Annotated in this window: 31 protein-coding genes; 16 read left to right on the top strand and 15 right to left on the bottom strand. The window is 74.1% G+C overall.

From position 1 onward, the window contains the following. Window positions 1-316: 316 nt before the first annotated feature. The 3 genes from ACIQU6_RS29260 to ACIQU6_RS29250 form a co-directional block, all read right to left on the bottom strand. The gene (locus ACIQU6_RS29260; RefSeq protein WP_403484690.1) at window positions 317-1,726 is read right to left on the bottom strand and encodes a carboxyl transferase domain-containing protein; all 1,410 of its coding nucleotides are present in this window, start codon (window positions 1,724-1,726) and stop codon (window positions 317-319) included. Further along, window positions 1,719-3,227 carry an acyl-CoA synthetase gene (locus tag ACIQU6_RS29255; RefSeq protein ID WP_403484689.1) on the bottom strand — a complete coding sequence of 503 codons (1,509 nt, stop codon included), beginning with the start codon at window positions 3,225-3,227 and terminating at the stop codon, window positions 1,719-1,721. Before ACIQU6_RS29255 ends, ACIQU6_RS29260 begins: the two co-directional genes overlap by 8 nt. 179 nt (window positions 3,228-3,406) lie before the next feature. After that, complete coding sequence (locus ACIQU6_RS29250; protein WP_403484688.1) at window positions 3,407-3,925, bottom strand: pyridoxamine 5'-phosphate oxidase family protein; 519 nt, start codon at window positions 3,923-3,925, stop codon at window positions 3,407-3,409. Between the two features lie 134 nt (window positions 3,926-4,059). Here ACIQU6_RS29250 and ACIQU6_RS29245 point away from each other — a divergent pair, with 134 nt between their 5' ends. Continuing rightward, on the top strand, window positions 4,060-4,821 hold the full coding sequence (locus tag ACIQU6_RS29245; RefSeq protein ID WP_403484687.1) for a cysteine hydrolase: 762 nt from the start codon (window positions 4,060-4,062) through the stop codon (window positions 4,819-4,821). Between the two features lie 17 nt (window positions 4,822-4,838). On the opposite strand, the gene ACIQU6_RS29240 is transcribed toward ACIQU6_RS29245, so the two are convergent. Together ACIQU6_RS29240 and ACIQU6_RS29235 are read right to left on the bottom strand one after the other, a co-directional pair. Beyond that, window positions 4,839-6,896, bottom strand: coding sequence for a prolyl oligopeptidase family serine peptidase (locus tag ACIQU6_RS29240; RefSeq protein ID WP_403484707.1), 2,058 nt, complete (start codon window positions 6,894-6,896; stop codon window positions 4,839-4,841). Between the two features lie 682 nt (window positions 6,897-7,578). Next, window positions 7,579-8,205, bottom strand: a complete 627-nt coding sequence (locus tag ACIQU6_RS29235) for a TetR/AcrR family transcriptional regulator (RefSeq protein ID WP_403484686.1) — start codon at window positions 8,203-8,205, stop codon at window positions 7,579-7,581. A 420-nt stretch (window positions 8,206-8,625) separates the two neighbouring features. Here ACIQU6_RS29235 and ACIQU6_RS29230 point away from each other — a divergent pair, with 420 nt between their 5' ends. The 7 genes from ACIQU6_RS29230 (at window position 8,626) to ACIQU6_RS29200 (ending at window position 15,238) form a co-directional block, all read left to right on the top strand. Beyond that, complete coding sequence (locus ACIQU6_RS29230) at window positions 8,626-10,233, top strand: MFS transporter (protein WP_403484685.1); 1,608 nt, start codon at window positions 8,626-8,628, stop codon at window positions 10,231-10,233. Window positions 10,234-10,637: 404 nt separating this feature from the next. After that, on the top strand, window positions 10,638-11,462 hold the full coding sequence (locus ACIQU6_RS29225) for a HipA family kinase (protein WP_403484684.1): 825 nt from the start codon (window positions 10,638-10,640) through the stop codon (window positions 11,460-11,462). Continuing rightward, window positions 11,459-11,854, top strand: coding sequence for a DUF3037 domain-containing protein (locus ACIQU6_RS29220; RefSeq protein WP_403484683.1), 396 nt, complete (start codon window positions 11,459-11,461; stop codon window positions 11,852-11,854). The genes ACIQU6_RS29225 and ACIQU6_RS29220 overlap by 4 nt, the downstream gene beginning before the upstream one ends. 230 nt (window positions 11,855-12,084) lie before the next feature. Next, on the top strand, window positions 12,085-12,846 hold the full coding sequence (gene fabG, locus ACIQU6_RS29215; RefSeq protein ID WP_403484682.1) for a 3-oxoacyl-ACP reductase FabG: 762 nt from the start codon (window positions 12,085-12,087) through the stop codon (window positions 12,844-12,846). Between the two features lie 43 nt (window positions 12,847-12,889). Continuing rightward, window positions 12,890-13,660: an SDR family oxidoreductase gene (locus ACIQU6_RS29210; protein WP_403484681.1), complete on the top strand. Its 771-nt coding sequence runs from the start codon at window positions 12,890-12,892 to the stop codon at window positions 13,658-13,660. Window positions 13,661-13,940: 280 nt separating this feature from the next. Beyond that, complete coding sequence (locus tag ACIQU6_RS29205) at window positions 13,941-14,609, top strand: uracil-DNA glycosylase (protein WP_403484706.1); 669 nt, start codon at window positions 13,941-13,943, stop codon at window positions 14,607-14,609. A 68-nt stretch (window positions 14,610-14,677) separates the two neighbouring features. Next, window positions 14,678-15,238: a hypothetical protein gene (locus tag ACIQU6_RS29200; RefSeq protein ID WP_403484680.1), complete on the top strand. Its 561-nt coding sequence runs from the start codon at window positions 14,678-14,680 to the stop codon at window positions 15,236-15,238. 34 nt (window positions 15,239-15,272) lie between these two features. Here ACIQU6_RS29200 and ACIQU6_RS29195 read toward each other — a convergent pair whose 3' ends face one another. Next, on the bottom strand, window positions 15,273-15,905 hold the full coding sequence (locus ACIQU6_RS29195; RefSeq protein WP_403484679.1) for a TetR/AcrR family transcriptional regulator: 633 nt from the start codon (window positions 15,903-15,905) through the stop codon (window positions 15,273-15,275). Window positions 15,906-16,099: 194 nt separating this feature from the next. Between ACIQU6_RS29195 and ACIQU6_RS29190 the strand changes: the two genes are divergently transcribed. Further along, window positions 16,100-17,314, top strand: a complete 1,215-nt coding sequence (locus ACIQU6_RS29190; protein WP_403484678.1) for an FAD-dependent monooxygenase — start codon at window positions 16,100-16,102, stop codon at window positions 17,312-17,314. A gap of 78 nt (window positions 17,315-17,392) precedes the next feature. Continuing rightward, entirely contained in the window at window positions 17,393-18,289 is an 897-nt protein-coding gene (locus tag ACIQU6_RS29185; RefSeq protein WP_403484677.1) for a Gfo/Idh/MocA family protein, read from the top strand. 24 nt (window positions 18,290-18,313) lie between these two features. Here the strand turns inward: ACIQU6_RS29185 and lnt are convergent, their stop codons facing one another. The 4 genes from lnt to ACIQU6_RS29165 all read right to left on the bottom strand — a co-directional run bounded on the left by lnt (window position 18,314) and on the right by ACIQU6_RS29165 (window position 24,603). Continuing rightward, window positions 18,314-19,840, bottom strand: a complete 1,527-nt coding sequence (gene lnt / locus ACIQU6_RS29180) for an apolipoprotein N-acyltransferase (RefSeq protein ID WP_403484676.1) — start codon at window positions 19,838-19,840, stop codon at window positions 18,314-18,316. A 229-nt stretch (window positions 19,841-20,069) separates the two neighbouring features. Then, window positions 20,070-22,037: an ABC transporter ATP-binding protein gene (locus ACIQU6_RS29175; RefSeq protein ID WP_403484675.1), complete on the bottom strand. Its 1,968-nt coding sequence runs from the start codon at window positions 22,035-22,037 to the stop codon at window positions 20,070-20,072. A gap of 267 nt (window positions 22,038-22,304) precedes the next feature. Next, entirely contained in the window at window positions 22,305-23,879 is a 1,575-nt protein-coding gene (locus tag ACIQU6_RS29170; protein WP_403484674.1) for a GAF domain-containing protein, read from the bottom strand. Between the two features lie 235 nt (window positions 23,880-24,114). Continuing rightward, window positions 24,115-24,603 carry a glutathione peroxidase gene (locus tag ACIQU6_RS29165; RefSeq protein ID WP_403484673.1) on the bottom strand — a complete coding sequence of 163 codons (489 nt, stop codon included), beginning with the start codon at window positions 24,601-24,603 and terminating at the stop codon, window positions 24,115-24,117. A gap of 786 nt (window positions 24,604-25,389) precedes the next feature. On the opposite strand from ACIQU6_RS29165, the gene ACIQU6_RS29160 reads away from it, so the two are divergent. The 6 genes from ACIQU6_RS29160 to ACIQU6_RS29135 all read left to right on the top strand — a co-directional run bounded on the left by ACIQU6_RS29160 (window position 25,390) and on the right by ACIQU6_RS29135 (window position 39,453). Then, window positions 25,390-28,389, top strand: a complete 3,000-nt coding sequence (locus ACIQU6_RS29160) for a BTAD domain-containing putative transcriptional regulator (RefSeq protein ID WP_403484672.1) — start codon at window positions 25,390-25,392, stop codon at window positions 28,387-28,389. An 804-nt stretch (window positions 28,390-29,193) separates the two neighbouring features. Next, window positions 29,194-29,457: a hypothetical protein gene (locus ACIQU6_RS29155; protein ID WP_403484671.1), complete on the top strand. Its 264-nt coding sequence runs from the start codon at window positions 29,194-29,196 to the stop codon at window positions 29,455-29,457. Beyond that, window positions 29,448-30,872, top strand: a complete 1,425-nt coding sequence (locus ACIQU6_RS29150) for a condensation domain-containing protein (RefSeq protein ID WP_403484670.1) — start codon at window positions 29,448-29,450, stop codon at window positions 30,870-30,872. Before ACIQU6_RS29155 ends, ACIQU6_RS29150 begins: the two co-directional genes overlap by 10 nt. Window positions 30,873-31,148: 276 nt before the next feature. Continuing rightward, window positions 31,149-33,962: a LuxR C-terminal-related transcriptional regulator gene (locus ACIQU6_RS29145; RefSeq protein WP_403484669.1), complete on the top strand. Its 2,814-nt coding sequence runs from the start codon at window positions 31,149-31,151 to the stop codon at window positions 33,960-33,962. Next, window positions 33,959-36,622, top strand: a complete 2,664-nt coding sequence (locus tag ACIQU6_RS29140) for an AAA family ATPase (RefSeq protein ID WP_403484668.1) — start codon at window positions 33,959-33,961, stop codon at window positions 36,620-36,622. Before ACIQU6_RS29145 ends, ACIQU6_RS29140 begins: the two co-directional genes overlap by 4 nt. Window positions 36,623-36,627: 5 nt before the next feature. Then, window positions 36,628-39,453: an AAA family ATPase gene (locus tag ACIQU6_RS29135; RefSeq protein WP_403484667.1), complete on the top strand. Its 2,826-nt coding sequence runs from the start codon at window positions 36,628-36,630 to the stop codon at window positions 39,451-39,453. 45 nt (window positions 39,454-39,498) lie between these two features. Here the strand turns inward: ACIQU6_RS29135 and ACIQU6_RS29130 are convergent, their stop codons facing one another. The 5 genes from ACIQU6_RS29130 to ACIQU6_RS29110 form a co-directional block, all read right to left on the bottom strand. After that, the gene (locus ACIQU6_RS29130) at window positions 39,499-40,269 is read right to left on the bottom strand and encodes a BTAD domain-containing putative transcriptional regulator (RefSeq protein ID WP_403484666.1); all 771 of its coding nucleotides are present in this window, start codon (window positions 40,267-40,269) and stop codon (window positions 39,499-39,501) included. Window positions 40,270-40,532: 263 nt separating this feature from the next. Beyond that, entirely contained in the window at window positions 40,533-41,045 is a 513-nt protein-coding gene (locus tag ACIQU6_RS29125; RefSeq protein WP_403484665.1) for a hypothetical protein, read from the bottom strand. A gap of 68 nt (window positions 41,046-41,113) precedes the next feature. Further along, complete coding sequence (locus ACIQU6_RS29120) at window positions 41,114-42,655, bottom strand: FAD-dependent monooxygenase (protein WP_403484664.1); 1,542 nt, start codon at window positions 42,653-42,655, stop codon at window positions 41,114-41,116. Window positions 42,656-42,660: 5 nt separating this feature from the next. Beyond that, entirely contained in the window at window positions 42,661-45,933 is a 3,273-nt protein-coding gene (locus ACIQU6_RS29115) for a type I polyketide synthase (protein WP_403484663.1), read from the bottom strand. A gap of 59 nt (window positions 45,934-45,992) precedes the next feature. Continuing rightward, window positions 45,993-57,671 (bottom strand): SDR family NAD(P)-dependent oxidoreductase (locus ACIQU6_RS29110; RefSeq protein ID WP_403484662.1); only part of this gene is annotated, 11,679 nt, incomplete at its 5' end.

Genomic DNA, 57,671 nt, shown 5'->3' with positions numbered 1-57,671 from the left:
ACAACACCGGTAGGGGCGGGGACCCGAACGCCCCTGATGCAGGCCGGAACCCGGACGATGTGCCGTTGGCCCCGTCCTCTCGCCCTCGGCACGCTCAACGCCCCCCGTTGGAGGCCGACTTGAACGACGTGCCAAAGCGCCCGCTCACCGTTCCGTTGGCCCTGCCCTCCCCTTTCCCCGACCTGCGCGCCGAAGCAACGCCCTCCGTTGGAGGCCGACTTGAACGACGCGTCAAAGCGCCCGCTCGCCGTTCCGGTGGCCCTGCCCTCCCCTTCTCCTCCGGCCGGCGCGACCGAAGTCCCCAAGTGCGTGGTGTCTACCTCCTATCAGCCTCCGCCGTGACGATGCCCCGGATGATGCCCAGTTCGAGCAGGTCTTGGGGGCGGATGCGGAGTTGGTCGGCGGTGTGCTGGATTTCGCCTGTGTCGCGTTTGAGGATGGCGGCGGCCATCTCCGGGGCGATCACGGAGAAATAGCTGTCGGGGGTGGCCCAGAGCCGGCCCGGGGCGGCGAGGGCCAGTGCGCCGCCCGATCCGCCTTCGCCGATCAGGAGCGAGGTGACCGGTACGCGGGCGGAGGCGAGCGCGGCGAAGGTGTCGGCGATGGCCGCGCCGGCGCCCGCGCGTTCGGCGTCCGCGTCGTTGGCGGCGCCCGGGGTGTCCACGAGGGTGAGGACCGGGATGCCGAGTCGGTCCGCGAGCCGTATCAGCCGGGTTGCGGTACGGAAGCCGGACGGACGGGTGGCCGTGCCGCACTGGGCCGCGAAGGCGATGGTGCGACCGTCGCGATGGCCGAAGCCGCAGCGCATCCCCGGGTCGCGACCGCCGCACCGGTCGCCGCTGAGCTCCTCCCAGTCGTCGAAGTACGCCCGGAGGTAGGACTCGGCGCGCGGGCGGTTGGTGTCGCGGGCCCGGAGCACGGCGGCCCAGCCGGATTCCGGCATGTCGGTGGTGCCCAGGGCGGAGGGAGGGGGTGCTGGGCCGGGCGGGGTGGAGGGTGGTCGTGGGGTGTCGGCGAGCAGGCGGAGCCAGCGCTGGAGGGTGGCGCGGAGCTCGTCGGCCGGGACGACGGCGTCGACCTGGCCGGCCGCGAACTGCCCCTCGGCACTGTAGGCGGTGGGATCGGCGTCCGGAGGGCGGACCCGGGAGCCCGCGAAGCCGACCTGGGCCTTGGGGAGCGCGAGGATCACATCGGCTCCGGCGCCCAGAGTCGCCCAGCCGCCGCCGGTGGTCGGATCGCGGACGACCGCGATCTGCGGGAGTCCGGCGGCGCGGTTGAGCGCCGACTGCCCGGCCACGCGCTGGAGTTGGGACAGGGCCCGCATGCCCTCCTGCATCCGGCTGCCGCCCGTGGCGATCAGCGATACCAGCGGCAGGCGCCGCTCGCGTGCGGTGGTGTAGGCGGCCTCCAGTCGGTCGCCGGTGCGTTCGCCGAGTGAACCGCCGAGGAAGCCGAACTCGAAGGAGAGCACCACGGCTTCGGTGCCGCCGATGGTGGCGAGCGCGGTGAGCACCGATTCCTCCTCGCCGGTGCGGGCGCGGGCCCGTTCCCGGGAGGCGTCGTAGCCGTCCCAGCCGAGTGGGCCGTTGGTGGGTGGGGAGACGGATGGTGGGTCGGTGGTGGGGGTGAATTCGGTGTAGGAGTCGGTGATTGCGGAGATGGCTTGGCGGGCCGTCAGGCGGAGGCTGGGCAAGGGGGTCGCGCTGGGCGGTGGTTGCTCATGCATCGCCGGCCCCTGCAGGGGGTGTGGTCGCCCGGAGGTCCCGCTTGAGGATCTTGCCCATGTCATTGCGGGGGAGGGCTTCGAGGAAGTGCACGGTGCGGGGACGCTTGTGGGGGGCGAGTTGGTGGGCGACGTGGTCGGCGAGTTCCTGGGCGTCCGGGCGCGGGCCGGCGTCGGGGCCGGTGACCGGCACGATCCAGGCGACGATCCGCTCGCCCAGGTCCTCGTCGGGCTCGCCGGTGACGGCCGCCTCGGCGACACCCGGGTGTGCCAGCAGGGCATTCTCGATCTCGCCGGCGCCGATCTTGTAGCCGCCGCTCTTGATGAGGTCGGTGGCCTTCCGGCCGACGATGCGGTAGTTGCCGGTGGCGTCCCGCACGGCCATGTCGCCGGTGCGGAACCAGCCGCCGTCGAACGCGGCGTCGGTGGCGTCGGGGCGGTTGAGGTACTCGGAGAAGAGGTTCGGGCCCCGCACCTGGATCTCGCCGACCGTTTCGCCGTCGCTCTCCTCTATGGCCTGGCCCGCGTCGTCCACCAGCCGGACGTAGACGCCGGGGAGGGGGACGCCGACGGTGCCGGTGGAGTCCGGGCCGTCCGCGCGGACGCTGGTGTTCATCAACGTCTCGGTCATGCCGTAGCGCTCGATCACCCGGCGGCCGGTGGCGGCGGTGAGCCGTGCGTGGTCGGTGAGCGGCAGCGCGGCGGAGCCGGAGACCAGCAGGCGGGCGCGGCCCAACGCCTCGGCGAGGTCGGCGTTCTCCCCGGCGTCGAGGGCGAGGCGGTGGTACATCGTCGGGACGCCGAAGAGCATCGTGCCGTCCGCGGACAGCTCCTGGGCGACCGCCTCGGTGCTGAAGCGCCCGAGGTGGTGGACGCTGCCGCCGCGGCGCAGCGGGCCGAGGATGCCGAGGATCAGGCCGTGGACGTGGAACAGGGGGAGGGCGTGGACCAGCACGTCGTCGGCCGTCCACTGCCAGGCGTCCTCCAGGGCGTCGAGGGTGTGGGCGAGGGCGCGCCGGGGGAGGACGACGCCCTTGGGCGGGCCGGTGGTGCCGGAGGTGTAGACGATGAGGGCGGGGGACTCGTCGCCGGGCTCCAACGGGAGGGGGCCGGGCAGTTGTTGCTCGTCGGGCTCGACGACCTCCACGTCGAGGCGGGGGAGTGCGGCCAGCGGGCCGGGCAGGTCGGCGCCCGGCTCGGCCAGGACGAGGGAGGGGAGGCTGTCCGCCACGATGTGCGCCAACTCGCGCTCACCGATCTTGGGGTTGATCGGCACCGCGGCCGCTCCGGTGAGCAGCGCGGCGACCACGCCCACGGACGTCTCCAGCGTCGGCGTCGCCCAGATCGCGACGCGGGTGGCGCCGCTGCCGGGGGTGAGCTCGTCGATCCGTTCGGCGAGTGGGCCGGCCACGGCGGCCAGTTGGTGATGGCTGAGCGCACGGTCGCCGAAGCGCAGCGCGGGGGCGGGCGAGCCGTCGCGCAGTGCGGGGAAGAGCACGTTCACCGGGTCTCCTTCGTCCTCGTCGGTTTCCGGCCGATGGGCCGGAACCATCCCGATCCCGCACGCGCCGCCGCGCGGAACGGGCTGACAGGGACCACTTTCGCAGAGACCGCTGACGTTGTGATCGCCGCACCGTCGGCCTGTGGATAACTCGGCGGGCGGGGTCCGGCGGCGTCCTTCGGTCAGCCCGGGATCTTGCCGAAGTCCCAGGACACCACCGCATCGGGCGTCAGCCGCAGCCAGGCGTGCCGGCCGTCGTGCGGCATCTCCCCGAGCCCGAAGTACTTCTGCGCGAACAGCCGCTCCGGAGCCGCCAGTTCCGGGCTGGGGGCCCCTGCGCGGGGCGCCTCGCCGACGAACTCCGCGCGCCCGGTCAGTTCGGCGCCGCGCAGTTCCCCGTAGGCGTGGCCGTCGTCGACGAGCACCGCGAGCCGCGGGTCCTTGCGGAGCTGCGCCCACCGCCTGCTGCGGGTGATCGAGTACAGCCACAGCGCCGCCCCGTCCCAGACGAACCACAGTGCGCCGACGTGCGGTGTGCCGTCGCCGGCGACCGTGGCGACCCGGCAGGTCCGCTGGGCCGCCAGGAAGGCGTCCAGCTCGTCCGGGGCCATCATGATCCGGCGTCCGCGCCGTTGGGTCGCGGTCGCGGTCGCGGTCGCGGTCGCGTCGTCCGTGCCGGCCGTGCGCGGTGTCTCGGTCATCCTCGCCGCCCCTCACCTGTCCGGTGGAGTCTCGGGTGATTGCTGGTGAATTGCCTGAGGGAATGCCTGGTTTGCGTGCTCGGTGTGGTGTCCGACGGGCACATCGAGCGAACCTGATGCTCCGTCAGGAAAGCATGGGGGCTCTTCCTGGTGGGCGCAATGGTCGATACCCTCGCGCCTTCCGGCCCGTCGCCGGCGCCCGTCGCCCGTATCCCCGGACGTCGTCGCGCCTTCCATGGAGGGGAGTGCCCGTGCCTTCGGACTCCGGGCTCGTCGCGCAGGTGGACCCGGCCACGACGGTGCTGCTCACCGTCGAGTGCCAACGTGGGGTCGTCGGGGCCGACAGCGCGTTGCCCGAGCTCGCCGAAGTGGCGCGCACCTCGGGGGCGTTGGTGCGGATCGCCCGCCTGGTGGGGGCGGCGCACGAGGCCGGCGTCCAGGTGCTGCACGCGGTCGCCGAACGGCGTCCCGACGGCCGTGGCGCCAGCAGCAACGCCCGGCTCTTCCGCGCGGCCGAACGACTGCCGGTGCGACAGCTCACCGGATCCACGGCGGTGCGCGTCGCCGACCCCATCCCGGTGGCGGAGGAGGACTTGGTGGTGCGCAGGCTGCACGGTCTCTCTCCGCTGGCCGGCACCGACGTCGACGCGCTGCTGCGCAACTTCGGGTGCCGCACGCTCGTCGTCACCGGGGTCTCGGCGAACGTGGCGATCCCCAATGCCGTGTTCGACGCGGTCAACCTCGGTTACACCGTGGTGGTCCCGGCGGACGCCATCGCGGGGGTACCCGCCGACTACACCCCCGCAATGGTCCGCAACACCCTCTCCCTGGTGGCCACCATCACCACCGCCGACGCCGTCCTCGACTGCTGGCGGCGCCCGCGCCGCACCCGTTGAGCCGGCCGTCGGTCCCGTTACCGCCACCTCGCCGTGGCGCCCTCCTCCGGGGTGGGCAACGCGCCCTTGAGGAAGTCCCGTTGGAAGCGCAGCAGGTTGGCGTTGACCGCGTCGTCGGCGGGCAGGTGCGTGGCGCCCGGTAGCGGCAGCACGGTGTGCGGACGGCCCGCGGCCAGCAGCTCGGCGGAGAACCGCAGGGTGTGCGCGACGGCGACGTTGTCGTCGACCAGCCCGTGGATGAGCAGCAGCGGGCGGCGCAGCAAGTGGCCGCTGCCGACCAGGGAGGAGCGCGCGTAGTTCTTCGGGTGCTCATCGGGGTGGCCCAGGAACCGCTCCTTCCAGTGGGTGTCGTACATCCGCTGGTCGGTGGGCGGGGCGCCGGCGACCGCCGCGTGGAAGACGTCCGGGTGGTGCAGGACCGCCGCCGCGGCCAGGAACCCGCCGAACGACCAGCCGCGGATCGCCACCCGCCCGAGGTCCAGATCGGGGAAGCGCTCCCCCGCCGCGCGCACCGCGTCCACCTGGTCCTCCAGCGCCGGCCACAACTGGTCGCCGTGGACGGCCTTCTCCCAGAGGGGGCCGCGCCCGGGCGTACCGCGCCCGTCCGTCACCAGGACCGCGAAGCCCTGCTCGGCGAACCACTGGGACACGCAACCGGTCCACCCCCGCGCCCGTACGGCGAGTTGCATCCCCGGGCCCCCGTACGGGTCGAGCAGCACCGGCAGCCGCTTCGTGCCCTGGCGGTGCCCGGACGGGAAGTACAGGCACGCACGCAACTCCCGTTCGCCCAGGGTGAGGTGGATCGGTCGCGGCGCGACCAACGGCTCCTCGGCGAACGAGGCGATGGTCCCGGACGGCCGCGGCTCCGGCTCGTCGTCCCGTAGGACGCGCACCTCGTGCCCGTCCGGCGTCAGGCCCGCCACCACGGTCGTGCCCCCGCGCCCGGTGCCCGTCCAGATGCCGGGGCCGCCGCTCAGGCGTCGGCACCCGGCGCCGGGCTCGTAGCGCCACACATGGGTCTCCGTCGGCTCCTCGCTCCCCGTGAACAGCACCCGCTCGCCCTCGACGCCCAACACCTCGCGCAGTTGCAGGCCCTCGGGCGTGACCCGCTGCCCGTCCACGGTCAGGAAGCGGGTGCCGCCCGCGTCCTCCGGGAGCACCAGGGCGCCGGCTGCCGTACGGGACGGGGTGCCGGGCACCAACTCCACCCAGGCGGGATCGGTCCGCTCGTGCCGCACCTCGGTGGCGCCGGTCGCCGGATCGACCGCGAGCGTCCGCAGCACGCCCTGGTCGCGGCTCTGTACGGCCACGAACGGGCCGTGGGCGTCCCAACCGGCGTCCACCAGGTACTCGTACGCCCCGCGGTCCCAACGGACCTCCGTGCGGCCGCCGTCGAGGCTCAGCAGGTGCGCCGTCACCTCGGCGTTGGCGGTACCCGCCGCCGGGTAGCGGATCATCCGCGGCGGGCGGGACGGGTCCGCCGGGTCGCTGAGGTAGCGCCGCTCCATCGGGGAGGTGTCGACCCGCGCCACCAGGAGGCGGCGACCGTCCGGCGCCCACCAGTAGCCGCGCGACCGGCCCATCGACTCGGCGGCGGTGAAGTCGGCGAGCCCGTAGGAGACCTCGGGCCCCTCGGCCCGCGCCAGTTGCCGGTCGTCGCCGCCCTCCAGGCCGACGACGTGCAGACAGCGCCCGGTCACATACGCGACGTGCCGCCCGTCCGGGGACGGCCGGGGGTCGACCACCGGCCCGGCGGCCGGCACCGCGAACGGCGCGCCGCCGTCCGTCCGCACCGCCCACAGCGCGCCGGACAGCGCGAACGCCACCACCCGCGTCGCGTCGTCGGTCGCGAACCCCACCACGCCCACGGAACGCTCCCGCGCCCGCTCGCGCCGCAGGCGCTCCTCTTCCGGGACGTCCTCGGCGCCGGCTCCTACCAGGAGCGCCGGATCGGCCAACAGCCGCTCCTGTCCTGCCGCGTACTCCCACAGCCGCCCCACGGGATCGCGGCCCGAGCCGGTGCGGACGAACACCACGCGGCTGCCGTCGGGGGAGACGGTGAACTCCCTTGGTATACCGAGGGAGAAGCGGCGGGTGCGGGCGAACTGCTCCGGAAAGCCATCGGTGTTGGTGGCTTCGGTGGCTGTGGTGGCTTTGGTTGTCTGGGGCGCCTGGGTGGCCTCGTCGGTGTCCTCGGTGCTTGCTGCCTTCGTTGCGGCGTTGGCCGGTTGTTGCGTCAAGGTGGTTTCCTCCAAGGGGCGGTGAGCGGAGTGGCGGGGCACGGCAGGCCCGTACCGGGGCAAGCCGAGGTGCGCAGGTATACCGGGTGTCCAGGTGTCTGGAAATCGGGTACCCGGGGCTCCAGGCGTGCGGGATGCATGCACTGGACGTGTCGGGAGTGCGGGGTGTGGCGGGTGCGCAGGCCTGTCGGGCGTGCGTCTGCCGTGGTGAGGGCTATCAAAGCCGCCGAAGGCGCCAAAGCGGCCATGGCTGTCAGGTGCCGGTGGGGCCGCGGGGCGGGCGGTGACGGGCGTGCGTCGGTGCGCAGTGCCCCGGCGCCCGGTGGCTGACGGGCCGGGGTCTGGTTACGGTCGATCAGCCGGAAGCCCGTCGGGGAAGTCCTCGCGTGGACGCGGCAGTTGGGCGGTGGTCGATCGCTGGGCAGGACCAGCGGATCATACTCACAGCCGAGGGAGCCGGCGCAGCCCTTTGATGGAAGTGCCGAGGCGTGCCGTACGGAAGTCCCGGGGCGATGCCTCAGGGAAGTTCCGAGGCGACGTCGTCGACGACGTCCTGTGCGCGGCGCTCCGGGACGCCGGCGGCCACCAGGATCGCGGTGGCCGTCCGCCGCCCATCGTCCTCCCACGCGCCCGAGTTGACGCTCTCAAGGAGCGCCAGAGTGAGGGCCTCCAGCCCCGCGCTGAGGGCCGCCGGCGGGACGTGGGCATGGAACACGCCGGACGCCTGCCCTCGCTCCAGTAGGGCGGTGGCCTCCTCGCGTGCCGGAGCCAGGACTTCGGTCACCCGCTCCACGCCCAAGTCCCGGCGTGCGAGGGCCAGGAGCAGCCGGTAGCAGTCGCCCACCGGCCACATCGACAGCACGAAGCGCGCAAAGGCCCGCTCGGGCGGCTCTACGGCGTCCGGCCGTTGCTCCGCCGCGTCGCGCAGCGCCTCGGACGCCTCGTCGGCCAGGGCCTCCAAGAGGGCGGCGCGCCCGGGGAAGTGGCCGAACAGGGTGCGGCGCACGACACCGGCGGCCCGTGCGATCTCCTCCAGTGTGGCGTCCGGGTTCCGGCCGAGTTCGTCCCGGGCCGTGGCCAGGATGCGCGCCCGATTGGAACGCGCGTTGCGCCTCACGGGCTCGCGGGCCACGGGCTTGTTCACCAACGGAACCCCAGCGGATCGGTACGGGAGGCGGGCGGTACGGACGAGGGCCCGCCGGTAGGGACGGCTCGCCAGTAAGGACGGCGGGGCGCGCCACTACGGGAGGCGGGCGGGAGTCATTCTCGCACGGGTGCGGGGCGCCGTCCGGGGCGCTCAAGCGCGACCGGGGCCGCGCCGGTCGGTGGGCGGCACTGGCCCGAGCACGGCATCGCGGCGCCCGGCTGTTCGCTCGCTGAAGCCCCCTGTCTGCCCGCCGGAGCTCAGTCGCCACTTCGCTTATTTGCACGTTGACGTGCAAGAAACTACTCTGCATCGCGAAGCTAATCTGCACATCGATGGGCAATTAAGGGTGGGTGTGATCCGCCCGCGCGCCCCGTCGCCCCCTCCCCTCACTGCCTCCGTATCCGTCCAGGAGCCGCCATGCCGCTCGTCGCGAACACGCCGGTCGAGAAGATGACCGCGCCCTATCCACGGCGCCGGTGGGCGCTGCTCGTGCTGTGCCTCAGTCTGTTGATCGTGGTCATGGCCAACACGTCCCTGATAGTCGCGGCGCCGGACATGACCCGGGACCTGGGGCTCAGCAGCAGCGACCTCCAGTGGGTCATCGACGGCTACACCGTCCCGTATGCCGCGCTGATGCTGGTTCTGGGCGCGATTGGCGACAAGTACAGCCGGCGCGGGGCGCTGCTCGCGGGGCTCGTGATCTTCGCCGGCGGCGCGGTGTTGGGCAGCCTGGTGCACCAGACCGAACTGGTCATCACGGCCCGCGCCGTCATGGGAGTCGGCGCCGCCGTGGTCATGCCCGCCACCCTCTCCCTCTTGGTCGCGATCTTCCCGAAGGGCGAACGGGCCGGCGCCATCACGGCCTGGACCGCCACCTCGGGACTGGCCATCGCGGTCGGCCCCCTGGTCGCCGGATGGCTGCTCGGGGAGCACTCCTGGGGTTCCACCTTCCTGATCAACGTCCCGGTCGCCGCCGTCGCCCTCGTTGGCGCGCTGGTGCTCGTGCCGCCGTCCAGGGCGGCGAACACGGGACGGATCGACTACGTGGGAGGGCTGCTCTCCATCGTCTCCATCGGGTGCCTCATCTACGCGACCATCGAAGGGCCGCACTTCGGATGGGGCGCAGCGCCGATCACCGCCGCCGCGGTCGCCGGCGCGGGCCTGATCGCGTTCGTCGCGTGGGAACTCGGGCACCCGCATCCCATGTTGGACGTGCGGAAGTTCCGGCAGCGGGCGTTCGCCGGCTCGATGATCGCGGTGCTGCTCTTCTTCTTCGGCACGTTCGGCGCGCTCTACTACGCCACCCAGCACCTCCAATTCGTCCTCGGATACGGCCCGTTGGCCACCGGTGTGCGGCTGCTGCCGCTGGCCGGCGCCGTCTTCCTCGGCGCCGCGGTGACCGGCCGACTGACCCCGCGGCTCGGCGTGAAGGCCATGGTCGTGACCGGCATGACGATCGGCACCGCCGGAGTGCTCCTGCTCACGCTCGTCGACAAGGGCTCCACGTACGCCGACTTCCTGGCCCCGATGATGCTCCTCGGGTTCGCCATCGGCCTGAGCGTCTCCCCGGCCACCGACACCATCATGGGCTCGTTCCCGGAGGCGCAACTGGGTGTCGGCGGCGGCGCCAACGACACGGCGCTGGAACTCGGAGGCTCCCTCGGCATCGCCGTCCTCGGTTCGCTGCTCGGCACGGCATACCGGGAGGAGCTGACCGACCTGGTTGGCCACCACCTCCCGCCGGCGGCCCTGGGGGCCGCCAAGGACTCGGTGGGCGGCGGCCTGGCCGTGGCCGAACGCCTCGCGCACGACCCGGCCGTCGGGCCGGAGCGCGCGGCGCCGCTGGTGGGCGCGGTCCACGAGGCGTTCGCCCGGGCCGTCGCCCACACCAGCCTCATCGGCGGCGTCATCATGGCCGCCGGCGTACTGCTCGTCCTCGTGGTGCTGCCCGGTCGGCGCGCGGCACGACGCCGGTCCGACGAGGAGCCCGCGGCGGCGGGGAAGACCCACGCCGAGGTCCACTGAAGTCATGGGCGAGGCAGGGGCATCGAGCGCCCTTGGGGCGGGGTGACGCCCCAAGGGCAACGGTGCGGCCCGTTGGGCGACGGTGAGGACCGACGCCTAACGGGCGACGCGCGCCGGAGGCCCCCGCCCGCGACGCCGCCCTCCCCTTCCCGCATGTACGTGACAGCGGTGTCCCGCTACATCGATGCCCCACCCGCCGCCGTCTACCAAGCCCTGCCCGACGCGCAGGCCGTCGCCAAGTGGCGGGCCCCGAACGACATCAGCTGCCGGGTACACGCCGTCCGGGGCGGTGAGGCGAGGCCGCGCCGCCGCAGGCCGCGCCGCGCGCGGGGTGGCCAAGCTCCGCCGGAGCCCCCGGCGAAATACCCCGGAGTCCGTCCCGCCACGCCGGGTAGCCTGGGCGGATGCTGACCGAAGTCACAGCGACCCGCTACGTCACGCCCTTGCGTGAGGGTGGGTCGCTGCCCGGGATCGTCGAGGGAGACGACCTCGGGACCTACATCATGAAATTCATCGGCGCCGGGCAGGGCCGCAAGACGCTGGTCGCGGAGGTCATCTGCGGGGAGCTGGGGCGTCGGCTCGGGCTGCGGGTGCCCGATCTGGTGCGGATGCAGCTCGACCCGGTCATCGGGCTGAGCGAGCCGGACCAGGAGGTCCAGGCGCTGCTGAAGGCCAGCGGGGGGCTGAACCTGGGGATGGACTACCTCCCCGGTTCGCTGGGGTTCGACCCGCTCGCCTTCGAGGTGGGCGCGCGCGAGGCCGGCCGGGTGGTGTGGTTCGACGCGCTGATCAACAACGTGGACCGGTCCTGGCGCAACCCCAACCTGCTGGTGTGGCACGGCCAGTTGTGGCTGATCGACCACGGCGCGGCGATGATCTGGCACCACAACTGGCCGACCGCCGAGAAGGCTTCGGCCCGGCCGTACGACGCCTCCGACCACGCGCTGGCGACGTTCGGGCCCGATGTGGCCGCCGCGGCCGAGGAGTTCGCGCCGCGGATCACCCAGGAGCTGCTCGACGAGATCGCCGCGGACGTGCCCGACGAGTGGCTGGCCGGCGAGCCCGGCTTCGACTCGCCGGACGAACTGCGCGCGGCGTATGTGCGCACACTGCTGGCCCGGGCGCGGACCATCAGCGACCACATCACCATCGGGCAGCCGACGAAGGACAAGCCGTCCCAGGCCCCGGAGTGGCTGGCGGGCAAGTTGCCGCGGAGGGCCGTCACGTGAGCGGACTGCACAATGGGCGCGACCTCTTCGAGTACGCGCTGCTGAAGGTCGTCCCGCGGGTCGAGCGCGGGGAGATGATCAACGCCGGGGTGGTGGTGTACTGCCGCGCGTGGCGGTTCGTCGAGGCCCGCACGCACCTGGACGAGGCCCGGCTGCTGGCGCTGGACCCCACCGTGGACGTGGCCGGCGTACGGGCCGCGCTGTGCGCCGTCGAGGGCGTCTGCGCGGGCGGTGCGCGGGCCGGCCAGGCCGCCGGCGACGACCCGGGGCAGCGCTTCCGCTGGCTGATCGCGCCGCGCAGCACGATCGTCCAGCCGGGGCCGGTGCACACCGGGTTGACCGTCGATCCGACCGTGGAGGCGGAGCGGCTGTTGGAGCTGCTGGTGCGGTGACGGCACGGTGATGGCGCCTCGGGCGCGAGGAGCGGGGCGGGTTTCCCTCGGGGGAGGCCCGCCCCGTTCGTCGTGTGCGGGTGGGCGTGCGGTGGTGGGGCGTTGACAGGGGGTGGCCGGGCTTCTAGCGTCAGCCCTGCTGAGGCTACTAAGCGGTTGCTCATTGGTAGCGGGGCAGCCGCCGGTCGAGGCGTTCGAGGATTCGACGAACGAGGGTGAGGAGAACCCGCATGTCCACCACCGAGCAGCGCGTCGCCATCGTGACGGGCGCGGCCCGCGGCATCGGCGCGGCCACCGCCGTCCGCCTGGCCGCCGAGGGCCGCGCCGTCGCCGTACTCGACCTCGACGAGTCGGCCTGCAAGGACACCGTCGGGAAGATCACCGCGGCCGGCGGCCGGGCCGTCGCGATCGGCTGCGACGTCTCGGACAGCGACCAGGTGGCGGCCGCGGTCGAGCGGGTCGCCTCGGAGCTCGGCGCGCCGACCATCCTGGTCAACAACGCGGGCGTGCTCCGCGACAACCTGCTGTTCAAGATGAGCGACACCGACTGGGACACCGTCATGAACGTGCACCTGCGCGGTGCGTTCCTGATGTCGCGGGCCTGTCAGAAGCACATGGTGGACGCCAAGTTCGGCCGGATCGTCAACCTCTCCTCCAGCTCGGCGCTCGGCAACCGCGGCCAGGTCAACTACTCGGCGGCCAAGGCCGGTCTGCAGGGCTTCACCAAGACCCTTGCCATCGAGCTCGGCAAGTTCGGCGTCACCGCGAACGCCGTCGCCCCCGGCTTCATCGCCACCGACATGACCGCCGCCACCGCCGCCCGCGTCGGCATGGAGTTCGAGGACTTCAAGACCGCGGCCGCCACCCAGATCCCGGTGCAGCGCGTCGGCAACCCCGACGACATCGCCAACGCCATCGCCTTCTTCACCGGCGAGGCGGCCGGGTTCGTCTCCGGCCAGGTCCTGTACGTCGCCGGCGGTCCGCTCTGCTGACCTCCGGACCGACCGCAGGACCACAGGAGCAGGAGAACAGGACATGACAGAGCAGGACAGCGGTCTCCCGGCGCCCTCCGGCAAGGTCGCACTGATCACCGGGGCCAGCCGCGGCATCGGCTACGGCATCGCCGAGGCCCTCGTCGCCCGCGGCGACCGGGTGGTCATCACCGGGCGCAACGAGGACGCCCTCAAGGAGGCCGCCGGGACGCTGGGCGCCGACCGGGTGCTCACCGTCGCGGGCAAGGCGCACGACGAGGCGCACCAGGCCGCCGCCGTCGAGCGGACCATGGAGACCTTCGGTCGGGTCGACTACCTGGTCAACAACGCCGGTACCAACCCGGTGTTCGGCCCGATAGCGGACCTCGACCTCGGAGTGGCGCGCAAGGTCTTCGAGACCAACGTCGTCTCGGCGCTCGGCTTCGCCCAACGCACCTGGCACGCCTGGCAGAAGGACAACGGCGGCGCGATCGTCAACATCGCCTCGATCGCCGGTGTCGCGCCCTCGCCGTTCATCGGCGCCTACGGGATCAGCAAGGCGGCGATGGTGAACCTGACGCTCCAACTGGCGCACGAGTTCGCGCCGGCGGTACGGGTCAACTCCATTGCCCCCGCGGTGATCAAGACCAAGTTCGCCGCCGCGCTCTACGAGAACCGCGAGGAGGAGGCGGCCGCCGCCTATCCGATGGGGCGGCTGGGCGTCCCGGAGGACATCGGCGGGGCCGCGGCCTTCCTGCTGTCCGACGCGGCCGGTTGGGTCACCGGGCAGAACCTCGTCGTGGACGGCGGACTGTTCCTGAAGGCCGGGGTGTGACGACCCGGGGCCGTCGATCCGGGCGCCCCCGTTGAGGTGTGCCTCCGCCGCGTGCGTTCCAGGAGGCGGGGTGCTTGGTGCCGGTCCCCTCAGGGGGCCGGCACTCCCGGGTCGGCAACGCGCGCCCGGGCGGCCCGGTTGGACACCGCGCGAGGGCGCGGGGGATGCTGCCGTGCACGGCCCCCGCGGGCGGCCCGCGGCGGGGGCTGTCAGTGGTCGCCGGTAGGTTCGTGTGACGAGAACGGAACGCACACCGGAGGTTGTTGACGTGGTCACCGACATGCTGCCCGAGTCCTGGCGCGGGGTCCTGGGCGAGGAGTTGGCGAAGCCCTACTTCAAGGAGCTGATCGACTTCGTCGAGCAGGAGCGGGCGGCCGGGCCGGTCTACCCGCCCCGCGAGCAGGTCTTCGCGGCGCTGGAGGCCACCCCCTACGACCGGGTCAAGGTCCTCGTCCTCGGCCAGGACCCGTACCACGGCCCCGGCCAGGGCCACGGCCTGTGCTTCTCCGTGCAGCCCGGCGTCAAGACCCCGCCGTCGCTGCGGAACATCTACAAGGAGATGAAGGAGGAGCTCGGTCACCCGGTGCCGGACAACGGCTATCTGATGCCCTGGGCGCAGCAGGGCGTCCTGCTGCTGAACGCCGTGCTCACCGTCCGCGGTGGCGAGGCCAATTCGCACAAGGGCAAGGGCTGGGAGAAGGTCACCGACGCGGTGATCCGCGCCGTCGCCGAGCGTCCTGACCCGGCCGTCTTCGTCCTGTGGGGCAACTACGCCAAGAAGAAGCTGCCGCTCATCGACGAGCAGCGGCACGTCGTGGTCCAGGGCGCGCACCCGTCCCCGCTGTCGGCGAAGAAGTTCTTCGGCTCCCACCCCTTCACCCAGATCAACGAGGCGATCGCCGCCCAGGGCCACACCCCGATCGACTGGCGCATCCCCGACCTGGGCTGACCCCGGCCCCCGGCGCGTCGCGCACACCGCGCGCGGCCCCCGCCCGGCGGTTAGCGTCGGGAGAGCCGGTGGTGGCGAGCGAGGACGGGGAGTGCGCGGTGGTGGAGCAGTGGCGGTCGGCGGAGCGCGAGGACGGTGTGCCGACCCGGATCGGCCAGGCGATCATGCTGCATCGCGCCGGCGACCGGGAGGAGGCCCGCAACCGTCTCGCCGCCCTCTGGCAGGAGATCGGGCCGCTCGGCGACGCCTTCCACCGCTGCGCCCTCGCGCACTACATGGCCGACACCCAGGACGATCCCCGGGACGAGTTGGACTGGGACCTGCGCGCTCTGGAGGCGGCGGAGGGCTTCGTCACCGAGCGCCCCGCGCGGGCCCGCCCCCCGGGCGCCGCCGAGGGGCCGGGCCCCCGTCAACCGCTCGCCGCGCTACGGGCGTTCTTCCCCGCCCTCCATCTCAACCTCGCCGCCGACTACGCCGGACTCGACCGCCCGGCCGACGCCCGTGCCCAGCTCCGCCGGGCCCGCACCTCGGTCCGCGCCCTCGCCGAAGGCGAGTACCGCCGGCGACTCACCGAGGCGATCGATCGCCTGGAAGTCCGCATCGAGGGCGCGGCGGGACCGTTCCGTTAGGCAGCGGCGGGGCGTCCCCACAAGGCCGGCCCCCTCAGTCGCCCAACATCCCCTCCAGCAGCTCCGCACAGGAGGTGCGCAGCGCATCGCGGGTGGGGACCGCGGCGTGGAACTGCCCCGCGACGCAGGAGAACAGCACCCCGTCGCACCAGGCCACCAGGGACAGCACGTGCCGCTCCGGCGCCGCGGAGCCGGCCGCCGCCAGCAGCGCCGCCACCGGTTCCCGGAACGCCCGGCCCGCCCGGTCGTACACCTCCCGCAACTCCGGCCGACGGGTGGCCTCCAGCGCCAGCTCGTAACGGGCGATCAACAGCTCGCGGTGGTGCGAGAGATAGCGGTGCAGGGCGAGCGCGAGGGCGTCCGCGAGTGCCGCCGGCCCGTCGGCCGCCGGGTCCGCCGACGCCGGGGTCGCCGCCTTCGCGACCTCCTGCGGCGTCAGCACCGCCGCCTCGCGCTCGGCCAGTCGCCGCACCGCCGCCGCCAGCAGTGCCGCCCGGGTCCGCGCGAGGTTCGACGTGGAGCCCTGCGGCAGTCCGGCCGCCTCGTCGACGGCCCGGTGCGTCAGCCCCCGCATCCCGCGCTCCGCGAGCAGGGACAGCGCGGTGTCGGCGATCAGCCGGTGCCGGGGGAGGGACGCGGGCGGCGCGCCGGCCTTGCGGGGACTCATGCCGGCGAGCCTAGCGCGGGAGGACGGGCCGTCACTACGCCCGTAGTTGGGGGCTGCGCCCCGCCGGCTACACCTCCTTCACTACAGGTGTAGTCTCCCTCTGTCCGTGCGGAACTACAGGTGTAGTCACGCGCTGTGCGGGCGCTCGAAGGGCGGGTGCACCGGCGCGCGGCAGAGGTGAGGGAGGCGGCGGCATGCGGCAGCGCACCGCGATCGTGATCGGCGGCGGGATCGGCGGGCTCACCGCCGCGGTGGCCCTGGACCGGCGGGGTTGGCGGGTCACCGTCCTGGAGCGGGCCGCCGCGCTGGAGCCGGTGGGCGCGGGCATCGGGCTGGCCGCCAACGCCCAACGGGCCCTGGACACCATCGGCGTGGGCGACGCGGTGCGTGCCCTGGCCTCCTGGCAGTTGGCCGGCGAGATCCGCCGCCCCGACGGGCGGTTGCTGGCCCGTACGGACAACGCGGCGGCGGTCCGCAGGTTCGGCGGCCCCGTCGTGGTCGCCCACCGCGCCGACCTGGTCGCCCTGCTCGCGGCCCGACTGCCCGACGCCGCGGTCCGTACCGGGGTCCCGGCGGCCCTCGCGGACGCCGGCGATCCGCTGCGGGACGACCGCCCGGCCCGGGTGCGGTGCGCCGCCCTCGACGGCGAGCCGGAGGAGCTCACCGCCGATCTCGTGGTCGCCGCCGACGGCATCCACTCCGCGGCCCGCCGGACGCTCTTCCCCGACCACCCGGCGCCCCGCTACGCCGGCTTCACCGCCTGGCGCTTCGTGGTGCCCGCGGCCGCCGCCCCCGGTCATGCCGCCGACCCGGACACCGCGCACGAGACCTGGGGCCCCGGTGGCCTGTGGGGCACCCTGCCGCTGCGCGACGGGCGGATCTACGCGTACGCCACCGCGGCCGTGCCGCCCGGCGGCGACCGGGCCGGCGGTGACCAACGGGCCGAACTGGTACGGCGGTTCGGCGCCTGGCACCGGCCCGTCCCGGACCTGCTGGCCGCCGTCGAGCCGGCCGCCGTCCTCCGCAACGACGTGTACGCCGCGGCCGGCCCGCCGCCCGCCTTCCACCGCGGCCGGGTCGCCCTGCTCGGCGACGCGGTGCACCCGATGACGCCCAACCTCGGGCAGGGCGGCTGCCAGGCCGTCGAGGACGCCGTGGTCCTCGCCCACGAGGCCGCCCCGGACGCCCCGTTGGCGACCGCGCTGGTCGCCTACACCCGGCAGCGGCTGCCCCGCACCATGGACGTGGTCCGCCGGTCGGGACGGATCGGCCGGCTCACCACCTGGCGCTCCCGGCCCGCCTGCGCGCTGCGCGCCGCCCTGGTCGCGACCACCGCCCGCCTGGCACCGGACCTCGCGCTGCGCGGCCTGGACGGCATCGCCGACTGGCGGCCGCCGACCGCCCCGTAAGCTGCGAGGACGGGCGCCCCGTCACCCGCCACGGCGGACCAGGGCACCCGGACCCCGGAACCGCAAGGGAGAAGTTGAGTGAAGGTCGGCTGCATCGGACTCGGAGACATCGCGCGCAAGGCGTACCTCCCCGTACTGGGCGTCCAGCCCGGGATCGAGCTGCACCTGCAGACCCGTAACCCGGTCGCGCTCCAACAGGCAGGCGAGACCTACCGGTTGGCCGACCGGCAGCTCCACGCCGACCTGGACGCGCTGCTCGCCGCCGGCCCGGACGCCGCCTTCGTGCACGCCGCGACGGTCGCCCACCCGGAGATCGTGACCCGGCTGATCGAGGCCGGGATCCCCACCTACGTCGACAAGCCGATCGCCTACGACCTCGCCGACACCCGGCGGATCGTGGCCCTCGCCGAACGCCGCGGGGTGGGCCTGGCCGTCGGCTTCAACCGCCGCCACGCGCCCGGATACGCCGCGTGCCGGGAGCACCCCCGCGAGCTGATCCTGATGCAGAAGAACCGCACCGGGATGCCCGAGGACCCGCGCACCCTGGTCCTGGACGACTTCATCCACGTCGTCGACACCCTGCGCTTCCTGGCGCCCGGGGAGATCGAGCACGTCGACGTGCGGGCCCGGGTCCGTGACGGCCTGATGGACCACGTGGTGCTCCAGCTCTCCGGCGACGGGTTCACCGCCATCGGCACCATGAACCGCCGCAGCGGCTCCGCCGAGGAGGTGCTGGACGTGTCCGGCCAGGAGGCGCGGCGCCAGGTGATCAACCTCGCGGAGGTCATCGACCACGACGGGCGGCCGAGCATCCGGCGCCGCGGCGACTGGGAGTCGGTGGCCCGCCAGCGCGGCATCGAGCAGATCGTCAGCTCCTTCCTCGACGACGTGCGGGCCGGGCGGCGCCCCTCGGCCCAGGACGCCCTCCGCACGCACGAGCTGTGCGAACGGGTGGTCACCGAGGCACTCGGGTAACCGGGGACCGGCGCGGGCACCGCCTCATCGGGCGGCGCCGCGCCGCCCGATGGCCCGCACCGCCCCGGTCAGCCCGTAGACGAGCAGCGCGGCGACCGCCCCGTAGAGCACCCAGTCGCCCCAGCGCGTGTACGGGCTGGTGCCCCGGGCCAGCGGCAGGTCGTAGACGGCCGACGTGCTGCGGTCGGTGCCGAGGCGCTCGCCGACCGGCTCGCCGCGCGGCCCGTACACCGCGCTGATCCCGGTGAGCGTGGCGTGCACCATGGGGCGCCAGGTCTCGGCGGCGCGCAGCGCCCCCAGGGAGGCGTGCTGCGCGGGCGCCCAACTGTCCTGGAACGTCGCGGTGGACGACTGGGCCACCAGCAACTGCGCGCCGTCGGCGGCCAGATGGCGGCTCATGTCCGGGAACGCCGTCTCGAAGCACACCAGCGGGCCGGCCCGCAGGCCGCCCGCGGCGGGCAGCGGCATCACCACCTGACGGGTGCCGCGCCGCCGGTCGCTGGTGGCGGCCTTGCCCACCTTCGTCGCCCACCCCAGCACGGACCGGGCCGGGACGTACTCGCCGAACGGGACCAGCCGCATCTTGGCGTAGCGGTCCCCGGTCGGACCGTGCGGGCCGATGAGGACCGCACTCTTGGCGATGCCGTGCCGGCCGGAGTCCGGTGCGTCGGCGTTGACCAGCAGGTCGGCGCCGGTGCGCGCGGACAGCGCGGCCAACCGGGCGGCGAGCGCCGGGTGGTCCGCCGGGTCCTCGTAGAGGCTGCTCTCGCCCCAGACGACCAGGCGCACCCCGCGGCCCGCCAGTGCGGCGGTGAGCGCCTCGCTGCGGGCCAGCCGCTGGGTGGGCGTGCCGCCCGGGCCCGGTTGGACGACCGCGATCCGTACCGTCCCGGCGGGCCGCGGGAGCGGCGCCCACCACCAGGCCGCGGCGCCGCCCAGCGCGCACACCAACAGCCCGGCGACGGCCGGCACCCGGGCCGTCGGGACGGCGAGCAGCCCGGCCAGCGCGGTGTTCACCGCCACGATCAGCAGGCTCAGCAGCCACACCCCGCCGAGCGAGGCCAGCCGTAGCGCGGGCGGCACCTGCCACTGACTGGCGCCCAGCAGCCCCCAGGGTCCGCCCAAGTACTCCCAGGACCTGACCAGTTCGACCATCAGCCAGCCGGCCGGTACCAACACCAGCGCCGCGGCGCACCGCCCGCGGCCCGGCGCCCCGCCCAGCAGCGCCCGCACCAGCAGCCCCCACGGCGCCCACAGCGCCCCCAGCAACAGCGCCAGGACGACGATGAAGATGTGCAGGCTCGGCAGCAGCCAGTGGTGCACCGCCAGCATGAACCCGGCGCCGCCCCACCAGCCGTACAGCGCCGCCCGCCGTGCGCTGCCGGCCGACCGCACCAGCAGCAGCCACGGCACCAGCGCCACATACGCCAGCCACCACAGGGACGGCGCCGGGAAGGCGAGGGCCGGCAGCGCGCCGGCGAGGGCGGCGGCCGGACCTCGTGTCCAGAGGGAGCCGTCCCCTCGCACCCGGTGGCCGAGCGGTATGTCCATACGGGCCCCCTGTCGCCGTGCGCGCCCCAACGTGTGCTGCCGTGTCACGTCGATATCTCTTGCCACGCTCAAGGGTGATCAGGCATGGGCGACTTCCGCCACTTCTTGGACATCCGGAATGTCGCGGGGTGGTGCCGTCCTACTAGCGCGCACCGGCGGGCCCGATACGGGCATGCGCGCGGCCCCGCCCTGGGGACGGGGGCCGCGCGGTGCCGGGGGCTTTGGGGCGTCAGTTCACCAACGAGGGCTCGGTGGCCGGCTCGGGACGGTCGTCGTCCGGCCCGGCCGGAACGCCCAGCGGGGCCGGGGAGTCTCCGGCGTCCGCCGCCCCGTGCCGCGCCGTGACGAACTGCGTCCGGTACAGCTCGGCATAGCGGCCGCCGGCCGCCAGCAGTGTCTCGTGGGTGCCCCGCTCGACGATCCGGCCGGCCTCGACGACCAGGATCAGATCGGCGGCCCGCACGGTCGACAGCCGGTGCGCGATCACCAGCGCGGTCCGCCCCTCCAGCGCCTCGGCGAGCGCCTCTTGGACGGCCGCCTCCGAGGTGTTGTCCAAGTGGGCGGTGGCCTCGTCCAGGATGACCACCCGGGGGTGGGCCAGCAGTAGCCGGGCGATGGTCAGCCGCTGCCGCTCGCCGCCGGAGAGCCGGTAGCCGCGCTCGCCGACGACGGTGTCCAGACCGTCCGGCAGCGAGGCGATCAGTTCCTCCAGGCGGGCCCGGCGCAGCGCGTCCCACAGCTCGTCCTCGGTGGCCTCGGGGTTGGCCAGCAGCAGGTTCTCCCGGATCGAGTCGTGGAAGAGGTGGCCGTCCTGGGTGACCATGCCCAGGGTGTTCCGCAACGAGGCCGCGGTCAGCTCGCGGACGTCCACCCCGGCCAGCCGCACCGCGCCGGAATCCGGGTCGTACAGCCGCGGCAGCAACTGCGCGATCGTCGACTTGCCGGCGCCCGACGAGCCGACCAGCGCGACCATGTGACCCGGTTCGGCGCGGAAGGAGACGTCGTGCAGGACCTCCTCGCCGCCCCGGGTGTCGAGCGTGGCGACCTCCTCCAGAGAGGCCAGCGACACCTTGTCCGCGGCCGGGTAGCCGAACCGCACCGCGTCGAACTCCACCGACACCGGGCCCTCGGGCACCGGGCGGGCGTCCGGCCGCTCGGTGATCAGCGGCTTGAGGTCCAGCACCTCGAAGACCCGCTCGAAGCTGACCAGCGCGCTCATCACCTCGATGTGCGCGCCGGACAGCGCGGTCAGCGGGGCGTAGAGCCGGGTGAGCAGCAGCGCGAGCGAGACGATCGCGCCCGCCTCCAACTGCCCGCGCAGCGCCAGGAACCCGCCCAGCCCGTAGACCACGGCCAGCGCCAGCGCGGAGACCAGGGTGAGCGCGGTGACGAAGTACGTCTGCACCATGGCCGAGCGGACGCCGATGTCGCGCACCCGGCGGGCCCGGGCGGCGAACTCCGCGGACTCGCGCGCCGGCCGGCCCATCAGCTTCACCAGGGTCGCGCCGGGCGCGGAGAACCGCTCGGTCATCTGCGTGCCCATCGCCGCGTTGTGGTCGGCGCCCTCCCGCCGCAGCGCCGCCAGCCGCCGGCCCACCATGCGGGCGGGCAGCACGAAGATCGGCAGCAGCACCAGCGCGATCAGGGTGATCTGCCAGGACAGCGTGAGCATCACGCCGAGGGTGAGCAGCAGCGTCACGATGTTGCTGACGACTCCGGAGAGGGTGTCGCTGAACGCCCGTTGGGCGCCGATCACGTCGTTGTTCAGCCGGCTGACCAGTGCCCCGGTGCGGGTGCGGGTGAAGAACGCGATCGGCATCCGCTGGACGTGGTCGTAGACCGTGGTGCGCAGGTCGAGGATGAGGCCCTCGCCGATGCGCGCCGACAGCCAGCGGGTCAGCAGTCCGAGCCCGGCCTCCGCCAGGGCGATCCCCGCGATCAGCCCGGACAGGCTGAGCACCAGCCCGGCCGACTTGCCGCCGACGATCGCGTCCACCACCCGCCCGGCGAGCAGCGGGGTGGCCACCGCGAGCAGCGCGGTGACCGTGCTCAGCACCAGGAACCACACCAGCATCCGGCGATGCGGGCGGGCGAAGGCCGCGATCCGGCGCAGCGTTCCGGGGGAGAGGCGGCGCTTCCCCTGCTGAGCGGTGATCGTGCTGTGCAACGAATGCCAGGCGGTGACTTCCATGTCCATCGCGGCCTCCTGATTGCCGGGGTCGTCGTCACGGGATCGCCGTGGATGACCGGCGACACGAAAGAACCTAGAACCTAAACCAATCTTGAGGTCAAGGGATTCCGGCCAGGGGCACCCGGGCGAGCGCCGGGGCCCGCCGCGAAACGTCGTCGGGGCGGGCCCCACCGACGACCGCACCGCCGCCGGCCGTCGACCGTCGAGCGGCCACCGTCCCCAACGTGCCCTGGCCCGGCCGACGTTACGCCGTCGACCCGCACCCCGCCCCGCCTACGGCTGAAGCGGCCCCTCCCAGACCACCGCCCCGTCCGGGTCGGCGTCGGCCCCGCCCTCCGCGCCCTCGCGTTCACTTCCGCCGATCACCGTCAGCCGGACGCCCGCCCGGCCGTCGGCCAGCGTGACGGTGGCGTCGACGACGACCCGGGCCGGCTCCGCCGCCGGCGTCAGCTCCGTCAGCGCCCGGCCGGCCGCGGCCACCAGTGCCCGGCCTGACTCCGCGCCGACCCGGGCGTCCACCGGCCCCACGAACAGCACCGACGGCCGGGCGCCCAGCACCGCCGCGGCCGCCCCGGCCTCCCGGAGGATCCGGGTGCGCAGCCCGGCCGGCGCCTCCGGCGGCCCCTGCTGGAGCGCGATGATCGCGGTGCGGATCTCCTGGATCGTCGCGTCCAGCTCGTCCACCGCCCGCCGCACGTCCTCCTTCACGTCCGGGCGGACGGCGGTGCGGTGGGCGCTCTCCAGCAACATCCCGGTGGCGAAGAGCCGTTGGATCACCAGGTCGTGCAGATCGCGGGCGATCCGGTCGCGGTCCTCGTAGACCGCGAGCCGCTGGCGGTCGTGGTGGCGGTCGGCCAGCACCAGCGCCAGCGCCGCCTGGGAGGCGAACTGGGTGCCCAACGTCCGTTCCACGTGCGTGAAGCGGGGGCCCCCGGACGCCCGGCAGAGCGCCAGCGCGCCCAGTACCCGGTCGCCGCTGCGCAGCGGCAGCAGCATCGTCGGCCCGTAGTGGCGCGACAGCGGGGAGATCGACCGGGGGTCGTCGGCGAAGTCGTCGGAGAACACCGCCAGCCCCGCGTGGATCTGGTGCAGGACCGGGCTCTCCGGCGGGATCGCGCCGCCGTACGCCTCGGCCCGCACGGACTCCGACAGCAGGGTGGAGATCGCCACCACCTCCATCGCGCCGTCGGACCGCGGCAGCAGCACCGCCCCGGTCGCCGCCTCCGCCAACTCCCGCCCCTTCTCGGCGACCACGGTCAGCGCGTGCTCGGCCGCCGAGCCGCTCTCCGGACCGGCCAGCAGCGCCGTGGTCACCGACGCCGCCCCGTCGATCCAGCGCCTGCGCTGCCGGGCCGCGGCGTGCATCCGGGCGTTGCCCATGGCGATCCCGGCCTCGGTGGCCAGCACCCGCACCAGGTGCAGATCCACCTCGCCGAACGGCCGCGTCGCCCCGCCGCCCGCCTTCCCGGCCAGGTAGACGCTCCCGAACAGCTCGCCCTGCACCTTGATCGGCACCCGCAGCGCGAACGGGGCGGTCGGCCGGCCCTCGGGCGGGCTGCCGTGGGTGATCAGATCGCGCCGCCCCTCGCCGTCCTCGTCCAGCACCTCCACGGCCGCATAACGGGCGCCGGTCAGCGACGCGGCGGTCTCGGCGATCCGGTCCAGCACCCGGTGCACGTCCAGGTCGGAGCCGATGGCGACCATCGCCTCCAGCAACTGCGGCAGCCGCGCCAGCGGGCCGCCGGCCAGATTCCGCAGGTCCTGCGCGGTGCGCTCGGCGAGCTCCGCCGCCGAACCCGCGGGCCCGGCGCCGTCGTGCGGATCGACGGGCTCGGGGAACGGCGGCATGGGCGGCGCCTTCTGGGCTGACAGTGTCGGACGGTACGTCTGCGACCAGTCTAATTCGCCCGGAAGGATGACATCGGGGAGGTAACGGAACGGGCGCACCAAGGCGATGCCGTCGCCCCCGCCCGCCGACGGCCTCACCGCTCCGCCGCGACCGTCAACGCGCCCGGCCGCGTGCGAGGGACGGCGGGCCCCGGCCGGACAAGGCCACGGCCCGCCCCTCCGGGCGCCCCCGGGATCAGGCCGGCAGGGCCGCCTTGATCGCCTCGACCAGTTCGTCCGCCTCCGGCTCCGTCCGCGGCCGGAAGCGGCCGGCGATCGCGCCGGTGTGGTCGATGACGAACTTTTCGAAGTTCCACTGGACGTCGCCGGCCGACCCCTCCGCGTCCGGGGTGTCGGTCAGCTCGGCGTAGAGCGGGTGTCGGTCCTCGCCGTTGACGTCGGTCTTCTCGAAGAGCGGGAAGCTGACGCCGTACGTCGCCGAGCAGAACGTGGCGATCTCCTCGGCGGTGCCGGGCTCCTGGCCGGCGAACTGGTTGCTGGGGAAGCCCAGGACGCTGAACCCGCGGTCGGCGAACCGCTGTTGGAGCCGCTCCAGCCCCGTGTACTGCGGGGTCAGTCCGCACTTGGACGCCACGTTCACCACCAGCAGGGCCTTGCCCCGGTAGTCGGCGAGGGAGGCGGGCTCACCGGTCAGGGTGCGCAGCGGAATGTCGTACAGGCTCATGCTCGGGCTCCTCGGTGCGGTTCCGTGGTCGGGGACGTCCATCTTCACCCGCAACAACCGTGCCCTGCCTGCTCTTCCCGGGATCGTCCACCGGCCAGGTCACCACCGGCCGCAGCGTGCCGGCCCGCCACTCCTTGAGCAACTGGTCGAAGATCGGGGTGTCCTCCGCCACCGGGCGTCGGGCGCGCGGTGGCGGCAACCGGGGCGGCTGGTGGGGGAGTGAGATGCGCTGGAAGGGGTGGCCCGGGGCCCGCTTGACGTCCATGCCCGGAAGCAATACCACACGGCAGGCCGGCACGACGGCTCTTGCCTGACCTGGTAAGTAGCGTGCGTGTGCGGGTAGTTCGCCGCGCCGTCGTGCGGTACCCCGCGGAGCTTTGCATGATCGTTTTCGGTGGGCTTCCCGGTTTCCCGCCTGATCGGGCCAGGAGGGGAACGCGCGAGCGAGGTGCGCCGCGGGACATGGGCGGCTGGTGACCTCGGCGGCTCGCCCCCGCGGACCCGGCCCGCCCCCGACTCCGGGTGACACGGCTCGCGCTCGTCGCCGCGGCCGGGGCGGAGTGGCAGGGTCCGGCGTGGCCGCCGCCGCTCGTCCTGGCGGCGTGCGGGGACCGTACCCACCAGGGCCTCAAGGGCGAGTAGCTCGCCAACTCCCGAGCGCCGTAGGGGAGATGCGGGCGGAGGGCGGCGGTGCGTGGTCGGTCCTCGCCGCCGCCCGGTCCGGCACCCTGTGCCGGTAGGTAGACTTCCCCGCATACGCGCTGGTGGAGACAGGAGTCCTCGTCGTTGGGCACGATAGACGATGGCGTGCGCGTCCGGCTGCTGGGCCCTGTCCGGTTCCTCTCGCCGACCGGTGAGGAGGGCTCGCCCGGCACTCCGGGCGAGCAGGCACTGCTGGCGGCCCTGGCCCTGCGCGCCGGGCGCCTGGTGACGGCGGATCAGCTGATCGAGGACCTCTACCACGGCGCCCCTCCCGCGTCCGCGCGCCGCGTGGTCGTCAACTACGTCCACCGCCTGCGCTCCAGGATCGACAGCGGCCACGACGGGGCGAGCCTCATCGAGTCCGGTGACGGCGGCTACACCCTGCGGCTCCCCGCGGACGCCGTGGACGCGCTGCGATTCGGCCGTCTCACGGCGCAGGCGCGCCAGTCCGCCGTGGGCGGGCAGCAGGACCTGGCGCTGGCCCAGCTGGAGGAAGCCCTGGGCATGTGGCACGGCGCCGCCCTCCCCGGGCTGTCCGGACCGAACGCCGAGGGACAGCGGCGCATCCTGACCGAACAGCACGCCACCGCCCTGGAGCACCATCTGGAGCTGCTCCTCGCGTGCGGGCGGCACGATGTGGCGATCCCCCGCATCCTGCGCGCGCTGGAGACCCACCGCTACCGCGAGCGGCTGCACGCCTTCCTGATGACCGCCCTGTACCGGTCAGGACGTACCGCGGAGGCCCTGGACGCCTACACGAGCGCGGCCACCCTCCTGGCCGAGGAACTCGGCATCGACGCCGGTGCCGAGCTGCGGCAGCTCCACGCCCGCATCCTGGCCGGTGACCCCGGGCTGCTCGCGGCGGCGGAGCCCGCGTCCGCCGGTGAGGGCCGGGCCGCAGCCCCGGCCCCGGACGGCTCCCGTGCGGCGCCCCGCCCCGCGCAACTGCCCGCGCCCCCCGCCGACTTCACGGGGCGTTACAAGCAGATCGCCGAGCTGACCACCGTACTCACCGATCGCGACGCCCACACGGTCGTGGGGGTTACCGGCATGGGCGGCGTGGGCAAGACCTCTCTCGCCCTGCACGTGGCCCACACGGTCGCCGACAGCTTCCCCGACGGCCAGCTCTACGCCGACCTGCGCGGTGCCGACGGGGAGCCGGCCGAGCCCAGGGACGTGCTGGGCGGCTTCCTCGCCGCGCTGGGCACCCCGCCGGAACGCATCCCGGTGCGGGAGGCCGACCGCGCCGCGCTCTTCCGGTCCGTCGTCGGTCGCCGCTCCCTGCTGATCGTCCTCGACAACGCCCACAGCGTGGCCCAGGTCCAGCCGTTGTTGCCGGGCGGCCCCCGGTGCGCGGCCCTGATCACGGCCCGGGCGCTCACCGCCATGCCCGCGACGGCCATGCTGCGGCTGGGCGTGCTCAGTCCGCGTGAGGCGGTGGCGCTCATCGGCCGGATCGCCGGTGCGCACCGGGTCGAGGAGGAGCCCGGAGCCGTCGCGGACCTGGTGGCCGTCTGCGGCTACCTGCCACTGGCGCTGCGCGTGGCGGCGGCCCGGCTGGCGGTCCGCCCGTCCTGGTCGGTCGCCGCCCTGCTGGCCCGGGTGTCCGACGAGGCGCGCCTCATGGGCGAGTTGCGTGCCGGTGACCTGGCGGTGGACGCGGTCTTCGAGCTGTCATGCTCCCAACTGACACCGGAGCAGGAGCGGGCCTTCATGACGATCGCGGTGCCGCACTGGCACGAGTGGGGCGCGCAGGAGGCCGCCGCCGTGCTCGGCCTCTCCGAGCTGGACGCGGAGGACGTGCTGGAATCCCTCGTGGACGTCGCTCTGTTGGAGTCCGTCGCGGCGGGCCGCTACCGCTTCCACGACCTGATCGCCGCCTACGCCCGTGGGCGCGCGCGGGCCACGCTGAGCGAGCGGGAGCGGGACCTGGCCGTGCGCTCCGCCGTGGACTTCATGTGCTCCTCCCTCGTCACCGCCGTCGTGGAGACCCAGCCGCTGTCCCAGCCGCTGACCCACGAGATCCACCCGCGCAGTTCGGCCGGTGCCCGGGTGGGCCGCGGCCCCGCCGCCGTGGAGTGGGTCCGGGCGAACATGCCCGCCATGGCGGCCCTCGTCGAGCAGGCCGCGGCCACCGCGGACGCGACGGCGATCGCCCTCAGCGTCGACATCCTGGCCCTCCTGCCCTGCTTCGAGGACTCCATCCCCCTGGCGACCCTGGCGCGGGCCGCCACGGCGATCGTCGACACGGCCGCCGACCGGTGCGACCAGGGGGTCTACGGCACGGCGCACTACTCGGCGGGGGTCATCCTCCGCCACCACGTCGCCTTCGACCGCTCACGCGGCCACCTGCTCAGGACCGTCGAGATCTTCGGTGGCGGCCGGTGGCCGGGGGACAGCACCCGGCGGTTTCTCGCCGTGCTCTTCGCGCATTCCATGCTGGCGGACCTCCACCACCAGCGGGGCGACTTCACCGACGCCCGCGCCCACGCCGGGCTCTCCGTCGCCCTGGCGGAGACCAGCGGTGACCACCGGCTCGTCGCCCGGCGGCGCACCGTGCTGCTCGGCGTCGAGGCCACCGACCCCGCGCGCCGGTCCGAGCTCGACCGGGTCGGGGAGGAGTGCCGCGACCTCGCGGCGACGCTGACCGAGGCCGACGACCTCAAGTGGCTGATCACCGTCATGATGATCGAGGGGGACAGCCACCGCGGCGCGGGCCGCCACGAGCGGGCCGTGGAGCTGTACACGGACGTCGTGGAGCGGGCCGCCGCGAGCGGGCACGTCCGGATCGAGACGGAATGCCTGTGTCGGCTGGGCGAGGTGTTCCTGGAGGGCGGCGACCCGGCGGCCGCCCTCGCCCACGCGCGCCGCGCGGTCGAGCGGGCCACCCTGGTCCAGGAGAACCTCATCATGGCCCGCGGGCACCGGCTCCTCGGCTCCGTCCTGCGGGCGCTCGGCACGGCCGGCCGGGGCGGTGGCCCGGACGGCGGTGCGGGGAGCGACGTGGGCGAGGAGGCGGACGAGCAACTGGAGCTCGCGGCCTCGTTGTTCAAGGAGTTGGGCCTGCCCGGCCACGGGGTGTGATCCCCCGCGGCGTGGCCGCCGACGGCCCTCTCGGGTGCGGTCCGGCGGTCGTCCCGTAGCCTGTTGACCTCCGCAAGTCCTACGGTCCCCAGCGTGTTGACACCGCGTTGACTCCGCGTTGGTCCGGTGTTGACCACCGCGGAATAGCTTCGGGCGGTACAGGAGGGCGGCGTTCCACCGCCGCCCGCCCTTCCGTAGCCCCCGCCGCCTGATGTTCCGTCATGCATGGCGCACGACCTTGCGCGAGGCATTGGTGCTCACTTCCGACAGACACCCGCTGCTGCCCAGCCGCGCCGCATCGCAGCCCGGCTCCGGCCCCGTGACCGGCGGTTTCCCGCTGCCCCCGGTCACAGGCCGGCCGGCGGAGCGCCGTGGCCCCGTCGCGGCCGCGGTGTCAGGCGGCATCCTGACCGCCGACCTCGCCCACGCCTGGCGACAGTACGCCAGCCCCGGGTGGGCCACGCCGGGCCAGCCCCGCACGTCGTTCGGCGCCCGGGTCACCGAGCCGACCCACGCGGCCGTGAAAGCGGGTCGGAACGCCGAACTCGCCTACGGAAAACGGGTGTTGGGTCATCCCGCCCCGCTCCACGGGCTGCCCGCACCGGACCCGGAACAGGACACCGTCGGCACCGCGGGCCGGCTCGTGCGCCAACTCCCCGCGGCGTCCGCGCACCGCCTCGGCCACGGGCTCCTGCGTCACCTCAACCCACCCGCCGCGGCACACCTGGCCGGGCTGCCGGCCCACAGCCCCTCTACCTCGGCCACGCCGACGCCGCCGGCCGTGCGAACCGGTCGCTCGCTGCGGTGCGGGACGCGCTCAGCGGTGGCGCCGACCCGGATCCGCCGCCCGCCCACAGCGTCGAGATCAACGCGCTCGTCCACGACGACGGCAACGGCGTCCCCCTGCTGACGACGACCTGCACCTGGGCCAGGACCGTGCTGACGGAGAACGGGGCCCGCGAACTGGCCGACCACGGGTCCGGGCGCTGTGCGCACTCGCGCACCTCGTGGACCCGGAAGACGCCCCGGAAGACACCGACGGATCGGACCCTGCCGAAGTGCCCCTGACACACCTCGAACAGCACGAGATCGAAGAGATCGAGACGGCCCACCCGCACGCGGCCGCCATCCTGCCGGTCACCCCCCTGCAACGGGAACAGCTGCGGCACACCCTGCGCACCCGGCACGGGGCCGACGTCTGCACCCTGCAGATGGCGTACGACCTCGAAGGCGCCCTCGACGCAGACGCGTTGCGCACCGCCTGCCGCTCGCTCCTGGAACGCCACCCGGCGCTCCGGGCCTCGTTCCTCCTGGACCATCGCGCCGGACCGCTCCAGACCATCGCCCGGGAGGCGGACCTTCCGTGGCGTTTCAACGACCTGTCCGGGATGCTCGGCGAAGACCAACAGGTCTGGTGCACCCAGCTCCTGGAGGCCGACCGGGCCAGACGCTTCGACGTGACACGGCCGCCACTCATGCGCTTCACCCTCGTCAGGCTGGCGCCCGACCACCACGTCCTGCTCGTCAGCGCCCATCAGGCGTTGCTCGACGAGCGGTCGCTCACGCTGCTGCGCGCCGAGCTCTTCCGGCTCTACGAGGCGGGGCCGGAGCAGTCGCCGTCCGTGCCCGGAGCCGCTTTCCCCGAGCAACTCACCCACCTCGCCCGTCTGCACCGTCAGGAGCACGGCGTCGTTGGGGAGGTGTCGCGGGACAAGTGGACCCGCGGCCCGGAGGGCTTCGGCCCCGCGTCCTCGGCCCTCGTCGCCGACGTCGGCGGCAGGCTGCTGCCCGAGTCGCACACCACCGAGCTGGGCGAGGAACGCACCGACGCCCTGCGCAAGACCGCCCGCCACCACGGGCTGACCCTCGGCATCGTCGTCCGCACGGCCTGGGGGCTCGTCCTGCGCGCCCACACGGGCCGCGACGAGTTCGTCTTCGGCGCCACCGTCCCGGGCCGCGCCTCCGACGCACCCGGCGCGGCGTCCCTCATCGGGCCGTTCGCGCACCTCGTGCCGGTACGGTTCCGGGCCGCCGCCGAGGACACTCTGGTGGATCTCGCGGCGCGCCTCCGGGACGAGGACGCGGTCGTCCGGTCGCTCCGGCGCCCGGACCGGGAGAACCGGGAGAACAGCGACCCCGCCGCGGGCGGCGGCGACCTGTCCGACGCCCATATGGCCTTCCACGACGCCCCGTTCGACCCCACGGCACTGCGGCGGATGGGCGGCGTCGACGTGCGTGGCGTCGATGTCCGGGGTGGCACGCACTACCCGCTGTCCCTCGACGCCCGGGCGTCCGGTGCCGGCCTGACCCTGCGACTGGACCATCGGACCGACCGCTACGACAGCATCCAGGCCAGGGCACTGGCCGGCCGTCTCGTCCGGGAACTGGAACGCCTCGCGGCCACCCCTGACGCGGCGGTCGGCCCCGTACCGCATGACGGTGCCCGGGTCCGCCCCGTGCCTGGTCCGAACGCCGCCCGCTGATCCGGCGACACGGCGGCACGGCGGGGGGCGAGGCGGCACGAGCCCGTCCTCCTCTGCGGCGTGCGCCTGCTCGCGTCCCCGAGTACCAGCCGTACGCCGTCGCCGGATACGCCTACGCCTGCCGGACGGACGACCTGGCGCGCGGTGGCGGGGACGATGACCGGCTGTTGATCGGATCTTGATCGGGGCCTTCGAGACTGCCCGGGGAACCACCGCACGAGAACGGCCGCGCTGTCGGGTGCCGCGTCGTCGGCAGCGTCGAAAGGAACGGGTGTCATGTCCGGCAAGGTGAGATCTTCCGTCCCGGCGACGGAGTGGGGCATGGTCGGCCGTTCTTCCGAGTTGGACACCCTGTTCTCCCGCGCCGGGAAGGCGCGCGCCGGGAGCGCGCGCTGCGTCGTCGTGCGGGGGGACACGGGGAGCGGGAAGACGGCGCTGCTCGACGGGTTCCGGCACGACGGCCGGCTGGGCGGAGCCACGGTGCTGTCCGCGGCTGGTTGCCGGGGAACCGCGGAGGCTCCGGACGCCACGGTCGGCCGGCTCTTCGGTGACGTGGGGGGCGGCGCGCCATCCCGCCGGGAACGGCTGGCCCAAGCCTCCGCCTCGGCGGGGCTTGTCGTGCTCGTCGTGGACGACGCCCAGTGGTGCGACGAGCGTTCCCTGCGCTGGCTGGAGTCCCTGCTCCACCGGCCGGAAGGACTCCCGCTGTTGGTCGTGCTGGCCTGGGGAGGGCGGGACGGCCATCCCGCCGGTCCGGCCGGCCCGACGCTCGGCAGGATCGTCCGTCACCCGACGACCCGGCTGCTGGCCCTCGGGCCGCTGGTCGAGGAGGACGTGGCCGCGGCCGCGGCACGTTGCCTGGGCGGCGCGCCCGAGGCCGAGGTCGTACGGCGCTGCGCGGAACTCTCCGGCGGGAACCCCCTGCTGCTCCGGCGCCTTCTGACGCGGCTGCGCGGGCAGGGCCTACGGCCGGGCGCGCGGGCCGCCGCGGACGTCGACGCGGCATGGCGCCGGATCCACACCTCCTTAGTGCGGGCGCGTCTGAGAAGCCTGGATGTGACGGAACGTCAGGTGGTGCGCGCCGCGGCCGTGCTCGGCTGGACCGATTCCCCTCCGGACGCCGTGGCGGGCACCGGTGACGTCGCGTCGCCCGAGCGCGTCGGAGCGCTCGCCGGAGTGCCGACCCGTCTGGTGTCGGCGGTGCTCGGCGGCTACCGCGACGACGAACTGCTCGCCACCGGCGGGCTGGAGACCCTCCGCACGGCGGTCCTCGAAGTCACACCGGCCGACGAGGTGGCGCGGTTACGCGCCGGCGCGGCCCGGCTGCTCAACGACGAGGGCTTAGCCGCCACCGAGGTCGCGGTCCACCTGCTGCCGCTGCCTCGGCTCGGCGAGGGATGGATGCGCGGCGTGCTGCGCGACGCGGCCGAGCAGGCCCGGCGGCACGAGGACCGGTCCCCGGCCGTCCCGTACCTGCGCCGCCTGCTGGCGGACGAGAGCGACGAGCGCAGTCGCGTACGCACCGGGCTGGAACTGGCCGGAGCCCTCGCCGCCACCGACCCCGAGGCCGCGCTGGACACCTTGCAGAGCCTGCTGGCACGGACCGCCGACGCACGGCTGCGCGCGTCCGTCGCCCTCCAGTTCGGCATGACCGCGCAGGCCGTGGGCCGCCCGGCGCTCACCGTGCTCTCCCGCGCCCTCGACACGCTGCGGGCCGCGCTGGGCCCCGGCGGCGACGAGGCCGGCCGCGACCTGTGCTGGCGGATCGAGTCGGCCGTCCTCTTCGCCGCACTGCACGAGAAGCCGGCCTTCGCCGCCGTGCGGGAACGGGCCCGCGCGGCCACCGCGCGGGAGCCCGCCGAGACCGCCGCGGGCGGCAGTCTGCTCGTGCGGGCCCAACTGGGTGCCCTGGAAGGCGCGCCCGCCCGCAAGGTCGTCGACCTGGCCGCCCGGGCCGTGGGCGCCGCGGGCGCCGGTGCCCCGGACTGGATGCGCGTCCAGGCCGCCGTGCTCTTCCACCTGGCCGACGAGCCCGGCAGGGCCCTGGAGACGCTGGAACCCGCGATGGCCGACGGCAACGGATGCCTGCCCCGGTGGTGGCTGCTGGCGGACCGTTCGATGGTGCGCCACCGGCTGGGCGACTTCCCCGCCGCCCTCGCCGACGCGCGGGCCGCCCTGGAGAGCATGGGCCGCCCCCGGCAGAGCCCCGGCTCCGCGCTGCCGTTCATCGCCTGGGCCGCCGTCCAGAGCGAGCAGGGGGCGACCGACGCCGCGGAGGCGGCCCTCGGCCGGGCGGCGGAGTCCGGTCTGGGCCAGTCGGTCCTGGGGCGGTCCTGGCACCTGACGACCTGGGCCTGCGTCCGGCTGCGCGCGGGCGACCCGGAGGGTGCGCTGGCCCGCGCCCGGCGCTGCGGGCGGTGGTTCGCCGAGGCGGGCATGGGCGACCCGGCGTGGGCGACGTGGCGCACCGTGGCCGTCACGGCCCTGGCCGGGCTCGGCCGTACCGCCGAGGCCGCCGCCCTGGCCGAGGAGGACCTGGAGCGGGCCCGCCGCTGGGGCACCCCCCACGCGCTGGGCAAGGCGCTCCTCGCGGCGGGCACGGCGGCCCGCGGCGACCGCCGCCTGGACCTGCTGGCCGCCGCCGTCGAGACCCTCTCCCGCTCGCAGGCCCGGCTGGACCGCGCACGCTCCGAACTCCTGCTGGGCCGGGAGCTGTCGAGGCGCGGCGACCTCACGGGCGCCCACGCGCACCTGACCCGCGCGCACGCGACGGCGCGGCGCTGCGGCTCGCGCCGGCTGACGGCCGCGACCCGCGAAGCGCTGACCGCAGCGGGCACCGGCCGCTCCCGGACCGCTCCGGCCGGGGTCGGCTCGCTGAGCGGCACCGAGCGACGGGTGGCCGAGTCCGCGGCGGCGGGCGCCACCAACCAGGAGATCGCCGAGTCCCTGTTCCTCGCCCGGCGCACGGTGGAGATGCACCTGACCTCCACCTACCGCAAACTCGGGCTGGCCGGCCGCGCCGACCTGTCCGCCGCGCTGCGCGCCCTCGCACAGACCGCCGCCCGTCCGGCCGCCCCGGTCGCCTCATGAGCGGCGGCACGGCGACGAGGACCGCGCCCGGACAGCGGCCGGTGAACGGTGCGGAGGTGCTCGTCGAGCGGGACGGCGAGACGGCACTCCTGCGCGAGGCCGTCGACGCACTGGCCGCCGGCCGTCCGGCGGTGATCGCGGTCGAGGGGCTCCCCGGCACCGGACGCAGCGCCCTCCTTCGCTACGCCGTCACGACGGCTCGCGGCGCGGGCCTCACCGCCGTGTGCGCGTACGGCTCCCCGGCCGAGACGGACCTGCCCTTCGGCATCGTTTCCCAACTCCTGGCCCACCTGCGCGCGGACGACGCCCACGACCCGGCCGACCGGCCTCTGCCCCTGCTCTGCCATCCCTTCCTCGCGGCCGCGCGCGAACGGCCGCTGCTCCTCGCCGTCGACGACGTGCAGTGGGCCGACGCCGACTCGCTGCGGTGGCTGGAGGCCATGGCACGGCGCACCCGCGGCGCGCCCCTGACGCTCCTGGTCGCCGGCGTGCCCGGCATGGTGCCCGCCGCCCTGTCCGGCACCACCGCGCACCTCACGCCGCGGCCGCTGACCCGGGACGGGGTGGCGGCGGTGCTGGCCGCCGTCTGCGACGGACCCGTCGAGGAGACGTTCGCCGAGGCGGCCGCCGCCGCGTGCGAGGGCAGCCCGGCGGTGCTCCGCCCGGTGCTGGCGGCGCTGGCGGCCGACGGCCTCGGACCCACCGCCGAGGCGGCGGCCGGCCTGCCGGGACGCGCCGCCGAGGCCGTCGCCGACCGCACCGCGCGGATCGTCGACGGCCTCGGACCCGAACTCACCTCCCTGCTCCGCGCGATCGCGGTGGGCGGCCCCCACCTCGGCCTCCGCCAGCTCTGCGAACTGGCCGGCCTGCGCACGTTGCCCGCCCCCCGCGCGCTGCGCCTGCTGACCGGCGCCGGACTGGTCCAGGACGGGGACCACCCGCGCACGCCCCCGGGCGTGGCCGACCAGGCGCTCGCCGGGCTGACCGTGCGGCAGCGCGAGGACCTGCGCACCCGAGCCGCCGCGCTCGGCCACCGCATGGCCCTGCCCGACGTACCGCTGGCTGAACTGCTGCTGGGCGGCCGGGCGGCCGGGGCCGGATGGGCGGCGGACGCCCTGGCCGGCGCCGCCGCCCGGTACCGGAACACCGAACCCGCCCGCGCGGCCCGCTACTTGGAACGCGCGCTGGCCGAGCCGCTCGCTCCCCACCGGCGGGCACAGATGCTCGTCGACCTGGGCGTGGCCTCCTTGACGGACGCCCCCGACAGCGGCGAACGCTCGCTGTGGCGCGTGCTGTACAGCCCGGCGCACGACGTGCCCCCCGCGGCCCGGCTGCGCGCCGCCGACCTGCTCGCCGCCTGGGGGCACGCCGCGACCGTCCGCCGCGGCACGGCGGTGGCCCGCTCGCTCCCCGGCACCGGCCCGGCGGAACGGGACGCCTGCCAGGCCCTGTACTGGCTGATCGGAGGCGGGGCGCCGAGGGAGGAAGGCGTGGACGTGCCCCCTGTGCCGCCGCTGAGCGGGCCGCCCCGAGGACCCGCCCAGGCCGGCGTCCTGGCCCTGCGCTCCGCCGTGGACCAGAGCCTGCCGCTCGCCCGCGTACGTACCCTGGCCGAGACCGCGCTGCGCCCCGAGCGCGGCCATCCCGCCCTGTTCACCGCCCAGTTGGCGGCCTGCTACACCCTGGCCCTGACGGACGCGTACGAGGAGGCGGTGGCCGGTCTCGACGGGATCGTCGCCGAGGCCCGGAAGCAGGGCGCGGGCACGGCCGTCACGGCGGCCCTGAGCCTGCGCGCGTTGGTGGCCCTGCGCCGGGGATGGCTGGAGGAGGCGGAGCGGGACCTCACGGAGGTGGAGTGGGCGGAGCTGCCCAGCCCCGCGCCCGTCAAGGCCAGGCCGCTGGTCGTGGCCATGCGCCTGCTGCTGCACCTGGAACGGGACGAGGCGGACGAGGCGCGCCGGTGCGCGACGGCCGAGATGCCGGTCCGCGCCGTGAACGGCATGTGGTGGCCGCTGTTCCTCTACGCCAGGGGCCGGCTGGCGCTGCGCACCGGCGACCACGAGGTCGCCCTGTCCGACCTGTTGGAGTGCGGACGCGGGCTGCTGGCCAGGGGCTGGACCAACCCGGCCGTCGTGCCGTGGCGTTCGGCCGCGGCCGCCGCCCGGCTGGGCTGCGGCGACCGGGCCGGTGCCGAGCGCCTGGCGGCGGAGGAGCACGCGGCGGCCGAGGCGTGGGGGAGCGCCAGCGCGGCCGGCACGGCCCTGCTCGCCCTGGGCCTGGTGACCGAGGGCGAGCGGTCCCGCGAGGCCAGGGCCGCGGCGGCCCGGCTGCTGCGGGACGCCACCCCGCCCGAGTGGGACACCCCGCGGCGCACCCGCCTGGTCCGGGAACTGACCGGCGGACCCGGCACTCCCACGGCACCGCCCCGCGTGGCCGCGGCACAGCCGCCGGACCTCCCCGGACCGGCGGCGGGCCGGGAACTCACCGCGGCCGAGCGGCGCATCGCCGAACTGGTCCGCGACGGCATGACCAACTCCGCCGTCGCCCGAAGACTCTCGGTCTCCCGGCGGATGGTGGAGATGCACCTGACCCGGGCCTACCGGAAGCTGGGCGTCTCCGGCCGCCAGGACCTCGCCCGCCTCATCCCGCAGGAGGACTGATCTGCTTGCTGCTCGAACGGGACACCGAGTTGCGCGCGGTGGCCGGCGCCCTGGACACCGCCGCCGCCCACGGCAGTTCCCTGACCGCCGTCACCGGCGCCTGGGGAACGGGCAGGACGGAACTGCTCAACCACCTTCCGCCGCTCGCGGAGGACAGGCACGTACGGGTGTTACGGGCCGACGCGGCGCGCTCGGAGCGGGAGTTCGCCTTCGGCGTGGTGCGCCAGCTCTTCGAGCCGGTACTCGCGCAGGCAGCGGACGCGGCCCGGCGGCGGTGGCTGGGACCGGGCGGGGAGACCCTGCGGAGCGTCATCGCCGAGGAGACGCCCGCGCTGGAGGCCGGAACGCACCCGCGCCTGTGGCGGGAACTGCGCTCGCTGGCCGCCCACATGGCCGCCGACACACCGCTGCTGATCGTGGTGGACGACGCGCACTGGGCGGACGAGCCCTCGCTGCGCTGGCTGGCGTACCTCGCCAAACGGCCCGTCGCGCGGCCCGTCACGGTCGTCGTGACCCTCGCCGACGGCGACCCCGGGGCCGGGACGCCCCTGGTACGCGACCTGCTGGCGACCGGGAGCCGCGTCCTGCGGCTGCGCCCGCTGTCCCCCGAGGGCACCCGGACCCTGGTGGAGCGGAGTTTCGGCGAGCCCCCGGACGACGCGTTCGCGCGGGCCTGCCACGACGCCTGCGGAGGCAACCCGATGGTCACCACCGCCGTCGGCCACACCCTGCGCCAGGCGGGGCTGCGACCGGTGGCGGAGCACGGGGAGCGGGCCGTGCGCGTGAGCCCGCCGGTCCTCCGGGAACGCCTCACCGCGCGCCTGGGTCAACTCCCCTCGCCCCTGCCGGAGTTCGCGCGGGCCCTGGCCGTACTGGGGGAGCAGGCGGAGCCGGAACTCCTGGCGCGGCTCGCGGAGTTGGACGCCGTCGGGTGCCGCGCGGCCGAACGGGCCCTGCGGGCCCTGGGCGTGCTCCGCCCCGGTGCCGGCTCATCGGCACCGGCCTTCCGCCATCCCGTCTTCCGGGACGCGGCGGAGGAGACCCTCACCGTCGAGGAGCTGCAACGGCTGCTCAGCCGGGCGGCCGTGCTGCTCCTGCGGGCCGGCCATCCGGCCGAACAGATCGCCGCCCGGCTGATGGTGACGGCACCGTCCCCCTCACCGGACGCGCCGTGGACGGTCACCGTGCTGCGTGCGGCGGCCGACGCCGCGCTCGATCGCGGCGCACCCGAGGACGCGGTGCGATTCCTGCGCCGGGCCCTCCAAGAAGCCTCCACGGAGGGCGAGGACCGCGCCGTGGTCCTGGTGGACCTGGCCGGGGCCGAGCGCGTCACCGACCCCTGGATGGCCGCGCGGCACATCTCCCAGGCGGTGTCCCTGCTGCCGTCGGCCGAGCAGCGGGCGGCGGCGCTGCTGCGCATCTCGCCACCCGTCTTCGACACCGCCGCACCGCAGACGGTGGAGCTGTTCCGCGAGGTCTTCGCCGCGCTCGGACCCGGCCGCGCGACGGGCGGCGCCGCCCGCGAGGTGGCGCTGCGGCTGGAGGCCCGGGTCCGCTGTGCGGAGCCCACCGCCCCCGGACGCCTCGCGGACTCCGTACGGCGGCTGGCGGAGCTGGGCCCGGAGCCCGGGCTGCGGACCGGTGCCGAACGCGAGCTGGTGGCCGTACTCCTGCACGACGCGGTGGCGGCGGGCCGGATCGCGCGGGAGGACGCCGTCCGGCTCGCCCGGCGGATCCTGGAACGCGAACCGGCGGTGCCCGAGCTGTCCCACACCACCCTGCCGCTGCTGGCGATCACGCTGGTCGCGGCCGACGACCTGGCCGACCTGCCCGCCTGGCTGGAGGCGCTCCTGGCGCGCGCGGTCGAGCAGAAGGCCCTGGTGTCCCAGGTGATCACGGGGACCGAACTGGCCCTGGTGCGGCTGTGGTCGGGGGACGTGACGCGGGCCAGGGCACTGGCCCTGGAGGCCCACCGGCTGGCGGGGGAGCGGTGGGAGGCCCACACGGCGGCCGGTGTCGCGCTGGCCACCGTCGCCATCGAGACCGTGGACCCACAGCTGTGCGACCGCCTCCTCGCCCAGGACTCCGCCCCCGCCTACGGTGACGTCACCGACGTCTACCGCAGCGTCACCCACCGGATGCTCCGTGGCGTACGCGCCTACCAGCGACGCGACGACGCCACCGCACTGGACCACTTCCTGGCCTGCGGCAGGCGGTTGGAACGGGACGGCTGGCACAACCCCGCGCTCGGCCCCTGGCGCGCGTGGGCGGCCCTCGCCCACCGCCGCCTCGGCGACGCGCGGGCGGCCGAGGACCTCATGGGCGAGGAAGGCGAACGCGCCCGGGCCTGGGGAGCACCGGCCGCGCTCGGCAGGGCCCTGCGCGTGCACGGCACGCTGACGGCGGGGGAGCGGGGGAAGTCCCTGCTGAGGGAGGCGGTGGACGTGCTGTGGGGCTCGCACCACCGCCTGGAACTGGCCAGGGCGTTGGTGCAACTCGGCGTCAGGGAGAGCCGCGAGGGGGATCCCCGGGCGGAGAGCCGGCTGCGGGAGGGCGCGGCGCTCGCCGACGCCTGCGGGGTGCCCGCACTCGCGGCCCGCGCCCGCGCCCTCCTGGGCGGACCGGCCCCGGACCCGGCACCCGGCCTGTCCTCGGTTCAGCTCACGGTCGCCGGCATGGCGGCCCGCGGACTGCCCAACGGCGCCATCGCCGACGAACTGGGGGTGACCCGCCGGGCGGTGGAGAAACACCTCACCGCCGTCTACCGCAAACTGGCCGTCCGCGGCCGTCCGGAACTGGCCGGGGCGCTGCGCATGGCCGGATCGGGCTGAGGCTTCCGCTCCCGGCCGACGGGCGGGGGATCCGTCGGTGCGCCGTCAGGCGGAAAGCCGGGCGGCCAGGTGGTCGTCCGCTGCGAGGATCGCGTGGTGGACCCGGCGGGTGGCGAGGCAGGGCTCCAGACCGAGTTCCTCCCGGAGGGTGTTCCGGGCCACCTGATAGACGTGCAGGGCGTCCGCCCGCCGGTCGCAGCGGTACAGCGCCAGAATGAGCTGCCGGTGAAATGCCTCGTGCAACGGGTACTGGTTGAAGAGCGAATAGAGGCGGCCCACCGCCTCGCGGTGCCGGCCCAGGGTCAGTTCCGATTCCATCAACTGCTCGGTGCAGTCCAGGCGGGCCTGGTCGAGCCAGTGCACGAAAGCGTTGATGATGGGGCCGCTGCGCAGTCCGCCGAGAGCCGTCTCCTGGGACAGTTCCAGCGCGGCGCGCAGTTTCTCGACGGCCTCGTGGTGCTGCCCGGCCCGTGCCGCCGCCCGGCCCTCCTCGGCGAACCGGCTGAAGACGTGCGCGTCCAGTTCGCCCGGCGCGACATGGATGAAGTAGCCCGGGGAGCGCGTGACGATCGGGCTCACGGGCATTCCGCAGGAGCGCAGGAACTTCCGCAGTTCGCAGATGCGGACATGGATCGCCGTGGTGGCGCGCAGCGGTGAATTCCCGCCCCAGATCTCGGATATGAGCTCCTCCAGCGAAACCACGTGATTGGCGCGGGCCAGCAGTGACGCGAGAACGATTTCCTTCTTCCGGGCCGAGAGGAAAACCGGTTCGTTGTCGTGAATGACGTGGAGCTTTCCAAGGATCCTGTACCGCACGAGAAACTCCAAGTCCTCAGGTGGGGCAAGCCGCTTCGGTGGAAGTGTGGAAATCGACGGAAGAAAAGTGACGTAAAGTCATCCCGACGTATTTGCAACCTAACCGGCCGCGTTCGACACAGTCAACGAAGTGGAAGAAGGCTGCGGTGCGGTTCGGACCGAACCGCCACCTGGTACGGAGGTGCGTCCCGGATCTAGTTCGGAGGGTCTCCTTCGGAAGGGGCGGTACGGGGGCGGCGGTGGGCCGCCGCCCCCGCTTTCGCTCACTGGCCGGCCGCACCGCACAGGACGAGATTCGCCTGGAACCGGTGGCGCAGCACCTCGCTGCGCAGTTCCCGCACGCCGACCTTGCCCAGGTAGCGGCCGCCGGTGCCCACCGCGTGGAGCGCCTGCCACTCGCCGGCGAGGATGGCGTTGACATCGATCCAGCCCGCCGTCTGGATCTCCCCGTCGGGCAGGGTGATCTCCTCCCGGTAGAAGGCCATCAGGTGGCCGCTGGACGGCTGGTTGACGACCTTCCAGCTGTGACCGACCAGGTGGCCCACGGAGTTGCCGTCGGCGTCGAAGAACTCGTCGGTGTGCGTGCTGCGGTCACCGGCGTGGAAACCGGCCTCGGCGACCGCCTTGTAGTCCAGGTTCACCGTCTCGGACAGGCCGGTGAGGGCGAAGCAGTCACCCGCCGGCTTCTCGGCCACCGTCATCGGCTCGGTGACCATCGCGGCCGCGCACTCCGGGCACATCTCCACCGCCGCACGGAACGGGTCGATCAGACGCATGTCAATGCCTTTCTTTTGCAAGGGACTTCAGGGAAACGGGACGTCAGAGAAAGAGAAAGGAAAGCGGTTCAGTGGCCGTCCGGTTCCGTGGCCGGCCCGAACCAGCGGCCCAGGGCCGCCTCCAACTCCCGCGGGGCGGGCGGGTGGCCCTGCGGCGCGGCCCAGGCGACATGCCCGTCGGGCCTGATCAGCACGGCGGACAGGTCGTCGGCCCCGGCTCGCGGGCAGGTGGCGGTGACGAGGTCCACCCGGTCCGCCCAGCCGTCGGCGGCCGCCTTCAGCTCCGGCGCGCCGGTCAGGTCGAGCAGCACTCCGCGCGCCCGCTCCAGCAGCCCCAGGCTGCCGAACGTGGAGCCGTCCGGAGCGGTCAGTTCGCGGTGCGGCATCCGCCGGCCCACGAGCGGGTGGTCGTGCCCGAGGTCGTAGCGCACGTCGACGCCGCTGAGCTCCCCGGCCAGCCGGTCGTTGACCTCGGTCGACTCCAGGGTCTCGGCGACGACCGTGCGCAACGCGTCGATGTCCGGGCCACCGGTCATCAGGACGTTCTGCGCCCGGGTGTTGAGCAGGACGCGGGCGGCGGCCGGGTGACGTTCCCGCTCGTAGGTGTCCAGCAGGTCTGCCGGGGCCCGGCCGCCGACCTCGGCCGCGATCTTCCAGCCGAGGTTCACCGCGTCGTGCACCCCCAGGTTGAGCCCCTGGCCGCCGAACGGCGGGTGGACGTGCGCCGCGTCACCGGCCAGCAGCACCCGGCCGACGCGGTAACGCGCCGCCTGCCGGGTGGTGTTGCCGAACCGGCTCAGCCACTGCGGTGTCGCGCCCGAGAGATCGATACCGGCGACCGCGGCGACGGTCTCGCGGACCTCCTCGAAGCTCGGCGGCCCGGCCCGGCGCACCGGCGGCCGGGAGAAGTCGCCGACGATGAAGCGCAGGACGTCCTCGCCCGCCGTCGAGACCGCCACCGCCGAGACCGCGAGCCAGCCGCGCTCGGTCCGGACGAAGGGGAAGGGCCGTGCCTGCAGCCCGGGGAGGTCCCTGCTGACCCCGGAGACGTCGGCCAGCAGCACGTCCGCGGTGGCGTCGGTGCCGGGGAAGCCGACGTCGAGGAGCGACCTGACCGTGCTGCGGCCGCCGTCGCAGCCGACGACGTACGCACCCCGCAGCCGGTACGGCCCCTTGGGGCCCGTCACCTCCAACTCCACACCCTCCGCGTCCTGGTGCAGCCCCGTCACCTCGTGGCCGCGCCGCACCTCGGCGCCGAGCTCCTCCGCCCATTCCGCGAGCACCCGCTCGATGCGCGCCTGCGGCAGCAGCAGCACCGCGTGCGGGCTGTCGAGGCGGCCGAGGTCGATCCCCACCGGCAGCAGCGCGAAGTGGCTGTACCGGCCCGTGCGGCTCCCGGTGAACCGGTCGAGGATCCCGCGCTGCTCCCAGATCTCGATCGTCCGCGCGTACACCCCCGGCGCGCGCGACTCGCGTTCTCCGGTGAATCCCGGCCGCTTCTCCAGGACCACCACGTCCACGCCCGCGAGCCGCAGTTCGGCGGCCAGCATCAGCCCGGTCGGACCGGCGCCGCAGACCACCACCGGTCGTCGGTTCTCGTTCGTCGTCATGCGAGTCACTCCTTGGTGTGCAGAGCGCTGAGTACGGTGCGCAGGTACCGGGCGAGGGAGACGGGGGCCGGGTGGTCGTAGACGACGACCGGCTCCAGCAGCAGCCCGGTGGCCTCGCACAGGCGGTTGCGCAGGTCGAGGGCGGTGAAGGAGGAGAAGCCGGCGTTCTGGAAGGTGACCTCCGCCTCGACGGCGTCCGGCGTGTCGTGTCCGAGCACGGCGGCGGCGTGGGTGCGGATGATGTCCAGCAGAACGCGGTCCTGCTCCTCGGGGGCGGCGCCGGCGAGGCTCTCGCTCAGCCGCCGCTGCTTGTCGGTGTCCTCCAGGGGCCGGGGCGGCTCGGCCGCTTCCTCCGGCGTCTCCGGGGTCGAGCGGTGCCACCAGGCGGACAGGGCCGGCAGCACCTCGCCGAGCGCGGCCCGGCGGCCGTCGTCCAGCCCGAGACGCTCCGCCAGGGTGTCCAGGTCCCCGCCCGACACGGCGTTCCAGAACTCCGCCTCGCTCCCGCTCGCGCGGTGCGTGCCGCGGGTGGCGGCCGACTCCAGCCAGTAGTGCCGCCGTTGGAAGGCGTAGGGCGGCAGGTCGAGGGGGCGCGCACCGGGGAGGACGGCCGGCCAGTCCACCTCCACCCCGTTGGCCCAGGCCCGGGCGAGCGCGTCCAGCGCGCGCGGGGCCTCGGGCCGGCCCTTGAGCAGCACCGGAGCACACACGGTAGCCCCGGCGGGCAGGCTCAGTTGGGCCATGGAGGACAGCACGGCGTCCGGGCCGAGTTCCAGGTAGGTGGACACGCCCGCGTCCTTCAAGTGACGGACGCCGTCGTGGAATCGGACGGTCGCGCGGATCTGCCCGGCCCAGTAGGCGGGCGAGCACAGTTCCTCGGCGGTGGCCCGGCGGCCGGTGACGAGCGAGACGACGGGGATCGTCGGCGGGTGGTAGGCGAGCGACTCGGCGACCGCCTGGAACTCCGCCAGGGCGGGTTCCACCAGCGGCGAGTGGAAGGCGTGGCTGACCTGGAGCGAGGTGGTCCTGCGCCCCTGCTCCGCGAAGTGCCCGGCGATCCGCCCGGTCGCTTCCCGCTCCCCGGAAAGCACCAGCGCCCGGGGGCCGTTGACGGCGGCGATGCCGACGGCGTCCTCGTACCCGGCCAGGAGCGGCAGGACCTCCGCCTCCTCGGCCTCCACGGCGATCATGGCGCCCCCGGCGGGCAGCGCGTCCATCAGGCGTGCCCGGGCGGCCACCAGAGCCGCCGCGTCCGGCAGGCCGATGACCCCTGCCGCGTGCGCGGCGGTCAGCTCACCGATGGAGTGCCCGGCGAGGTACCCGGGCGTGATCCCCCAGTGCCGCAGGAGCCGGTACAGCGCCGTCTCCAGGGCGAACAGCGCGGGCTGGGTGTAGGCGGTGCGGTGCAGCAGCTCCGCCTCCGGGCTGTCCGGCGCGGCGAACACGACCTCGCGCAGCGGGCGGTCCAGATGCACGTCCAGGTGGTCGCAGACCTCGCCGAGGGCCTTGGCGAAGACCGGGAAGACCTCGCTCAGTTCGGCCCCCATGCCCAGGCGCTGGCTGCCCTGCCCGGTGAAGAGGAAGGCGGTGCCCCCGGCCCCGGCCCCGGTGCCGCGTACGAGCCCGGACGTGCCGCGGTCCCGCGCCAGGTCCGCCAGGGTGGCCAGCAGCTCCGTACGGCTGCGCCCCACGACCGCGGCACGGTGCGGGAAGTGGGTCCGCGTCGTCGCCAGGGACAGGCCGACGTCCGCGGCCCCGGCCTCCGGGTGGTCGAGCAGATGCCGGTGCAGACGACGCGCCTGGGCCCGGACGGCGCCGCGGGTGCGGGCCGACAGCACCCACGGCACCGGGCCCTCCTGCGCGGCTTCCACGGCCGCCGGCTCCTCCGGGGCGGGCGCCTGCTCCAGGATGAGGTGGGCGTTGGTGCCGCTGATGCCGAAGGAGGAGACGGCCGCCCGGCGGGGGCGGTCCGCGTCCTGCTCCCACGGCGCTGTCTCGGTGAGCAGCGAGACGGCTCCCGATGACCAGTCGACGTGCGGGGTGGGCTCGCCGACGTGCAGGGTCTTCGGCAGTACCCCGTGCCGCATCGCCATGACCATCTTGATGACGCCGCCGACGCCCGCCGCCGCCTGGGTGTGGCCGACGTTGGACTTGAGCGAGCCGAGCCGGAGCGGCCGTCCGGCGGGCCTGCCCCGCCCGTAGGCGGCCAGGACAGCCCGGGCCTCGATGGGGTCGCCGAGTGCGGTGCCGGTGCCGTGTGCCTCGACGGCGTCCACGTCGGCGGGGGTGAGCCGGGCGTTGGCGAGGGCCTGCCGGATGACCCGCTCCTGTGCGGGTCCGCTCGGCGCCGTCAGTCCGTTGCTCGTGCCGTCCTGGTTGACCGCGCTGCCGCGGACGACCGCCAGGATCCGGCGGCCGTTGCGCCGGGCGTCCGACAGGCGCTCCAGCAGCACCAGTCCCGCGCCCTCGGCCAGGCCGGTCCCGTCGGCGCCGGTGGAGAACGCCTTGCAGCGGCCGTCCGGAGCGAGGCCCCGCTGACGGCTGAACTCGACGAGGGTGTTGGGCGTGGCCATCACCGTGGCACCGCCCGCCAGCGCGAGCGCGCACTCGCCGCCGCGCAGGGCCTGGACGGCGAGGTGGAGGGCGACCAGTGAGGACGAGCAGGCGGTGTCCAGCGTTACCGCCGGACCCTCCAGGCCGAAGGTGAAGGAGATCCGGCCGGAGGCCACGCTGCTCGACGTGCCGGTCATCAGCTGGCCCTCGAACTCCTCGGGTGCCTCGTGCGGATGCGGCGCGTACCGCATGTCCGCCACCCCCACGAAGACGCCCGTGCGGCTCCCGCGCAGCGTCTCGGGGACGATGCCCGCCCCCTCGAACGCCTCCCAGGCGGTCTCCAGCAGCAGCCGCTGCTGGGGGTCCATGGCGGTGGCCTCGCGCGGGCCGATGCCGAAGAAGTCGGCGGCGAAGTCACCCGCGTCGTGCAGGAAACCCCCGCCGGTGGCGTACGTCGTACCGGTGCGGTCCGGGTCGGGGTGACACAGGGACGCGAGGTCCCAGCCCCGGTTGCCGGGGAAGGCCGAGACGGCGTCGGTCTCCGTCTCCAGCAGTCGCCACAGCTCCTCGGGGGTACGGACGTCCCCGGGGTAGCGGCAGCTCATCGCGACGATCGCGATCGGCTCGCCGGCCGCCTCCTCGGCCTCCCGGAGCTTCTCCCGGGCCTCCTGGAGGTCGGCGGTCACCCACTTGAGATAGTCGAGCAGCTTTTCTTCGTTGGCCATCGTGGGTTTCTCCTTGTCGGCCTCGGCACCGGTGTCGGCATGGATCGGTCGGGAGGTCATCAGCGGCCCGCCGCCCGGCCGAGGCCGTTGTCGATCAGGGCGAAGATCTCCTCGGGCGACGCCTCGGCGATCCGCTGGGACGCGGTCGGCTCCCCCTCCGGTCGCCGGGACCGACCCCAGGCGGTCACCAGCTCCTCCAGCCGCTCGACGATCTGCTGCCGGACCGCGTCGTCCGCCTCGGCGGCACCGCTCAACACGGCCTCCACGCCGGCCAGTTCGGTGAGCGCCGTATCCGCGGCGGCGGGCTCGCCGGGGAGCAGCGCCTCCAGGAGGTGACGGGCCAGCGCCTCGGGCGTGGGGTGGTCGAAGACGAGCGTCGCGGGCAGCCGCAGCCCGGTCGCGGTGACGAGCCGGTTGCGGAACTCGACGGCGGTCAGGGAGTCGAAACCGCTCTCCTTGAAGAGGCGCCCGGCGTCCACGGTGTCCGGCGTGGCGTGCCCGAGCACCGCGGCGGCCTGCCCGCGCACGAGGCCGAGCAGCGCGCCTTCCCGCTCGCCAGGGGGGAGGGCAAGCAGCCGGCGCTCCCAGGAGTCGGCCGGTGCCGCACCCCCCGCCGCGGCCGCGCGGCGCACCGGGGTACGCAGCACGCTCCCCAGCACGGCGGGCAGGGAGCCCGCCTCGGCTCGCTCCCGGAGCGTGGCCATGTCGAGCCGGGCGGGCACGACGACCGGCTCGGCACCGGTGAGGGCCTTGTCGAAGAGGGCCAGGCCGTCCTGTGTGGAGAGCGGGACCAGGCCGCCGCGCGCCATCCGGCCCACATCGGTGCTGTCCAGGTGGGCGGTCATCCCGGAGCGCTGCTCCCACAGGCCCCAGGCCATCGACACGGCGGGCAGGCCCGCACGGCGCCGCCGCTGTGCGAGGGCGTCGAGGAAGGCGTTGGCCGCGGCGTAGTTGCCCTGGCCCGCGGCACCGACCGTGCCGGCGGCCGAGGAGAAGAGCACGAACGCGGCCAGGTCCGTGGTGCGGGTCAACTCGTCCAGGATCACCGCCCCGTTCGCCTTCGGCCCGAGGACGCGGTCCACCTGTGCCTCGGACAACTCGGTGACGACCGCGTCGTCGAGGGTGCCTGCGGTGTGGATGATGGCGGTGAGGGGGTGTTGGTGGGGGATGGTGTTGAGGAGGTTGGTGAGGTGGTGGGGGTTGGTGGTGTCGTGGGCGGTGATGGTGATGTGGGCGCCGAGTGCGGTGAGTTCGTTGTGGAGTTGGGTGGCGTTTGGGGTGTTGGGTCCGCGTCGGCTGGTGAGGTGGAGGTGGCGTGCGCCGTGGTGGGTGATGAGGTGGCGGGCTATGTGGGTGGCGAGGGTGCCGGTGCCGCCGGTGATGAGGATGGTGCCGTTGGGGTTGAGGGGTGTGGGGAGGGTGAGGGCTGTTTTGCCGGTGTGGCGGGCTTGTTGGAGGTGGCGGAGGGCTTGGGGTGCGTTTTGGATGTCCCAGGCGGTGAGGGGGAGGGGGTGGAGGTGGCCTTGGGTGAAGAGGGTGAGGAGTTCGGTGAGCATCTCGTGGATGCGGTCGGGTCCGGCGTCGGCTTGGAGGTCGAAGGGGGTGTAGGTGATGTGGGGGTGTTGTTGGGTGAGGGTGTCGGGTTGGCGGATGTCGGTTTTGCCCATTTCTAGGAAGTGTCCGCCGTGGGGGAGGAGGCGTAGGGAGGCGTCGGTGAATTCTCCGGCGAGGGAGTTGAGGATGACGTCCATGCCGTGGCCGTTGGTGGTGGTGAGGAAGTGTTGTTCGAAGTCGAGGGTGCGTGAGTTGGCGATGTGGGTGTCGGGCAGTCCCATGGTGTGGAGGGTGTGCCATTTGGTGGGGCTGGCGGTGGTGTAGACGTCGATGCCCCAGTGGTGGGCGAGTTGGACGGCGGCCATGCCGACGCCGCCGGTGGCGGCGTGGATGAGGAGGCGTTGTCCGGGTTGGATGTTGGCGAGGTCTCGTAGGGCGTAGTAGGCGGTGAGGAAGACGACCGGTAGCACGGCTGCTTGGGCGAAGGTGAGGTTCTCGGGTACGGGTGCGGCCATGCGTTGGTCGGTGACCGCGAAGGTCCCGGCGCTGCCCGGGAAGAGTCCGAAGGCGCGGTCGCCGGGTGTGAAGTGGGTGACGTCGGGGGCGACTTCGGTGACGATGCCGGCTGCTTCGCCGCCGATCAGGGCTTCGTTGCCGGGGTACATGTCCAGGGCGATCAGGACGTCGCGGAAGTTCAGTCCGGCTGCGCGTACCGCGATGCGTATCTGTCCGGGGCGCAGCGGTTCTTGGGGGGAGGGCAGGAGGGCCAGGTTCTCCAGGGTGCCCTTGGCCGTGACATCCAGACGCCAGGGCTCCGCCGGCGGCGTCAGCCCGTCGGACGGCCTCGGGCGCACGAGCCGGGCGGCACGCAACTCGCCGTCCCGGACGGCGAGTTGCGGCTCGCCGGTGGCCAGCGCGATCCGGACCTTCTCGTACGAGCCGTCCCGGCCGTCGAGGTCGAGGAGCACGACGCGTCCCGGATTCTCCGACTGCGCCGTCCGCAGCAGACCCCACACCGCGGCGTGCGCGGGGTCGCTGACCCGATCGCCCTCACCGGCGGCCACCGCGCCCCGGGTGAGGACGACCAGCTGTGACGAGGCGAACCGCTCGTCGGCCAGCCAGGACTGGACCAGACCCAGTGCCCGCAGCGTTGCCTCCCGCGTCGCCCCGGCGAGGTCGTCCCAGGACTCCGTACGGCACTCGACGGCCACCACCGAGGGCACCTCGCCCTCCAGGGACCCCAGGTCCGCGTACGGCTCGGCATCGAGGGCCCCGGCCAGGGCGGGCGATCCGAGCACGGCCCACGAGGTGTCGTCGCGGCCGGACTCCGGCACGGCGGTCCACTCCACGAGGAACATCGCGTCGGACCGCGCGTCCGCCGCCAACTGCCCGGGCGCGACCGGCCGCAGGACCAGCGAGTCCACCGAGGCCACCGGCTGCCCGGCGGCGTCGGCCACGGTCAGGGCCACCGCGTCGGTGCCCGCGGGAGAGAGCCGCACCCGCAGCGCCCCGGCGCCCCGGGCGTGCAACTGCACACCGCTCCAGGCGAACGGGAGTCGCACGGGGCCCTCCTCGGTACCGGAACCGTCCAGGGCGAGGGCGTGCAGCGCGGCGTCCAGCAGTGCCGGATGCAGGCCGAAGGCACCGGCCTCGGCCGACTGCCCCTCCGCCAGGGCGACTTCGGCGTACAGGTCCTCGCCGGACCGCCAGGCGGCCGTCAGCCCCTGGAAAGCCGGCCCGTACTCGTACCCCAGGGCGGCCAGGGCCTCGTAGTGTCCGCTCAGGTCCACCGGGGTCGCCCCGGCGGGCGGCCACGCGGCGAGGGCGTGCTCAGCGGCAGGTTGCGCCGCCGTGCCCAGGGTGCCGGTGGCGTTGCGGGTCCAGGGCAGGTCCGCGTCGGTGTCGCCGGGACGGGAGTGGATGTGGAAGGGCCGCAGCCCCGCGTCGTCCGGCGGGTCGACGGTCACCTGGAGGTGCACCGTCTCCTCCTCCGGCAGCGGCAGCGGTGCCAGCACGGTCAGTTCCTCGACCCGGGCGCGGCCCGCCTCGCCCGCGGCGTGCAGGGCCAGCTCCACGAAGGCGGTACCCGGCAGCAGGGGGGTACCGGTCACCGCGTGGTCGGCCAGCCAGGGCCGGGCCCGTCGCGACAGGCTGCCGGTGACGACGCGGCTCTCGCTGCCGGCCAGCGACAGGGCGGCACCCAGCAGCGGGTGGCCGGTCGGCCGCAGCCCCAGCTGTGCGGGGTCCGCCTGCGACGGTGCCACGTCCAGCCAGTGACGGCGCCGCTGGAAGGGATAGGTCGGCAGGTCCAGGGCGCCCCGCGGGGCGCCCGGCAGGGCCGGGGTCCAGTCCACGGCGAGGCCGCGGGTGTGCGCGGCGGCCAGCGCGGTGAGCATGCGGGCCGGGCCGCCCTCGCCGCGGCGGAGGGTGCCGATGACCGTGGTGTCCTGCCGCGGGTCCAGCTCCTCCAGCGTCTCCTGAAGGCTCATCGTCAGCACCGGATGCGGACTGACCTCGATGAAGGTGTGGTGCCCGGCCGCCGCGAGGACACCAATGGTCTCCTCGAACCGGACGGTGCGCCGCAGGTTGCGGTACCAGTACGCGGCGTCCAGCGTCGCGGTGTCGACGAGGCCGCCGGTGACCGTGGAGTAGAACGGAATCGCGGCGGAGCGCGGGGAGACGGGGGCCAGCACCTCGGCCAGCCGGTCCCGGACGGCCTCGACATGGGCGCAGTGTGAGGCGTAGTCGACGGGGATCACCTTGCTGCGCACACCCTCGGCCGTGCAGTGCGCGTGCAGTTCCGCCAGGGCCTCGGTGTCACCGGAGACCACGGTCGCGCGGGGGCCGTTGACGGCCGCGACGGCCAGCCGGTCCTCCCAGCGCCCGAGCAGCTCCGCCACCTCGCCGTGCGGCAGGGGGACGGACAGCATGCCGCCGCGGCCGCGCAGGGCGTCGAGTGCCCGGCTGCGCAGGGCGACCACCAGGGCCGCGTCCTCCAGGGAGAGCGCGCCCGCGACGCAGGCCGCGGCGATCTCGCCCTGTGAGTGGCCGACGACCGCCGCCGGTTCCACTCCGTACGAGCGCCACAGGGCCGCCAGCGAGACCATCACCGCGAAGAGGGCGGGCTGGATCGTGTCGGCGGTGTCCATGGCGGGCGCCCCCGGCCTGCCGTGCAGGAGGTCGAAGAGGTCCCAGCCGGTGTGCGGGGCCAGCGCCTCGGCGCACGCCCGCATCCGCTCCCGGAAGACATCGGACGTCTGAAGCAACTCCAGGGCCATTCCCTCCCATTGGGAACCCTGGCCGGGGAAGACGAAGACCGTCTGATGACCGGACCTGGCCGTGGCCTGCGTGAGCTGCGGCGCGGGCACGTCCCGGGCGAGGGCGTCGAGCGCGGAGCGCAGCTCCTCCCGGTCCGCTCCGACGAGCGTCGCGCGGTGCTCGAAGCCGGCGCGGGCCGTGGCCAGGGCGTGGGCGACCTCCCGTACGTCGGCGTCGGGAGCCGCGTCGGTCCAGGCCAGCAGCCGGCGCGCCTGTTCCCGCAGGGCCTCGGCGGACCGCCCGCTCAACAGCCACGGCACCACCGCCGCACCGGGGTTCGGGGCGGCCGGGGCCTCCGCGGCCTCCGGCTCCGGAGCCGCTTCCAGCACCAGGTGGGCGTTGGTGCCGCTCATGCCGAACGAGGAGACCGCGGCGCGGCGGGGACGGTCGGTCCCGGGCCAGGGCGTGGCCTCGGTGACCAGACGGACGGTGCCGGTGCCCCAGTCGGCGTGCGGAGTGGGGGTGTCGGCGTGCAGGGTCGGCGGGAGGACGCCGTGGCGCATCGCCATGACCATCTTGATGACGCCCGCGACACCGGCGGCCGCCTGGGTGTGGCCGATGTTGGACTTCACCGAGCCCAGGTGGACCGGGAGGTCCCCGGCCCGCTCCTGCCCGTAGGTGGCCAGGATGGCCTGGGCCTCGATGGGGTCGCCCAGCGTGGTGCCCGTGCCGTGTGCCTCCACGGCGTCCACGTCGGCGGGGGTGAGCCGGGCGTCGGCCAGCGCCTGGCGGATCACCCGCTCCTGGGACGGGCCGTTGGGCGCGGTCAGCCCGTTGCTGGCACCGTCCTGGTTGACCGCGCTGCCGCGTATCACCCCCAGGATCCGGCGGCCGTTGCGGTGCGCGTCGGAGAGCCGCTCCAGCAGCACCAGACCCACGCCCTCGCCCCAGCTCGTGCCGTCGGCGTCGGCGGAGAACGCCTTGCAGCGGCCGTCGGCGGACAGCCCGCGCTGGCGGCTGAACTCGACGAACAGCGTGGGAGTGGCCAGGACGGACGCGCCGCCGGCCAGCGCGAGCGAGCACTCGCCCCGGCGCAGTGCCTGGGCCGCGAGGTGGATGGCCACCAGCGACGAGGAGCAGGCGGTGTCGACGCTGACCGCCGGGCCCTCCAGCCCGAAGGTGTAGGCGACGCGGCCGGAGATGATGCTCGCCGAGCTGCCGGTCAGTCGGTAGCCGCCGGCGTCCTCGGGCGAGGCGTCCAGCAGCGCGGTGTAGTCCTGCGAGCTGGTTCCCGCGAACACCCCGGTGTCGCTGCCGCGCAGCGCCGCCGGGTCGAGGCCGGCGCGCTCGAACGCCTCCCAGGCGGTCTCCAGCAGCAGCCGCTGCTGGGGGTCCATGGCGGTGGCCTCGCGCGGGCTGATGCCGAAGAACTCGGCGTCGAACAGCGGCGCGTCGTGGAGGAAGCCGCCGTGCCGGGTGTAGGTCCGGCCCGGGGTGCCGATCTCCGGGTGGTAGAGGCCCTCGGTGTCCCAGCCGCGGTCGGTGGGGAACTCCCCGATGGCGTCGGTGCCTTCGGCCACCAGCTTCCACAGGTCCTCGGGTGAGGCGACGCCGCCCGGGTAGCGGCAGCTCATCGCCACCACCGCGATCGGCTCGTCCGCGCTCCCGGCCGCGGCCGGTGCGACGGACGCGGGGGCTGCGGCCTTCTCCGTACGCCCGCCGAGCAGTTCCAGCACATGCCCGGCGAGGGCCGTGGGGGTGGGGTGGTCGAAGGCGAGGGTCGCCGACAGGCGCAGGCCCGTCGCCGCGCCCATCCGGTTGCGCAGCTCGACCGAGGTCAGCGAGTCGAAGCCGATCTCGTTGAAGGGGCGCGCGACGTCGACGGACTCGGGCGCGGCGTGCCCGAGCACGATGGCCGCCTGCGTACGCACCAGGTCCAGCACGGCCCGCTCGCGCTCGGCGGCGGTGAGTTCCGCGAGCCCCGCGAGCGGCGAGCGCTCGTCGGACCCGCCGCGACGGGCGGCGGTACGGGGCAGGCGCGGCCGTACCAGGGAGCTCAGCAGCACCGGCAGTGTGCCCGCGTCCGCCTGACGGCGCAGTACGGCCAGGTCCAGGAACGCCGGGACCGTCACGGCACGCCCCGCGCCGAGTGCCGCGTCCAGCAACTCCAGGGCTTCGTCCGGCGTCATGGGGACGACGCCTGTCCGGCCGATCCGGGCACGGTCGGCCTCGTCCAGGGTGTTCGTCATGCCGCTCGCCTCGTCCCACAGACCCCAGGCGAGGGAGGTGCCGGGCAGTCCCTGGGCACGGCGGTACTCGGCCAGGGCGTCGAGGAAGGCGTTGCCCGCCGCGTAGTTGGCCTGCCCGGCGTTGCCGAGGGTGCCGGCGACCGAGGAGAAGAGCACGAAGGCGGACAGGTCGGCGTGCCGGGTCAGCTCGTGCAGGTGCCAGGCCGCGTCCACCTTGGGCAGCAGGACCTGCCGCAGCCGCTCGGGCGTCAGGTTCTCCAGGACCGCGTCGTCGAGGGTGCCTGCGGTGTGGATGATGGCGGTGAGGGGGTGTTGGTGGGGGATGGTGTTGAGGAGGTTGGTGAGGTGGTGGGGGTTGGTGGTGTCGTGGGCGGTGATGGTGATGTGGGCGCCGAGTGCGGTGAGTTCGTTGTGGAGTTGGGTGGCGTTTGGGGTGTTGGGTCCGCGTCGGCTGGTGAGGTGGAGGTGGCGTGCGCCGTGGTGGGTGATGAGGTGGCGGGCTATGTGGGTGGCGAGGGTGCCGGTCCCGCCGGTGCTGAGGATGGTGCCGTTGGGGTTGCGGGGTGTGGGGAGGGTGAGGGCTGTTTTGCCGGTGTGGCGGGCTTGTTGGAGGTGGCGGAGGGCTTGGGGTGCGTTTTGGATGTCCCAGGCGGTGAGGGGGAGGGGGTGGATGTGGCCTTGGGTGAAGAGGGTGAGGAGTTCGGTGAGCATCTCGTGGATGCGGTCGGGTCCGGCGTCGGCTTGGAGGTCGAAGGGGGTGTAGGTGATGTGGGGGTGTTGTTGGGTGAGGGTGTCGGGTTGGCGGATGTCGGTTTTGCCCATTTCTAGGAAGTGTCCGCCGTGGGGGAGGAGGCGTAGGGAGGCGTCGGTGAATTCTCCGGCGAGGGAGTTGAGGATGACGTCCATGCCGTGGCCGTTGGTGGTGGTGAGGAAGTGTTGTTCGAAGTCGAGGGTGCGTGAGTTGGCGATGTGGGTGTCGGGCAGTCCCATGGTGTGGAGGGTGTGCCATTTGGTGGGGCTGGCGGTGGTGTAGACGTCGATGCCCCAGTGGTGGGCGAGTTGGACGGCGGCCATGCCGACGCCGCCGGTGGCGGCGTGGATGAGGAGGCGTTGTCCGGGTTGGATGTTGGCGAGGTCTCGTAGGGCGTAGTAGGCGGTGAGGAAGACGACCGGTAGCACGGCTGCTTGGGCGAAGGTGAGGTTCTCGGGTACGGGTGCGGCCATGCGTTGGTCGGTGACCGCGAAGGTCCCGGCGCTGCCCGGGAAGAGTCCGAAGGCGCGGTCGCCGGGTGTGAAGTGGGTGACGTCGGGGGCGACTTCGGTGACGATGCCGGCTGCTTCGCCGCCGATCAGGGCTTCGTTGCCGGGGTACATGTCCAGGGCGATCAGGACGTCGCGGAAGTTCAGTCCGGCTGCGCGTACCGCGATGCGTATCTGTCCGGGGCGCAGCGGTTCTTGGGGGGAGGGCAGGAGGGCCAGGTTCTCCAGGGTGCCCTTGGCCGTGACATCCAGACGCCAGCCGTCGGCCCCGGCCGGCGGAAGCAACTCCGCTGCCCGGCCGTCGATGCGCACGAGGCGGGGGACGGAGGCCACACCGTCGCGCAGGGCGAACTGCGGCTCCCCGGAGGCCAGCGCCGCCGGCAGCGCCGTACGGGACGCCTCCGTGCGGTCGACATCGACGATCTGCAGTCGGCCGGGGTGCTCGGTCTGGGCCGAACGCAGCAGGCCCCACAGGGCGGCCGCGGCCGAATCCCGCACCTGGTCGTCCGCACCGGACGCCACCGCGCCACAGGTCACGACGGCCAGGCGGGCGTTGGTGAACCGCTCGTCGGCCAGCCACTCCCGCACGGTCTCCAGCAGCACGGCGGTCGCCCGGTGCACCGCACCGGGAACATCCTCCCCGGGCGTCGCGCTGAACTGCGCCACCACGGTCGAGGCGTCCGCGGGGAGGTCGGCCAGGCCCGCGTAGCGGCCGGGACCGGCCGGCCCGGCCGGGTCGTCACCGAGGACCGCCGGCGCCGGCGAGGACGTCCCGGCGGGAACGGGCAGAGGCGTCCAGTCGATGCCGAAGAGGCCGTCGCGGGTGGCCGGAACGGCGCCGAGCTCGGCCGCCTCCACGGGCCGCACCGACAGGGAACCGACGGACAGCAGCGGGGCCCCGGCGCCGTCGGCGACCGAGAGGGCCACGGTGTCGGGCGTGAGCTGCGACAGCCGGACGCGCAGTTCCTCGGCCCCGGCGGCGAACAGCCGCACGTCGCCCCATGCGAACGGCAGCCGGAAGCTCGCGGCCTCGCCCTCCTCCGGCAACGCCTCCAGGGCCAGCACGTGCAACGCCGCGTCCAGCAGCGCCGGGTGGACGGTGAACAGCGCGTCGTCGTCATCGGAGACCGTACCCGCGGCGCCCTGCGGGAGCCGGACCTCGGCGTACAGGTCGTCACCGTCCCGCCAGGCGGCGCGCAGGCACTGGAAGGCCGGACCGTAGGTGTAGCCGTGCCCGGCCAGGCGCTCGTAGAGGCCGTCCGTGTCGATCGCGGTCGCCCCGGCGGGCGGCCAGGACGCGGCGGAGTCCCTGGCGTCGGTGACGGTGTCGAGCGGGGCGGGAGCGAGGGTGCCGGTGGCGTGCCGGACCCACTCGGCGCCCTCGTCCGCGCGGGAGTACAGCTGAACGGGCCGCTGCCCGGCCTCGTCCCGCGCACCGACGACGAGTTGGACGTCCACGTCGGCGCCGTCCAGCCGCAGCGGGGCCTCCAGCGTCAGGTCCTCGACCACGGGCAGGCCGAGCCGCACCCCCGCCAGGAGCGCCAGCTCCACCATCGCCGTACCGGGCAGCAGGGTCGCGCCCAGCACCGCGTGGTCGGCCAGCCACGGGAAGGCCGCCAGCGACAGTCGGCCGGTGAACAGATGCCCCTGGCCGTCGGCCAGTTCGACGGCGGCGCCCAGTAGTGGGTGTTCGGCCTTCGTCAGTCCTACCGCGCCGAGGTCGCCGTGTCCGGTCGGTGCTTCCAGCCAGTGGCGCTCGCGTTGGAAGGGGTATGTGGGCAGGTCCACGGAGCGGTCACCGGAGCCGAACAGCGCGCGCCAGTCGATTTCCGTGGCGCCGTGGACGTGCAGTTGTGCGAGGGCGGTCACGGCGGCCTGTGGTTCGGGGAGGCCCTTGCGTGACGATGCGGCGCACACGGCTGCTGTGCCGGTGCTGGTGCGTGCCAGGGCGGTGAGGGTGGAGTCTGGCCCGAGTTCGACGAAGGTGGTGACGCCGTCGGCTTCAAGGGTGCGCACGGCGGCGTGGAAGCGCACGGCCTCTCGTGCGTGCGTGGCCCAGTAGTCCGGGGAGGCCAGTTCTTCGGCCGTGGCCGGACGTCCTGTCAGGGTGGAGACGAGTGCGATCTTCGGAGTTTGGAAGTCGAGGCCGCGCGCGATGGCCCGGAAGTCGTCCAGCATCGGGTCCATGTGCGGTGAATGGAAGGCGTGGCTGACTGTCAACTGGCGGGATTTGACGCCTAGTTCGTCGAGGTGTGCGGCGATGGAGGTGACCGCGTCCGCGTCGCCGGAGACGACTGTTGACTCTGGGCCGTTCACTGCTGCCAGTGCGATCTTGCCTTCCAGGCCGGCCAGCAGTGGCAGTACTGTTTCCTCTGATGTCTGGACTGCCAGCATCGCTCCGCCGGAGGGCAGTGCCTGCATCAGTCGGCCTCGTTCCGCCACGAGGCGTGCTGCGTCTTGGAGGGAGAGGACTCCGGCCGCGTAGGCGGCTGTCAGTTCGCCGACGGAGTGCCCGGCTACCACGTCCGGTCGCACGCCCCAGGATTCCCACAGTCGGAACAGTGCTGACTCGATCGTGAAGAGGGCCGGTTGTGCGAATTCCGTCCGGTGGACGGTTTCGTCTGTCATCGCTTCGCGCAACGGCACCCCGAGGGCGTCGAATGCGGCGCACGCCTCGTCGAAGGCGGCGGCGAAGGTGGGGAATGCGGCGTACAACTCCCGTCCCATTCCCGGTCGTTGGCTGCCTTGGCCGGTGAAGAGGAAGGCGAGCTTGCCTGGCGTCGATGCGATGCCCGTCACCGTGCCGGAGCCCGTTGCCAGGTCTGTCAGGCCGTTCATCAGTGTCGTGTGGTCGGTGCCTACTACTGCGGCGCGGTGTGGGAACTGTGTGCGTGTGGTCACCAGGGCGTGGCCGACCTCTGTGGCGGAGACTTCCGGCAGCTCCGTCAGGCGCTCGCGTAGCCGTGCGGCCTGAGCGCGCAGCGCTGCTTCGCTGCGCGCGGAGAGTATCCAGGGGACGACGGTGCCTGTGGGGGCCGGCTGGTCGTTGGCTTCCTCTGCGGTTTCGGTCTGTTCGAGGATGAGGTGGGCGTTGGTGCCGCTGATGCCGAAGGAGGAGACGGCGGCGCGGCGGGGGCGGTCGTCGGGTGTGGTCCAGGGGTGTGGTTCGGTGAGGAGGGATACCTCTCCTGTTGTCCAGTCGACGTGTGGGCTGGGTTCGTTGGCGTGGAGGGTTTTGGGCAGGGTGGCGTGGTGCATTGCCATGACCATTTTGATGACGCCGGCGACCCCCGCCGCGGCTTGGGTGTGGCCGATGTTGGATTTGAGGGAGCCGAGGTGGAGGGGTTGGTCGGTGGTGCGGTTTCGGCCGTAGGTGGCGAGGAGGGCTTGGGCTTCGATGGGGTCGCCGAGTTTGGT

Source organism: Streptomyces sp. NPDC090442 (genome assembly GCF_044769405.1).
Classification (GTDB): Bacteria; Actinomycetota; Actinomycetes; order Streptomycetales; family Streptomycetaceae; genus Streptomyces.
Note: the sequence above shows the minus strand (reverse complement) of the source record. Positions and strands in the feature narration are given on the sequence as shown.

Coding starts and splice junctions, on each gene's coding strand:
- ACIQU6_RS29260 (WP_403484690.1), bottom strand. CDS start 1,726: ATGCATGAGCAACCACCGCCCAGCGCGACCCCCTTGCCCAGCCTCCGC.
- ACIQU6_RS29250 (WP_403484688.1), bottom strand. CDS start 3,925: ATGACCGAGACACCGCGCACGGCCGGCACGGACGACGCGACCGCGACC.
- ACIQU6_RS29245 (WP_403484687.1), top strand. CDS start 4,060: ATGGGGGCTCTTCCTGGTGGGCGCAATGGTCGATACCCTCGCGCCTTC.
- ACIQU6_RS29230 (WP_403484685.1), top strand. CDS start 8,626: ATGCCGCTCGTCGCGAACACGCCGGTCGAGAAGATGACCGCGCCCTAT.
- ACIQU6_RS29225 (WP_403484684.1), top strand. CDS start 10,638: ATGCTGACCGAAGTCACAGCGACCCGCTACGTCACGCCCTTGCGTGAG.
- fabG (WP_403484682.1), top strand. CDS start 12,085: ATGTCCACCACCGAGCAGCGCGTCGCCATCGTGACGGGCGCGGCCCGC.
- ACIQU6_RS29210 (WP_403484681.1), top strand. CDS start 12,890: ATGACAGAGCAGGACAGCGGTCTCCCGGCGCCCTCCGGCAAGGTCGCA.
- ACIQU6_RS29205 (WP_403484706.1), top strand. CDS start 13,941: ATGCTGCCCGAGTCCTGGCGCGGGGTCCTGGGCGAGGAGTTGGCGAAG.
- ACIQU6_RS29195 (WP_403484679.1), bottom strand. CDS start 15,905: ATGAGTCCCCGCAAGGCCGGCGCGCCGCCCGCGTCCCTCCCCCGGCAC.
- ACIQU6_RS29190 (WP_403484678.1), top strand. CDS start 16,100: ATGCGGCAGCGCACCGCGATCGTGATCGGCGGCGGGATCGGCGGGCTC.
- lnt (WP_403484676.1), bottom strand. CDS start 19,840: ATGGACATACCGCTCGGCCACCGGGTGCGAGGGGACGGCTCCCTCTGG.
- ACIQU6_RS29175 (WP_403484675.1), bottom strand. CDS start 22,037: ATGGACATGGAAGTCACCGCCTGGCATTCGTTGCACAGCACGATCACC.
- ACIQU6_RS29170 (WP_403484674.1), bottom strand. CDS start 23,879: ATGCCGCCGTTCCCCGAGCCCGTCGATCCGCACGACGGCGCCGGGCCC.
- ACIQU6_RS29165 (WP_403484673.1), bottom strand. CDS start 24,603: ATGAGCCTGTACGACATTCCGCTGCGCACCCTGACCGGTGAGCCCGCC.
- ACIQU6_RS29145 (WP_403484669.1), top strand. CDS start 31,149: ATGTCCGGCAAGGTGAGATCTTCCGTCCCGGCGACGGAGTGGGGCATG.
- ACIQU6_RS29140 (WP_403484668.1), top strand. CDS start 33,959: ATGAGCGGCGGCACGGCGACGAGGACCGCGCCCGGACAGCGGCCGGTG.
- ACIQU6_RS29125 (WP_403484665.1), bottom strand. CDS start 41,045: ATGCGTCTGATCGACCCGTTCCGTGCGGCGGTGGAGATGTGCCCGGAG.
- ACIQU6_RS29120 (WP_403484664.1), bottom strand. CDS start 42,655: ATGACGACGAACGAGAACCGACGACCGGTGGTGGTCTGCGGCGCCGGT.
- ACIQU6_RS29115 (WP_403484663.1), bottom strand. CDS start 45,933: ATGGCCAACGAAGAAAAGCTGCTCGACTATCTCAAGTGGGTGACCGCC.